Raw genomic sequence first — 55,436 nt, forward strand, 5'->3', positions numbered from 1 at the left:
ATCATCATTTTGTCCGTCCCGGGAACGGCGTTATCGTTCACCTCTTTGTCCTGATCAAGGTGACTCATGCCACAACTTTCAATGCACTCGCCACTGGCCCCCCTGACCGTCTCGGCGGAAGATGAGCAGATTGTCGCCCTGGACTGGGGCTGGGGTCGCGATCAGGAGGAAACACCGGTCCTGCTGGCCGCCCGCGCCTGGCTGGATGCGTATTTCGACGGCGAACTTTCGCTATGCGATCTGCCACTGGCCCCTTATGGCACGGACGAACAGCTTGCCGCATGGAAGTTCATCCGCACCATTCCCGCAGGCCAGCAGGTTCACTGGCAGGAAGCGGCACGTCAGGCCGGAGTAACACCCGAAAGCATCCTGAGCGCCTGCACTGAAAATCCCATTCCCATCCTGATCCCCTGCCATCGCATCGATTTCACGGATTGTACGGACTACGACCCTGAAACCTATCCCGGCGATGAAGGCGCACGCGACCGGCAGTTCCTGCAGGACCTTGAAACACTTCCTGCCTCATCAAGATAAAGAATGACCGTGCAATAATAACGGAAGGTCCGCCATGAATACCGTTATCCGCGTCCACGAATACGGAGGCCCGGATGTGCTGGCAGTGGAAACACAGCCCGTTCCCACCCCGGCCGCTGGTGAAATCGTACTGCGGCAGGAAGCCATCGGTGTCAATTTCATCGATACCTATTTCCGCAGCGGCCTGTACAAATTCCCCTCCCTGCCCGGCATCCCGGGCATGGAAGGTGCTGGCACCGTAACAGCGGTTGGCCCCGGGGTGGAAGATCTCTCGCCGGGTATGCGCGTCGCCTACCCCGCCACACCGGGCGCCTATGCCACGTTCCGCACGATCGCAGCGGATAAGGTTGTTACCCTGCCCGATGACATCGCAACCAGCACGGCGGCTGCCATCATGCTGCGCGGACTGAGCGTGCACATGCTGCTGCGTGAGGTTTATCGCGTGCAGCCCGGCGATGACATACTGGTCTACGCCGCCGCAGGGGGCGTGGGGCTGCTCATGTGCCAGTGGGCACGGCATCTGGGCGCGCGTATCATCGGTATCGTCTCCACGGAAGAGAAGGCGCAACTGGCGCAGGCCAATGGTGCAACGGATGTCATTATCGGCACGGACCGGCTTAAGGAACGGGTCAGCGACCTGACTGCGGGCCGCATGCTGCCCGTGGTTTATGACAGCATCGGCAAGGCTACGTTTGAAACCAGCCTGTCCTGTCTGGCACCGCGCGGGTTGATGGTCAGTTATGGCAACGCGTCGGGCGCTGTCACCGGCGTAGACGTGGGTACGCTGGCAGCCCATGGCAGCCTGTACCTGACCCGTCCCCTGCTCATGACCTATATCGCGCGGCGGCCTGCCCTGCTCCATGCGGCGAGGGAGATGTTTTCACTGGTGAAAAAAGGCGTAATCAAACCCCATATCGGACAGCGTTTCCCCCTGCGCGATGCCGCACAGGCGCATATTGCGCTGGAATCCCGCAAAACCACCGGCAGCACAATCCTGATCCCCTGACAGGTTGTTTGAAAACAGGATAGGACAATAAAAAACCCCGGCCTTTCAGCCGGGGTTTTCTGCATTTTTCGCAATCGCGCGATGATCAGGTATTCATCGCATCGAAGAAATCGTGATTGCTCTTGCTGTATTTCAGCTTGTCCAACAGGAAGTCCATCGCATCCATCGTGCCCATCGGGGCAAGGATACGACGCAGCACCCACATCTTGGCCAGATCGGCACGATCCACCAGCAGTTCTTCCTTACGGGTACCGCTCTTGGTGATGTCGATGGCGGGGAATGTGCGCTTGTCAGCCAGCTTGCGGTCAAGGATCAGTTCCGAGTTACCGGTGCCCTTGAACTCTTCAAAGATGACTTCATCCATACGGCTGCCGGTATCGATCAGGGCGGTTGCGATAATGGTCAGCGATCCCCCTTCCTCAATGTTACGGGCCGCACCAAAGAAGCGCTTGGGACGCTGCAGCGCATTGGCGTCCACACCACCCGTCAGCACCTTGCCCGATGAAGGCACAACGGTGTTGTACGCACGGGCCAGTCGCGTGATCGAATCCAGCAGGATCACGACATCGCGCTTGTGCTCGACCAGACGCTTGGCCTTTTCCAGCACCATTTCCGTCACCTGCACATGGCGGGTCGCAGGTTCGTCAAATGTGGAGGAAACGACTTCGCCCCGCACGGAACGCGCCATATCCGTCACTTCTTCCGGCCGCTCGTCAATCAGCAGCACGATCAGGAAGACTTCGGGATGGTTCGCGGCGATGGAGGACGCGATGCTCTGCAGCATCACGGTTTTACCGGTACGCGGCGGGGCGACGATCAGCGCGCGCTGACCCATGCCGATGGGGGAGACCAGATCGATCACGCGGGACGTGAAATCGCGGTTCGGGGTCTTGCCCTTCCCCTTGCCATTGACGGGGGGCTCAGCCGCACCGCCTACAGTCGAGTTCTCGACTTCCATCTGCAGGCGGCGTTCGGGATAAAGTGGCGTCAGGTTATCGAAATTGATCCGCTGGCGCACCGCCTCGGGCGGTTCGAAATTGATCGCATTGACCTTGAGCAGGGCGAAATACCGCTCCCCATCACGCGGCGCGCGGATCTGGCCTTCAACCGTATCACCGGTGCGCAGGCCGAAACGCCGGACCTGGCTGGGGGAAATGTAGATATCATCCGGTCCGGGCAGGTAATTGGCCTCTGGCGAGCGGAGGAAACCAAATCCGTCAGACAGGATTTCAAGCGTGCCGTCCCCATAGATGGCCTGATCGTTGTCGGCCAGCGTCTTGAGGATCGTGAACATCAGCTCCTGCTTGCGAAGAGATGATGCGTTTTCAATGTTCAGACTTTCAGCATAAGCCAGAAGGTCTGCTGGGGATTTGGCCTTGAGTTCGGCGAGTTGCATGCAGGATATGCCTATAAGTGGGCAGTTCACGAAGGGAAAACAGAAGCCAGCGATCAGTTGACAAGGGACGCGCCGGGCGCTGAGCCTTGACCATATTCTGACGAAACGGTTGATGCTGCTTGACTGATTAAGGCGGGGATTCCGTACAGGCAGGATATGCCGTGTGGAACAACCCGATCATAAGCCCATGGTTCCCTTCCCGTCAAGTCCGGCCTGCATACGGCACGAATGGACCTGCGGGGGCAGCCCGTGACGAAAGGGAAATGGCATCCGGCTACCATCCCCTGACAAAACGTTACTTTTCAATGACCTGATACAATTTCAGGCACCATGGCAACCCGACGTGGCGGGACATGGAAGACCCTGCCACCAGTAGCGGAATGGCAGATGCCGGGTTTATACTACCGGAACAGCCGAATCGGCACACATTCCGGCATCCGCGTTGCCACCATTACTTGATATTACTGTTTCCCCAGCCAGCCACGCCGCCAGAACCACAGCAGGGGCAGTATGACGGTCGCCGCCATCAGTCCCAGCGAATACCAGTAACCGTATTTCCAGTTCAGTTCCGGTATGTCGTGAAAATTCATGCCGTAAATACCAGCCACCAGTGTCGGGGCGACACCGATGAAGCTGACCACGGTCAGTATCTTCATGCCGTTATTCTGCTCGATGCTGATGAAACCCAGCGTCGCATCCAGCAGGAACTGCACCTTGTTGGCGGTCTGTGACACGAAATCATTCAGGGAACGGATATCGCGTTCCACCGTACCCAGCCGCGCCTGCAACCGGTCGGACAGGTCATGGCGCTTGTTCTCGCCCAGAAAGATCGAAATACGCTCCAGCCCCAGCAGGCTGTCACGCACGGACGATCCCAGATCCCCCGACCGGCCCACCCGGCGCAGCATGTTGCGCAGCAGGGTGCCCGCCTGCGCCTGCCCCGGTTCCTCGGACTGGAACACATCGCGCGACATGCCATCGAGCGCCTGGCCCAGATGCTCCAGAATATCCGCCAGCCGGTCAACGATCGCTTCCAGCAGCAGTATGCCCGCCTCGTTTGCGCCCAGCGCCGTGCTCTGGTTCGCCACCTGCCGGGCCACCACGTCAAACGCGCTGAACCCGGTATAGCGGATGGTCAGCAGCCGGTCCTTCATGAGCACGAAGCCCACGGGGGAAACAAAAAAGTCATCGGGCGTCTTGCGCACCAGCGGGGTCGACAGATAGACGGCGTCCCCTTCCATGAACAGGCGCGATGAACTCTCGATCTCGTCAAGCTGGGCGCGGGTGGGAATGCGCAGGCCGGTCACCTGGGCGGCAAGGGCTTCCTCCTCCTCGGTGGGATTGAGCAGGTCCAGCCACGCGGCTCCCGTCCCGTCGGCTGGCGTGGTCACGGTCTGGGCCGGGCTGCCGGGGCGATGCGCTAGAAACATGGGCTGTCTTTCTTAGGTTCCGACGGTGTCCATCCATCATGCGGCAGCAAACATGTCAAATCATGACATGTCGCCCGCACGCCGTGGGGGCTGGTATTTTGTCGCCATCCGGTCCAGAACCGCCAGATACGCGGCCCGGGACGGCTGCATTCACGACTACAGAGCCACGCACCTAATTTCCTGCGGAGTAGCGAAGTTGAGCGCAACAGATACACAGGCAGGCGCCAACAGCCTGCGCAGCGGTCCCGACGGCCGCGGGCGTTTTGGAATTTTTGGCGGTCGTTTCGTCGCCGAAACCCTGATGCCGCTGCTGCTGGAACTGGACGCCGCCTACACGGCCGCGCAGGCGGACCCCGAATTCCGGCGCGAACTGGATTACTACCTGAAAGATTACGTAGGCCGTCCCAGCCCGCTGTGGTTCGCCCGCCGCATGACCGACGCACTGGGCGGCGCGAAAATCTACATGAAGCGCGAGGAACTGAACCACACCGGTTCCCACAAGCTCAACAACGTCATGGGGCAGATCCTGCTGGCCCGCCGCATGGGCCGCACCCGCATCGTAGCCGAAACCGGCGCAGGCCAGCATGGTGTGGCCACCGCCACCGTATGCGCGCTGTTCGGCATGAAATGCGCGATCTACATGGGCGCCACCGATGTCGAGCGGCAGAAGCCCAATGTCTTCCGCATGCGCCTGCTGGGGGCCGAGGTCGTGCCCGTCACTGCCGGTGCGGGCACGCTGAAGGATGCGATGAACGAGGCCATGCGCGACTGGGTGACCAACGTGCATGATACCTATTTCCTTGTCGGCACGGTCGCGGGGCCGCACCCCTATCCGCAGATGGTGCGTGATTTCCAGTCCATCATCGGCGTGGAAACCAAAGAACAGATCATGGCCGCCGAAGGCCGCCTGCCTGATGCGATCGTTGCGGCCATCGGGGGCGGTTCCAACGCCATGGGGATTTTCCATCCCTTCCTTGATGATCCCGATGTCAGGCTGATCGGCGTGGAAGCCGCGGGCTGCGGCCTGGACAGCGGGCGTACTGCCGCATCCATCGAACGGGGCAAGCCGGGCGTGCTGCATGGCAACCGCACCTATCTGCTGCAGGATGGGGACGGCCAGATCACGGAAGCCCATTCCATCAGCGCCGGACTGGATTACCCCGGTGTCGGCCCCGAACATTCATGGCTCAATGACATCGGACGCGCGGATTACGTGGGCGCCACCGATCAGGAGGCGCTGGACGCCTTCCAGCTCTGTACCCGTACCGAGGGCATCATCCCGGCACTGGAAAGTGCGCATGCCATCGCCTACGCCGCCAAGATCGCGCCAGACATGGCGAAGGACAAAATCCTCGTGGTCAACATTTCCGGGCGGGGGGACAAGGACATCTTCACCGTTGCCGAACATCTGGGAGTGAAACTGTGAGCCGCATCGCCCGCCGCTTCGCCACCCTGCGTCAGCAGGGCCGTGGCGCCCTGATCCCGTATGTGGAAGCCTGTGACCCGGATTACGATACCGCGCTGGCCATCCTGCGCGGCATGCCCGCGGCGGGCGCCGACCTGATCGAGGTTGGCGTTCCCTTCTCCGATCCGTCCGCCGATGGCCCGACCATCCAGAAGGCCGCCCTGCGCGGGCTGAAGGGTGGCTCCACCATGAAGCGCGTGCTGGAAATGATCGCGGCCTTCCGCGCGGATGATGACGAAACCCCGATCATCCTGATGGGCTATGCCAACCCGATCGAGGCTTACGGGCCGGAACGCTTCTGCGTGGATGCGAAGAAGGCGGGCGTGGACGGGCTGATCGTGGTTGACCTGCCGCCGGAAGAAGCCGACCTGCTCGGCGCGCCCGCGGCACAGGCCGGGCTGGACATCATCCGGCTGGTCGCCCCCACCACGCCCGATGAACGCCTGCCCGTCGTGTTCAGCGGCGCATCCGGCTTCGTCTATTACGTCAGCATTACCGGCGTGACCGGCACGCGCACCGCCAGCACCGATGAACTGGCGCAGGCCCTGCCCCGCCTGCGCCGGGCGACCGACCTGCCCATCGCCATCGGCTTTGGCATCCGCACACCCGAACTTGCGGCAAACGCCGTGCGCGTGGCGGATGCCGCCGTTGTGGCCTCCGCCCTGCTCAACACGCTTGAAGGCACGCTGGACGCGGCAGGACAGGCCACCAGCCGCACCGTGCCCGCGGTACTGGAACAGTTGCGCGCGCTGGCGGATGCGGTGCATGACGTGCGGAAATAAATGACAATCTGGCCCAATCGTTCATCTGCCTGTATTGAACAGGCGCCCAGACTATCTGAGGGAGAGGCAATATGAGCTGGCTGACCGAATACGTCCGTCCCAAGATCCGTGGCCTGCTCAAGCGGGAAGTGCCGGACAACCTGTGGACCAACTGCGAATCGTGCGAGCAGATGATCCTGACCAAGGACCTGCACAAGGCGCTGAACGTGTGCCCGCACTGTGGCCACCACATGCGCGCCAGCGTAGCCGAACGGCTGGAATGGACATTCGATAACGGCGAATATACCCGTATCGAACTGCCCAAGGTGCCTGTGGACCCCCTCTCCTTCCGTGATCGCAAGCGTTATACGGACCGCCTGAAGGATGAGCGCGCCAAATCCCACCTTGATGAATCCATGGTGGTTGCCCATGGCCTGATCGGCGGCCAGAACGCGGTCGTGGCCGTGATGGCGTTCGAGTTCATCGCCGGGACGATGGGTGCGGCATTGGGCGAGGCCTTTCTTGCCGCAGCCCGTCTGGCCATCCTCCAGCAGTCCCCCCTGATCGTCTTTACCGCATCGGGCGGCGCACGCATGCAGGAAGGCATGATCAGCCTCATGCAGATGCCGCGTACCACGGTCGCGGTGGAAATGCTCAAGGAAGCGGGCCTGCCCTATCTTGTGGTTCTGACTAACCCGACCACGGGCGGCGTTTCCGCATCCTTCGCCATGCTGGGCGATGTCCAGATTGCCGAACCCAATGCGCTGATCGGCTTCGCGGGCCAGCGCGTGATCGAGGATACCGTGCGCGAAAAGCTGCCCGAAGGCTTCCAGCGCGCGGAATACCTGCTCGATCACGGCATGCTCGACATGGTGGTGAAGCGCGCCGACCTGCGGACCGTTCTGGCGCAGTTGATCGGGCAGCTCAACTTCCGCCATATCGCCCGTCCCGCCGCCTGAACCCGGGCAGGATACCAGCATGAGCGCACGGACCCTCGGGCCCGAATTCGTCGGTCGGGCGGGGCAGATACTCGAACGGCTGAACCGCCTGTATCCGGCCCTGATCGACCTGTCCCTGACACGGCTGGAAACGCTGCTGGCGCGCCTCGGTCATCCGGAGCGGCACCTGCCGCCGGTGGTCCATGTGGCCGGCACCAATGGCAAGGGCAGCACCTGCGCCCTCATGCGCGCCATTGCCGAAGCGGGCGGATGGCGGGTCCATGTCCTGACATCGCCCCATCTGGTCCATGTGACCGAACGCTTCCGCATCGCGGGTGAAATCGTAGGCGAAAGCGAACTGACCGCGGTTCTGGAAGAGATAGAACGGGTCAATGACGGTGCGCCGATTACGGTGTTCGAAGTCCTGACGGCAGCAGGCTTCGTGCTGTGCGCGCGCCACCCGGCGGACCTGACCATTGTGGAAGTGGGACTGGGCGGGCGTTGTGACGCCACCAACGTGCTGCGGCAGCCCGCAGCATGCGCGATTACCGCCATCTCCATGGATCATGAGGCGTTTCTGGGCGACACGCTCGCCGCCATCGCGGGCGAAAAGGCGGGGATCATCAAACCGGGCGTGCCTGTCGCCACGGGCCGCCAGCCCTCCGAAGTCATGGATGTCCTGATCAGCACGGCACGTGAAAACGCAGCCCCGCTCTGGCGGCGCGACCATGAATGGTCCGTGGAAGCCACTGCGGATGGGTCCGGCCTGCTCTACCGCGATGCGCGCGGCACGCTGGACCTGCCCCTGCCCGGCCTGCGTGGCGCCCACCAGATCGACAATGCAGGACTGGCGCTGGCGACCCTGCGCGCCAGTGACCTGCCCCTGCCGCAGCAGGCATGGGGCGGCATTGCGCATGCGCGCTGGCCCGCGCGCATGCAGCGACTGGACGGCCAGCTTGCCGCCATGCTGCCGACAGGCTGGGAACTGTGGCTGGATGGCGGGCATAACCCCGGCGCGGGCGAAGTGCTGGCACAGGTGATGGATGCGTGGCCTGACCGGCCCACCCATCTGGTCATTGGCATGAAACAGACCAAGGATGCTACCGGCTTTCTTGCCCCGCTCCTGACCCGCGCGACCAGCGTGCAGGCCGTGGCGGAAAAAGACCAGCATCTGGCACAGCCTGTGGCCGACATCATCGCGGCATCGAACGGCAAGGCGACGGCAGGCCCCACATTGCGCGAAGCACTGGCCAGCCTGACCCGTACCGCACCGCCGGACGCACCACCCGCGCGCGTCATCATATGCGGCAGCCTGTATCTGGCGGGTGTCGCCCTGCAGCAGGATGGCTGGCAGGCAGGCTGACAGGCACCCCGGCAGCCTGCGATGCAGGCTGCCGGACAGATATTACCGGGAGTCGGGCAACGGATCGCCCTGCCCGATTTCACGCAGCGGCAGGCCCGCCATCAGGCGCTGTTCGATCTTTTCAAGCGACATGTCGCGTGTTTCGGGAACGAAGCGCCATGTCACCAGCACGAAAAACAGGTTGAGCCCGGCAAACAGCCAGAAGGTCGGGCCATTGCCCATCCATTGCAGCAGCGACAGGAAGCTGGCCCCCACGATCATGTTGGCGACCCAGTTCGTCAGGGTGGAAATGGAAATGCCAAGGTCACGTCCCTGCAGCGGCTGCACCTCCGAACACAGGACCCACATCAGCGGCCCGGCGGACATGGCGAAGCCGGAAATATAGATCAGCAGCATGAAAACCGAGATGATCTGTTCCGTCTGCCCCAGAACGGGACGGTTCAGCATGAGCCCGAGGAAACCCATCCCGATCGCCATGATAATGAAGCCGGTATACAGGATCGGCTTGCGTCCCCAGCGATCGACCAGGCCAATGGCGATGAACGTGGCCAGCATGTTCACCAGCCCCACCATGGCCGTACACCATAGCTGCGCAGGCCCTACATAACCCGCCAGCGCGAAGATCTTGGGCGCGTAGTACATGACCACGTTCACCCCGGCGAGCTGCTGCATGACCTGCAACGCCATGCCCAGAAAGATGGAGCGGCGGAAATTGCCGTTATGGCGCAGCAGGCTCCAGCCACGCTGCTTCATCTGAAGCTGGCGGCTGATATTCTGTATTTCCTGCATGGCGACGCTGTGGTCGTCACGCAGGTCTTCAAGCACCTGTAGCGCTTCGCTGCGGCGGCCCCGCATCATGAGCCAGCGCGGGCTGTAGGGCAGGAACAGCACACCAATCAGGAACAGCACGCCGGGCACGGCGGCAACCGCGAACATGCCGCGCCAGTTGCCGGAATAGCTGAACATGGTGTTGCTGAGAAAGGCTATGAAAATGCCAGCCGTGATCATGAGCTGGTAGGTCGAGATCATGGCGCCACGCGCCTGCTCGCTTGCGATCTCGGACAGGTAGAGGGGCGCGGTAAAGGCCGCCACCCCGATGGCCAGCCCCATGACCAGCCGCCCCACGATCATGGACGGGATCGACCATGCCAGCGCGCAGGCCAGCGATCCCGCCACGAATACCAGCGCACCGACCAGCAGCGCATGCTTGCGCCCGATCTGGTGCGACATCCACCCCCCGCACAGCGAGCCTATGGCGGCGCCTGCCATCATGGAACTGACAATCCATTCCTGCTGCAGGGTAGAGGCGTGGAAAGTCCGCGCCAGCAGGTCCAGCGCACCGGATATGACGCCGATATCCAGTCCCGCCATAAGCCCCGCCAGCGCGGCGAGGCAGCCGATAATAAGGGTACGCAGTCGCGTGGAATCAGATCCAGTTGTCTCGGATGGATTTCCCATGGGGGCCGGTCCTGTAATGATTTTTATTGTTGCCGGAAATTATGTTCAGTCCTGCCCGGCCACGCCGGTCAGGAGATAGAACGATACACCATAGCGCCGTGTCCGGTCAGGATCATTTTCCACCAGGCCATCGATGGCAAAGCGTTTCACGCGGAAAATGACCGGCACATCCCCCTGCCCGCCATCGGGTTCCGTGATGTCCATCATGTCCGCAAGCCATGCGGGCACGCCATTGCGTTCCGTCAGCACCAGCGGCGCACGGGCCGAGAACAGGACCGTGCCCCGGGCCTGTATCGTTTCCAGCTCCGTCCGGGTCGTCACATGGTACAGATAGCCATCCGGCCCGTCATCGCCACGCAGGCTGCGCATGTTCACGATCCCCAGCCCGAGACTGACCGTATCAAGGTAGGTCAGCACGTGCCGTGTGGCGGTACGGGCACCGGTGAACAGGTCGGACTGGGGTATGGACGGACCTATGGTTGGGGAAGCCGGAAGGGACGGAGGGGGCCTGCGCTGCCGACGTTTGCGCGGCATGGGCGCAAACGGCAGTTCAGCCATCCCGCCTTTTCGCCGTTGCGCCATGCCCCTGCCCCATCCATGCCGGTAAACCGCTCCTACCCGTTCAGGCGCAGGCGGCGCATATCCCTTCGGCCTCGATCGTGGTCTGCCGGACCGAAAAACCGCGCGCGCGCGTCACTTCAAGCAGCGCCCTGACGATATGGGGATCATCCAGTTCCGTAACACGCCCGCACTGGCTGCAGATCAGGAACTGCGCCGCATGCACGTGCCCGTGACAGGCGTGGCCGGATTCAAGCATGTGCCGGCAGCCGACAAAGGCGGAAAGACGTTCGATCTTGTGGATCAGCCCCTGTTCCAGCAGGAAATCCAGCGCCCGGTACACCGTGGGCGGGGCGACCGGTCTGCCCCGGCTGATACGGATCTGTTCCAGCAGTTCATAGGCCCCCAGCGGCCGGTCGGACGCCAGCACCAGCCCCAGCGCCAGCCTGCGTATGTCCGTCAGCCGTACGGAGCGCGCCTGACACAGGGAAGCCGCCTGATCGAGCAGTGCTTCCATCCCCGCCGGGGACGCAGTCCGGGCCATCTGTTTCGTGCGGGCCACTGCCGATGCTCCTGTGTCCGGTTGCCGGCATATCCGCCCGCACGCCTGTACAGGAGCGGGAATCAGTCCGGCAGGTAATCCACCCACATGGCAATCAGTACCACGAAAAGGGCAAGCCCAGCATGTATCCAGATCAGCCTGCGCAGCGTCAAGACAGGAACCCGCCCCGCGCGCATGGTTGTCCTGTCTGGCGTCCTGTCCATCGTGTCCGTGCTCCCGTTTCGGTCCATCGGACCTTTCATGGGGCAAAAGACTGGATTTTTCCTTAACGCGCGGCGCGGTGGCTATTCTTCCGTCGCGTGGGGCAGCATGTGGTAGGTACGGTTGAAATAGACCAGTCCGCCACGCGGGCCGCTGGTGCGCACGCTTTCCACGGCACCGAACATGACGCTGTGGGTGCCGACCTCCACAATGCGTTCAATCCGGCAATCGAGCGACAGGATCGCTTCCTCCAGCACGGGCGCACCGGTCGTAAGCGTGGTCCAGTGACCGGAACGGAAACGTTCGGCCTGCTCAAGCGGGCTGGCGAATACGCCCGATATGTCCATCTGCTCGGCCGCGAGCACGTTGATGCACATGGCCGCATCCACGCGGAAGCGATCCCGCACGCGCGAATTACGGTTCAGGCAGGCCAGTACGGTCGGTGGCGTATCCGTTACCGAACAGACGGCGGAAGCCGTAAAACCCGCCGGATCATCCAGTGTTCCGGTAGTGACAACATTTACCGCCGCGCCCAGCCGCGCCATGGCGTTACGGAAGGTAAGGGCGTCAACTCCCATGATACTCTGCCTCAGTCGCTGTTGCATGCCTGTCGGTCCGCACGCAGCCGTGACGCCGGACGGTAGCCGGGGTAGCGCATTCTAGGCCGGTTGAATACCGCAAACCGCATAAGGAGCCATGGTATGGACCCTGAACTGATCCACATACGCCACACGGGCGGACTGGGGCGCATCACGCTCAACCGGCCGGGCGCACTCAATGCCCTCAACATCGACATGATCACCCACATCACCGCCCGCCTGCAGGCGTGGCGGCATGATCCCGCCATCACAACCGTACTGCTGGACAGCACCAGCCCCAGGGCCTTCTGCGCGGGCGGGGATATCCGCGCCATCCTCCACCGCCTTGAAACCGATGGTCCCATGGCGGCAGCCGAGCCATTCTGCCGTACCTACCGGCTGGCATCCCTTCTGGCGGGGTATCCGAAGCCGGTCGTATCCTTCATGGACGGTATCGCCATGGGCGGCGGGATCGGGCTGGGCGGTCATGCCCGCTACCGGATCGTGACCGAACGGTCGTGCCTCGCCATGCCTGAAACCGGCATTGCGCTGACACCTGATGCGGGCGGATCATACCTGCTGTCGCGCGCGCCGGGCCTGAGCGGGCTACGCCTTGCGCTGACGGGCGGATACATGAACGCCACCGCCGCCCTTGATGCCGGGTTTGCGGACCGTCAGGCCCATTCCGGCATGCTCGATACGCTGGCTGACGCGCTCATCCACCAGCCCGCGGGCAGGGTAGTGGACAGTCTGCCCCCCTGTCCGGCCCTGCCATCCGCGCCGGATATTGCGGATATCGCAGCGGTCTATGATGCGCCGGACGTGCCACAAATCATGCGCAGGCTGCACACGCACCCGGCGGAGTGGGCGCAGGCGGACCTGATGGCGCTGAACCGCGCCAGTCCCTTTTCGCTGTACGTTACCTTTGCGGCGTATCATGCTGCACGCAGGCTGCCCGATCTGGACAGCGTGCTGGAGCAGGAATTCCACCTGATCTACCACCTCCTGCGCCGTCCCGACTTTGCCGAAGGCGTGCGTGCACGCCTGATTGACAAGGACAATGCCCCACGCTGGACACCCGACAATCCCGCCGCCGTATCCACCCGCGAAGTGACCGACTGCATGCAGGGCAGGGCGCCCGTTTCGCTCGACCTGCCGCTTTGTGATACGGTTACGTAATAATTTATTATCACACATAAAGTATATAGAAATGCCATTTTCAGACAGATACGCACCCGCCACCCATCACGGCAGGCTGGGCGATGAATTCTACGATGTGGTGAAGGCCGCCGACTTCCCGGCCCATATCCTGCGCTACCGCAATGACGACGTATCGCCGCGCATCGGTCTCGATACGCTCGATGATACGGAGTGGACGCGCCATTTCGGATATTTCGACCCGCTGCCCGGTTCGCTGCCGCACCCGCTGGCGCTGCGCTATCACGGGCACCAGTTCCGTTCCTACAATCCCGATCTGGGAGACGGGCGCGGCTTCCTGTTTGCGCAGCTTATGGATGCGGTGGATGGCCGCCTTCTCGATATCGGCACCAAGGGCAGCGGCACCACGCCCTGGTCACGCGGCGGCGATGGCCGCCTGACGCTGAAAGGCGGCATGCGGGAAATCCTGGCCAGTGAGCATCTGGATGCGCTGGGGGTGCGGACTTCCCGCACGCTCAGCGTGATTGAAACCGGCGAACAGCTTCATCGTGGCGATGAACCTTCGCCCACGCGGTCATGCGTGCTGGCCCGGCTCAGCCATTCCCATATCCGCATCGGCACCTTCCAGCGCCTGATGGCGCAGGATGACCGGGCCAGCATGGAACGGCTGGTGGCCTATGTGATCGAGACCTATTACCCCCAACTGACCGGCGCTGCCGACCCTGCTGCGGCCCTGTATGATGCTGCAACCCTGCGCATGGCGGAAATGACGGCCCAGTGGATGGCGGCGGGCTTTGTCCATGGCGTGCTCAATACCGATAACATCAATATTACCGGGGAAAGCTTCGATTACGGTCCCTGGCGGTTCCTGCCCAGTTTTGATCCCCGTTTTACCGCCGCCTATTTTGATCACTCCGGCCTGTATTCATATGGCCGCCAGCCAGAGGCGATGACGTGGAACGTGGCGCGGCTGGGGGAGTGCCTGCTGCCTTTTTCCACGCTTGAGAAGATACAAAGTATTTTTGACAAGTTCTGGGAACGGTATGAAAGATTCCTTGATATTACAGTCCTTAAAAGATTGGGACTGAAAGAGAGTTCAAGAAAATCCTCCATGGAACTGCGGGAATATCTGTTCTCTTTCATGGATGAAAGCCAGATTGGATTTGAACTTCCGTTTTTTGACTGGTATGGTGGCCCCGAAAGCCAGAAACGCGCGACAGAAGGGCCGCGTGGAGACTTTTATGCACAGGACAGTTTCCGGCCGGTGCATGACCGGATCATGCAGCATGAGCCCGCGGCGGGCATCGACCTGTCGCATTCATATTTTGGCAATGCGGCGCCGGCCATGATGGCCGTTGAAACGGTGGAAGCCATCTGGCAGCCCATCGCCGCCATGGATGACTGGTCCCGCCTGCATGCGACCCTGGACCGGATCGCCAGCACGAAAGCCGCCCTGCACACCCCGCCCCGCTAGGGCGGGGCGGCCCCATGCAGGGAACCAGATCGGAACCGAAGCATTTACAACAGGAAGGAGAAGGCACCCGTATGAATGACCAAGCCCCGCCAGCCCCACTTGAACAGCAGACCACCGAACCGTTACCCGACCTGTCGCAGATCGAAATCTCGCCCAATGCCCGCAAGACTTTATGGCTCGCAGCCATCGTGGCCGCCATCTGCGGCGGCCTCTATGGTTACGACACCGGCATCGTATCGGGCGCGCTGCTGCTCATCACCCGCGAATTCCACCTGAGCAGTTTCTATCAGGAGATGGTGGCCTCCGCCATTCTGGCGGGCGCGGTGATCGGTTCGCTCATGACGGGCTGGCTGTCCGAACGCTTCGGCCGCCGCATGTCCGTCATGATCGTGACGGCGGTGTTCGTGCTGGGGGCCATGGCCTGCGCCTTCGCGCCGGATGTCTACATGCTTATCGCCGCGCGCGTGTTCCTGGGGCTTGCGGTGGGCGGGTCCACGCAGGTGGTGCCCATGTACATCTCGGAACTGGCACCCGCGCACCAGCGCGGCCACATGGTGACGATGTTCAACATCGCGATCGGTATCGGCATTTTCGCCGCCAATATCATTGGTTTTACTGCGCGTGACGCGTGGGGCTGGCGGCCCATGGTGGCCATTGCGGCCATTCCCGCCGCCATCGTGTTCATCTCCATGTTCTTCCTGCCCAAAAGCCCGCGCTGGGCGGCCGAACACGAAAGCCTTGATTCCGCACTGGAGCAGTTGCAGCGCATCCGCACCACCAAGCGTGAGATCCGCCGTGAAATCCGCCACATCCACGCCAATGCGAACGAGGAAACCGACCCCCGTGACATTGGCTGGCGCGGCATCATGCAGCCATGGGTGCGCCCCGCGCTGGTCGCGGCCCTTGGCGTGGCGTTCTTCACGCAGGCGGGCGGTCTGGAAATGATGATCTATTATGCCCCGACCTTCCTGTCGGATGCGGGGTTTGGCAGTTCATCCGCCCTTATGGCCAGCATCGGCATTTCCATCATCTATCTGGTCATGACCATACTGGGTTCCAACATCGTTGACCGGATCGGCCGCCGCCGCCTTGTGCTGGTCATGGGGCCGGGCAGCGTGCTGAGCCTGATCGGCCTTGGCATCATGTTCCTCATGCACCCGCAGCCGGGCAGCATGGGTAGCTGGCTGATCATTGCCTTCATGCTGCTGTTCATGGTGTTCAACGCGGGCGGCATACAGGTTGTCGGCTGGCTGCTGGGGGCCGAGATGTTCCCGCTGTCCATGCGCGGCAACGCCACCAGCCTGCATGCCGCCATGCTGTGGGGCAGTGACCTGCTGGTGACCAGCACGGCGCTGACGCTGGTTACCAAGATCACGCTGGGTGGCACCATGTGGTTCTATGCCGGGGTCAACCTGCTCTCGGTACTGTTTGTCTTCTTCATGGTGCCCGAAACGCGCGGTGCATCGCTGGAAGATATCGAGGAAGCACTGCGTCAGGGTCGCTTCCGCCCGACGCGGGGCAACACCGCCATCGCGGAAGAAACCGACGACGACTGACCACCACGCGGCGGGCGGCATATCCGGTCATGGATGCGCCGCCCCCGTGTCATGGGGACCACCCGTTCCTTATGGGAACAGACGACCGGCCCGGCACCGGGATACGTGCCGCAGGGGATCACCCGCCCTGCAAGGGCGGCACCAGATCGACCGCAAGGGCAGGGGCCACCGGTAATCTCAGCACCTGCTGGTAGAACGCCAGTTCCAGTTCCCACGCCCTGCAGATGGTCGCTTCCTGACGGAAGCCATGGCCTTCGCCTTCAAATTCATACAGCGCACAGGGCACGCCATCGCCACGCAAGGCCGCGACCATGGACCGCGCCTGCGCAGGCGGCACCACCCTGTCTTCCAGTCCCTGCAGGAACAGGACCGGCGCATGGATGCGCGCGACCTGCGTAAGGGGCGACCGGGCAAGATAGATTGCTTCATCCGCAGGGAAGGGGCCAACCAGCGTATCCAGATAACGCGATTCAAACTTGTGGGTATCCTGCGCCAGCGCACGCAGGTCGGTCACGCCATACAGGCTGGTGCCCGCGGCAAACAGGTCCGATCGCGCCAGCGCCAGCAATACCGTCAGACCACCCGCGCTGCTGCCGCGTATGACGATACGCGCCGGATCGACCTGCCCGTTCCGGGCCAGATATTCGCATGCGGCGATACAGTCATCCACATCGACCACGCCCCACTGGCGTTCCAGCCGCTGCCGGTAGGCGCGCCCGAAACCGGTCGAACCACCATAATTGACATCAACCACGGCGAAGCCACGGCTGGTCCACCACTGTACCTTGAACGAAAACGCCGTGCTGGCCCGCCCCGTCGGCCCACCATGGGCAAGGACCACCAGCGGCGGTTTTTCCCCCACCGGCCCGTCATGACGGGCATTGGCGGGGGCATAGAAAAACGCATGTCCAAGCCCGTCTCCATCGGGCAGGGGAAAGCGGATGGTGCGGGGCAGGGCGATATCGGCTGTGTCCAGCGGCAGGTCGGCAGCCCGCCGCAATATCCGGGGGGTCTGGTCGGGCTGTCCACAGACCACCGCCGCCGCCCGGTCGGATGGCGCATCGAGCCATGCAAACCCGCCTCCTTCCAGCGGGGCGGGACAGCCGGAAGGCGCACCAAGATCCAGCGGTGTCACATTGCCATCATGAATGGACACGATCCGTGCCTCACCCCCGCTGACAACCATCGCCAGAATGCTGCCATCGGTCAGGGGCACATAGCTGCGCAGGCCAAAAATCCAGTGCGGCTGGCCAATTTCCGCTTCCATCGGGGCCAGTGCCGTCGCTACCCCGGACGTGGTGTCGAAACCATACAGGTTCCACCATCCGGTACGGTCGGACAGCGCCAGCAGTCGCCCCGCCTTATCCCAGCAGGGTTCGATAACGGATTCCGCCGTTCCATCACCCCCGGCGAGGGTCCACGGCGCGGCAAGGCGTGGCGGATCATCACCTTCCTGCAACAGGCTGGCGACACGCAGGCGCGTGGCATCCCATGGCATGGCGGGATGATCCCACTCGATCCATGCAAGATACCGGCCATCGGGGGAAGGACGGGGAGAGGACACGAAATCCGGCCCCATCACCAGCGGCGTCCCGCCATTGAACGCGGGATCACCTGCCGCGTTACAGTCCAGTACCACAAGGGCGGCGGCGGGTTCGCCTTCCGTCACGCGGTGATCTTCACGCACGCAAAACAGGAAACGGCCATCGGGACTGAACGTCAGGTCGGCATAACGCAGCCCCTCACCGCGCGACAGGCAGCGTGGCGTGTCCGCCTCCATCAGCCACAGGCTGCCATCGCGGCGGTTGCTGAAGGCAATGCGCCCGCGCCGTACCGTATAGGCTCCGCCGCCATATTCATGCACCCGGCTGCCGACATCGAAGGGTGGTGGCGTGACATCCGCCACCTGTCCCGCCCGGGCACGCACCAGCACCCTGCGGCCCCCTTCCGCCGGGCGACCTTCGATCCAGTAAATGTCCCGGCCATCGACCCGCACATCGGACAGGGAAACCGTCTTCCCCGCCACAAGGGCCGCACTGACGGGGGAAGGCCACGTGCCATACGGACGGGTTTCAGGGCCTGCCTTGCCGCTGGTGCTGGACTGGGTCATGTTTCTGCTCCTGCCATTTGTGCGTGACAATGGGATCGGGATTGCGCAAACCGTGCTTCCACGGGCTGGGTCCGTAACCTACATAATCTTTTTCTTTCTGACAGGTAGTCCGCTGCTTCAGCATCTTGAACATCTTTTCCAGCATTACGGATATGGCGTGATTGGCGTCATCGTCATGCTGGAAAGCATGGGGGCACCCCTTCCGGCGGAAACCCTGCTCATTTCCGCCGGGATCTACTGTGCGGCGACGCACCGGCTCGACATCGCATGGGTGGCGGTGGCGGGTATCATCGGCGCGATCATGGGCGACAATTTCGGCTACCTGATCGGCAGGTGGCTGGGCCATCCGCTGCTGGAACGCAAGGGTACCCGCATCGGCCTGACCCCGCGCCGCCTGCAGACCGGGCGTTTCCTGTTCAAGCGGTATGGCGGGGTTATCGTGGCTTTCGGGCGCTTCATCGCCTTCCTGCGCATGTTCGTGGCCCTGCTGGCGGGCGCCAATGAAATGCCGTGGCCCAGTTTCCTGCTGTTCAATGCGATCGGTGGCATATTTTGGGCCGGGGGGTATGCCTATGCCGCCTATTACCTTGGCCATAGCATTTCACGCATTTCCGGGCCGGTGGGAATAGCGGTCGCAATCGGTGGGGGGATCATGCTGTTATGTTCCGTCATCTTCCTGCGCCGCCATGAAGCCCGCCTTGCGGCCGAGGCCGAAGCGGCTGCGGAACGGGAAATGAACCAATCCGGGGAGCAGACTGAAAAATGACCAGACACTGGACAGTCAAACAGGCGCCACGCCTGGACGGGCATCTTGCCCTTGTCACGGGGGCGACCGGCGGCCTTGGCTACCAGACCGCCCTTGGTCTTGCATCGCGTGGGGCACGGGTCATGCTGGCGGGGCGCAACTCCGAAAAGGGGTTCGCCGCCCTTGCGCGGATGCAGACTGAACTGCCGGGGGCGGATGCGTCCTTCCGGCTGGTGGACATGGCCAGCCTGGACTCCATCGCCAGCTTCGCCCACGATCTGGCGCAGGAAACGGACAGGCTGGACATACTGGTCAACAATGCCGGGGTGATGGGCACCCCGCGCCGGCTGGAAACCGCCGATGGCTTCGAACTCCAGTTCGGCACCAATTTTCTTGGCCCCTTCGCGCTGACGGCGCGGCTGCGTACGCTGCTCTGCGCGGCCCCGCAGGGCGGGCGGGTTGTGACCGTCGCCAGCCTTGCCGCCCTGTCGGGCAGGATCGTATTCGATGACCTGCAGGCCCGCCGCCGCTACGCCCCGTTCCGCGCATATAACCAGAGCAAGCTGGCCGACCTGATATTCGCGCTGGAACTGGACCGTCAGGCCCGGACACATAACTGGCCGCTGCATTCCATCGCCGCCCATCCGGGCTGGTCCATGACTGATATTGCCGCAAGCCGACTGGGTACGAAGCAGGGATTACAGGAACGCCTGACGCGCCTTGGCGCGATCTGGGCCTTCCGGCTGATGGGACAGTCCGCTGCCGACGGCGCGCTGCCCATTGAATTCGCCGCCATGGCCACCGAAGCCCGCGATGGCGGCTATTATGGCCCTGATGGCTGGGGCGAACGCCGTGGCCATGTAGCCGAAGCGATCATCCCGCCTGCCGCCCGCGACCTTGCCATCGCACGGCGGCTATGGGCGGTGGCGGAACGGCTGACAGGTACCGCGCTGTCGTAATCAGCGGCGCACGAACGTCCAGTAGAACGGCTGGCGCCCCGCCTGCAGCGCCTTGGCTTCATATCGCGTGGGCGGCCAGCCCTCGGGGCGCTGCTTTACGGGTGGCGCGGTCTCGAACAGGTCCTGCGCGCCCATGACTTCCTCCACCCATGCCTGATAGGTGGGATCATCACTCGCCACCCGCCAGACCGCACCGGGACGCAGGATGCGCGCGGCCATCTTCACGGTCTCGGGGTGGATGAAACGCCGCTTGGCATGGCGGGATTTGGGCCATGGATCTGGAAACATCAGAAACATGCGGTCAATCGACGCATCGGGCAGGCGTTGCAGCAGGATACGGGCGTCCTCATCCCATATGCGCAGCGTGTCCGGCACGGGGGCGGTTTCCTCCCCCCCTTCGGGCACCACGCGGGAGAGCAGGGAACACAGTCCGTTCTCGAACACCTCGCAGGCGATGTAACCTACATCGGGATTGGCTGCATGCTGGGCCAGCGAATGTTCGCCACCACCAAAGCCGACTTCCAGCCATATCTGTTCCGGCGCGCGCCCGAAGCCCGTTGCCGGGTCCGCAATGGCGGATTCCACAAAACGCAGCCGTGGCAGGGTCTGGTCCATAAGCCGCTGCTGGCGCGCGCGCAGCGGATGGCCGCGATGGCGCCCGTAAAGCCGGTCTGGAGATGCCTTTACATCCACGGAGGCGGTCATAGGTCCGAAAATCCTGCTCCTGCTGCCGTAACGGACGGACCGCACGACATGATTACCCCCACGGGGCGGTGATGAAACGCAACAGGGGCCGCCGCGACCCGCTTGTGAAAGCAGTCATGGCAGGCCCCCGATAGGCCCCGGTCGCATAATGCAACCGAAGCGGGCAGGGCATGATGCCCCGCCCCGAATGCGACCTTAGCGGTTGAACGCGCCGCGCAGGGCGTCGACCAGATCGGTCTGCTCCCACGTGAAATCGTCCTTCGCCGCGTCGGGCGTGCGGCCAAAATGGCCATAGGCCGAGGTCTGCGTGTAGATCGGGCGGTTCAGGCGCAGGTGCTTGCGGATGCCGCGCGGCGTCAGGTCCATGACTTCACGCAGCACGTTGCCCAGCTTTTCCTCATCCACGTCCTTGCCGGTGCCATCCAGATCGACATAGACGGACAGCGGGTGCGACACGCCGATGGCGTAGGAAAGCTGCAGCGTGCAGCGGTCGGCCAGACCGGCAGCCACGACGTTCTTTGCCAGATAGCGGCAGGCATAGGCAGCCGAACGGTCAACCTTCGTCGGGTCCTTGCCGGAGAATGCGCCGCCGCCATGCGGGGCCGCGCCACCGTAGGTGTCGACAATGATCTTGCGTCCCGTCAGGCCGCAGTCACCATCGGGACCACCGATGACGAAAATGCCGGTCGGGTTGACGTAGAATTCGCTTTCCGGCGGCATCCAGCCTTCCGGCAGGACATCACGCACGATGCTGCCCAGTTCCTCACGGATGGTGGCCTGGCTGGCCCCTTCAACGTGCTGGGTGGAAATCACGACGGAGGTGGCGCCCACGGGCTTGCCATCGACATAGCGCAGGGTGACCTGGCTCTTGGCATCGGGCTGCAGGGCCGCCGCACGCGGGTCGCCCGCCTTACGCAGGTCACGCACGCGGTGCAGGATGTCATGCGCATAGAACAGCGGCGCGGGCATGAGGCTTTCGGTCTCACGCGTGGCGAAACCGAACATGATGCCCTGATCGCCTGCGCCTTCGTCCTTGTCACCGGCGCTGTCGACGCCCACGGCGATGTCGGCGGACTGTGCGTGCAGGTAGTATTCGACCTCGGCGTTGCGCCATGAGAAACCGGCCTGATCGTAGCCGATATCCTTCACCGCGTCGCGCGCGCCCTGAATAAGCTGGTCAGCCGTGACCGAAGACGGACCACGAACCTCACCCGCCAGAACGATGCGGTTGGTTGTGACCAGTGTCTCACACGCAACCCGCGATTCACCGTCTGCTGTCAGAAACGCGTCAAGAACAGTGTCGCTGATCCGGTCGGCGACTTTGTCGGGATGCCCTTCGGATACCGATTCCGATGTAAACAGAAAATCGCCTTTATTACGCATGATGGTCCTGTCTGCCTTATGTGGAGTAGGAATAACGCCTTATGGATCAACCGGCGAATGATCGCATGCGTTTGGCGTAAACGGAAACGAGCGTCAAGCCATTTCCCTGAATACCACCATCCCGCCCCCAGTCGGCCACGCCTTCAGGACCCTGCGTTCAGGTCCAGCACATCTTCCATATCATAAAGACCGGCAGGACGCCCCCGGAGCCATTTTGCCGCCCGCACCGCACCCGTTGCATAGACCCTGCGGTCGAAGGAACGGTGGGTCAGGACGATCTGTTCATGGCCGGAGGTAAAGATGACCGAATGCTCACCCACAATCTGGCCGCCGCGCAGGGCGGCAAAACCGATCGCGCCATCGGCGCGCGGGCCGGTATGGCCGTCACGACCGCTTTCGATATGATCTTCCAGCCGGATACCGCGCCCATCGGCTACGGCGCGCCCCATGGCCAGCGCCGTACCGGACGGGGCATCAACCTTCTGGCGATGATGCATTTCCAGTATTTCGGCGTCGTAATCGCTGCCCGGCAGTGCTGCCCCCATCTGGCGCGCAAGACGGGTGACGAGTGTTACACCGGGCGAGAAATTGGCCGCCTGCACCACGCCAACCTGACGTGCCGCCGCATCAACCGCCTGCTGCTGCGCGGGCGACAGGCCGGTAGTGCCCAGCACCCATGCAGTACCCGTTTCAGCCAGAGCCGTGGCATGCGCAGCAACCGTGCTGGCATGGGTGAAATCGATCACCACATCGCACTCACGCGCCAGATCGGCAATATGGGCATGAACAGGGCAGTCCAGACCGGCGACCGGCGTGCCGTCACGCGTTGTGCCACCCGCCAGAACCGCGCCACCCGCGGGCACTTCTTCCGCCAGAAGACGCCCGACACGCCCGTTCAGGCCCGCGATCCCGATACGCAATGGCTGCGCGTTCATGCTGTTTCTCTCCACCAGTGCCGACATGAAAATGGCGGCGCGACCGGGGGATCGCGCCGCCTGACTCTACTCATGGTGCGAGTTGGGGGGATTCACCATGAATAGTGGTCCGACCCTACACCTGAATAATCAGCAATTTCAACTGTCGCCCTGTCATGTCAGCCAAAGGCTGACGGACCGGGTCAGAGCTTGCCTTCAAAAAAGTCCTTCACCTTGCTGAAAAAGCCGGTGCTTTCGGGACTGCCCTTGGCGTGGCCTGCGGCGTCGTCCTCGAATTCCTCCAGCAGTTCACGTTGGCGTTTGCTCAGGTGCCGGGGCGTTTCCACCACGACCTGAATATACATGTCACCACGCGCGGAAGACCGCAGGACCGAGAAGCCCTTGCCACGCAGGCGGAACTGTTCGCCCGTCTGCGTACCCGCCGGGATCTTGACCTTGGTGCGCGATCCATCAACCACCGGCACCTCGATCTCGGTCCCAAGGGCGGCCTGTCCCATGCGCACGGGCACGCGGCAGTAGATATTGGCGCCATCGCGCTGGAAGATCGGGTGGGATTCCACTGCGACATGCACATACAGATCGCCCGCCGGAACACCCTTGCCGCCCGCTTCGCCCGCGCCGGAAATACGGATGCGCGTGCCGTCTTCCACGCCCGCGGGAATGGCGACTTCGATGCTGCGGTTCTTTTCCACCGTGCCGGAACCATGACATTCCTTGCACGGATTGCGGATCAGGCGGCCCGAACCATGGCAGGTGGGGCAGGGGCGTTCGACGAAGAAGAAGCCCTGCTGCGCACGCACCTTGCCCGCCCCGTGACAGGAAGGGCAGGTTTCGGGCTGCTGGTCCTTGTCGGCGGAACCGGAACCATCACAGCTTTCGCAGATGACGCGGGTGGGGACGGTGATCTTCTTTTTGACGCCGGTAAACGCCTCGGCAAAGGTGATCGTGACCTGCACCTGAAGGTCGGCGCCCGAACGGCGGCTGTCACGACGGTTGCCCATCATGTCCCCGAACATCTGTTCGAAGATGTCACCCAGTCCGCCACCGCCGAAATCGAAGCCACCGGGACCATGTCCCGGCCCGCCACCCTCGAAGGCGGCATGGCCGAAGCGGTCATAGGCAGCGCGCTTCTGATCGTCCTTCAGGACATCATAGGCTTCGTTGATTTCCTTGAACTTGTTTTCCGCTTCCGCGTCGCCCTGATTGCGGTCGGGGTGATACTGCATGGCCAGCTTGCGATACGCGCGCTTGATCTCGTCACCACTGGCATCGCGCGAAATTTCAAGGACTGCGTAATAATCTATCTTGGTGGCCATGGGGGTCCTCTAGCAAACGCGGCCGCCCGACTTATCGCGGCGTCATCCTCGCGTTCCGGATCATGTCGTTATGCGGAATATGAAAAGCGCCCGTCTTCACAGAAGCACGGGCGCCATCTGGTGAAAGGGTGGGACGGACCCGAAGGTCCGCCCCGCCATTTCGGAGCCTGTATGACGCCCAGCGTCAATCAGGACTTCTTGGAGTCGTCCACGTCTTCGAAGTCGGCGTCGACTACTTTTTCGTCCTTCGGCGCGCCGCCGGGTGCGGCACCCGGTGCGGGCTCGCCCTCGCCAGCCTTGTAGACAGCTTCGCCAACCTTCATGGCGGCCTGCGTCAGGCGATCGGTCGCCTTCTTCAGGGCTTCGCTGTCCGTGCCTTCAAGCGCCTTGCGGACTTCGGCAATCGCCTCTTCCGCTTCGGTCCTGTCAGCCGCCGGAACCTTGTCGCCAGCTTCGCTCAGCGACTTCTCGACCTGATGGGTCAGACCTTCAGCCTGGTTACGGGCCTCGACCTGTTCCTTCTTGGCCTTGTCCGCCGTGGCGTTGGCCTCGGCATCCTTCACCATCTTGTCGATTTCGGACTCGGACAGACCACCGGAAGCCTGGATCTTGATCTGCTGTTCCTTGTTGGTCGCTTTGTCCTTGGCCGAGACGGACACGATACCGTTGGCGTCGATGTCGAACGTCACCTCGATCTGCGGCACGCCACGCGGGGCGGGAGCGATGCCGGTCAGGTCGAAGTTGCCCAGCAGCTTGTTGTCAGCCGCCATTTCACGTTCGCCCTGATAGACCTTGATGGTCACGGCGTTCTGGTTGTCTTCCGCAGTCGAGAAGGTCTGGCTCTTCTTGGTCGGGATGGTCGTGTTGCGGTCGATCAGGCGGGTGAACACGCCACCCAGCGTCTCGATACCCAGCGACAGCGGCGTCACGTCCAGAAGCAGCACGTCCTTCACGTCACCCTGCAGCACCGCGCCCTGAACGGCCGCGCCAATGGCGACGACTTCATCGGGGTTCACGTTGCGGGCGGGGTCCTTGCCGAAGAACTGCTTAACGGCCTCGATCACCTTGGGCATACGGGTCATGCCGCCGACGAGGATGACCTCATCGATTTCGGCCGCGGACACGGCTGCGTCCTTCATGGCCGCACGGCAGGGTTCCAGCGTGCGCTGGATCAGGTCGTCAACCAGGCTTTCCAGCTTGGCGCGGGTCAGCTTCAGCACAAGGTGCTTCGGGCCGGACGCGTCAGCGGTGATGAACGGCAGGTTGATCTCGGTTTCCTTGGAGGAGGAAAGTTCGATCTTCGCCTTTTCCGCCGCTTCCTTCAGGCGCTGCAGGGCCAGCTTGTCCTGACGCAGGTCGATGCCCTGGTCGCGCTTGAACTCATCGGCGAGGTAGCTGATGATGCGGGCGTCAAAGTCTTCACCGCCGAGGAAAGTGTCACCGTTTGTGGACTTCACCTCGATCACGCCATCGGAAATCTCGAGGACGGAAACGTCGAACGTGCCGCCACCAAGGTCATAGACCGCGATGGTGCCGCTGTTCTTCTTCTGCAGACCATAGGCCAGCGCGGCAGCGGTCGGCTCGTTGATGATACGCAGCACTTCCAGACCGGCGATACGGCCCGCGTCCTTCGTGGCCTGACGCTGGGCGTCATTGAAGTAGGCCGGAACCGTGATGACGGCCTGCTTGACGGCCTCACCAAGATACGATTCGGCGGTTTCCTTCATCTTGCCAAGGATGAAAGCGGAAATCTGGGCGGGGGCGTATTTCTTGCCCTGTGCCTCGACCCACGCATCGCCATTGTCGCCCTTGACGATTTCGTAGGGAACCAGCCCCTTGTCCTTGGCCACGGTCGGGTCATCATAACGGCGCCCGATCAGGCGCTTGACCGCATACAGCGTGTTGGACGGGTTGGTGACGGCCTGACGCTTCGCGGCCTGACCGACCAGCATTTCACCGCTGTCGGTGAAGGCGACCATCGACGGGGTCGTGCGTGCGCCTTCGCTGTTCTCGATCACCCGTGTTTCGTCGCCTTCGCGTACGGCAACGCAGGAATTGGTCGTACCAAGGTCGATACCGATAACCTTGCTCATTCAGATACTCTCCTTTTCAGCGGCCTGTCCGGACCCGAAGCATCGGGACAGACCCTTTCTTTCATATCGTCCGGCACAACAGGGGACTGTCTTTTCCACATCCGCCCGTTCACCGGTGTTACAATCCGATGTAGGCATCCCGCGCGCGGCTTTCAAGGGGAAGGAAGCACGCGCGGACAGGGATTTCACCCCGCCTGCGCCGGTCCCTTAGACACGACAACCATGGCGGGCCGGAGCAGACGCCCATGCAGCGTCCATGCCGGTGTCCAGGCTTCCATCACCGTGCCCTGCGGGTGTTCGTCGCTGTGCTGTTCCGCCATGGCCTGATGCAGGTTGGCGTCAAAGGGCTTGCCCTTCGCGTCTTCCGCCTTGATGCCATTGCGTTCCAGAATGCCGATAAACGACCGTTCGGTGCTTTCGATACCTTCACGCATGCTGGTCAGGATGCTGTCCTCACCTTCGGTGGGCTGGGGCAGGCTGGCCACCGCGCGCTTCAGGTTCTCGGCCGCCTCGACCACGTCCTTGGCGAATTTCTGCACGGCATACTGCCGGGCGTCTTCCACTTCGCGCTTGGCGCGGGTGCGCACGTTCTGCATCTCCGCTTCCGCGCGCATCCACTTGTCACGCATTGCGGAGACCTCGGCCTCCAGTTCCGCTATGCGCGGGTTGGATGCACCCTCGGGCTGCGCGGATGTCTCGGCGTGCGCAGCCTGTTCATCCGGTGCGGGGGCGTGGGTGCCGTCGCCGGGTGCGGCATCGGCAAAGGGGTTGGGATCTGTGTTCTCGCTCATGCTCTTACAAGTAGGTAACGACTGGCCGATGGACAAGGCGTTACACGGCGGCAGACATGCCGTTTTTGCGTAACGTCCCTGCCCCGGGCGGGCAGCCGGAATGTGGGTGACATTCCAGTGAAACAGGATACCCGCATCCCCTCATGACATGCGGATACATATAACGCTATGCTGCCCGCGCCTGTCGGGCAAGATGCCCACGGCCATGCCCGGACAGGCAGCCAAGCAAAAAGAGAGCCCCCATGGAGCCAACGAAACAGACAATCGTGCTGGTTGACGATGACAGGAACATCCTGACTTCCGTACAGATGACGCTGGAGGCGGAAGGCTTCATCGTCCAGACCTACACCGATGGCGAAAGCGCGCTGCATGGGCTGTTGTCCCGACCGGCGGACCTTGCGGTGCTGGATATCAAGATGCCCCGCATGGACGGGATGGAGCTGCTCCAGCGCCTGCGCACGCGCTCGCAGCTACCGGTGATCTTCCTGTCATCGAAGGATGAGGAGGTGGACCAGCTCATGGGCCTGCGGCTGGGGGCGGATGACTACATCACCAAGCCATTTTCCCAGCGCCTGCTGCTTGAACGCATCCGCGCGCTGCTGCGCCGCAATGAAGTCAGCCGCAGCGAGGCCGCCGGCATAAGCCCCACCGGCACCATGGTGCGCGGTGCGCTGTCACTGGATGAAACCCGCCACCAGTGCCTGTGGCATGGCCGTGACATCCAGCTTACGGTTACGGAATTCCTGCTGGTCAAGGCCCTTGCGGCGCGCCCCGGCCTGGTCAAGTCGCGCGACCAGCTCATTGACGCCGCGTATGGCGAGAACATTTATGTCGATGACCGGACCATCGACAGCCACATCAAGCGCGTGCGCAAGAAATTCCGGCAGGTGGACGAGGAGTTCAACCAGATCGAGACGCTGTACGGCATTGGCTACCGCTACAAGGAAGAATGATCCAGCCGGATGCCGCATCCTGTCCTATCCTCCCTGCCGTTGCCCGCGCGCCTGCGCCGCCTGATCCCGCGCCGCCGGGGCACGAAAGGCGGCAATGCGGTTGCGGAGTTCATGGAATACCGCACCCGGCTGGTGTCACCGCTCATGCGGCGCATCCTGCTGGTCAACACCCTGCCGCTGGGCCTGCTGGCGCTGACCCTGCTGTACCTGACGCAGTTCCAGAACAGCCTGCTGGAAGCGGAGGTCTCGGCGCTGCGTGAACAGGCACGCATCTATGCCGGGGCACTGGGGCAGAGCGCCATCATCGTCTCGCACCGCGATGTAACGCTGGAACCCGCGCTGGCCCGCCCGCTGCTGGTGCGCCTGACCGAACCCAGCCCGAGCGCCCATGCCCGCCTGTTCGCGCCCGACGGGCACGTGGTGGCCGACAGCCGGGTGGAACAGGCCGACCGCCATGCCGAAAATGGCAGGCCCCCGCCACCCGGCGTGGAGGAGGATGAACACCCCCCCTTCCACCCCCCATCGCTCAACATGGGCGAACGGCTTTACAACTGGCTTCTGGCGCAGTTGCCCACCCTGTCGGGTGAGCGGATCATGACGCTGGACACCCCTGATTCCGATCCTTCCATCCAGCCTGTCACGCAGCCCGATGGCACGCGGATCATGGAAATCCCGCCCTATATCCGCCGCAACGCCAACCACCAGCTTATGGTCACGGTTGCCGAGCCGGTGATGCATGACGGGCGCACCACCGTCGGCATCATCCAGCTTACGCGTGAGGCGCGGGACGTGGACCGCTCCCTGTTCGCGGTGCGCTCCTCCATCCTGTCACTGTTCCTCATGGCGCTGGCGCTGACCATCCTGCTGTCATGGTATCTGTCGCTGACCATCGCACGTCCGCTGCTGCGGCTGGCGGCATCGGCCCATACCATGCGTGAATCCGCCAACCGGACCGACATGGTGCCCGACCGGCTGCTTGCCCGCCGTGACGAGATCGGGGAGGTCGCCCGCGCCCTGCAGGACAGCGCCAGCGCGCTATGGGCGCGGATGGACGCGATCGAGCGTTTTGCCGCCGATGTCAGCCATGAGATCAAGAATCCCCTTTCCTCCATCCGGTCGGCCATCGAAAGCCTGCTGCGGATCGAGGACCCCGAACGCCAGCGCCGCCTCATGTCGATCATCAATGACGACGTGCGCCGCCTTGACCGGCTGATTACCGATATTTCGGATGCCAGCCGCGTGGATGCCGAACTGTCCCGCGCGCGCGCCGAACCCGTGGCGATCGTGCCGCTTCTGTCCGTCCTTGCGGAAATACACCAGGCGACACGCCAGCCCGGACAGCCCTATATGGCAGTGGCCAGCAGCGGTGACAGCGTGGGCCAGAGACTGACCGTTCTGGCGGTGGAAGACCGGCTGGTACAGGTGCTGCGCAACCTGATCGGCAACGCCATTTCCTTCTCGCCGCCCGATGGCAAGATCCTGCTCAGCGCCGTCCCGTCAGGCGGCATGATTGAAATCGCGGTCAGTGATGACGGGCCGGGCATCCCGCAGGCCAAGCTGGACAGCATTTTCGACCGTTTTTATTCCGAACGGCCCAGCAGCGAGAATTTCGGCCAGCATTCGGGACTGGGCCTGTCGATCAGCAGGCAGATCATCGAAGCCCTGCGTGGCACCATCAGCGCCGAAAACCGCATGGACGCCGAAGGGCACGTGCTGGGGGCACGTTTCGTAATCTGCCTGCCACGTGTGGAGACGAAAGCCGAGGTCAGCCGACCTCATCCGTAGCGCGGGTGTAGCGCCGGTACCGGAATGGCGGCGGTTCGGCGGGCAGGGTTTCCAGCACCTTCACGATCCGGTCGTGATCCGGCGCACGGCTGCAGACCGGGTCGGTCGCGGCCGCATCCCCCGCCAGCGCCAGCGCCTGACAGCGGCAGCCACCCCAGTCCTTTTCGCGCTGGTCACAGCTACGGCAGGGCTGCGGCATCCAGTCCGTGCCACGGAACATGGTAAACAGCGGGGATTCACGCCAGATCCATGCCAGCGTATCGTGCCGCACATCGGGGAAGGTGACGTTGGGGATCGTTTCCGCCGCATGACACGGCAGCACGCGACCAGAAGGCGAGATGTTGATGAAACGCCGCCCCCATCCCCCCATGCACGGTTTGGGCCGGTCGGCATAATAATCCGGCGTGACGTAATCAATCGTCAGACGGCCCGCATATTTTACCCGCGCGGCTTCCACCGCCTGCGTTGTCAGTTCAAGCTGGGCAGGCGTAGGCATGAGGGCGTCCCGATTGGCCAGGCCCCAGCCATAATACTGGGTATGGGCGATCTCGACACGGCGCGCACCCATTTCCACGGCGGCATCGAGCATCTGCGGAACGCGCGCGGCATTTTCGCGGTAAATGACGAAATTCAGCGTCAGGGGCATACCATCGGCCGCGATCAGCCGGGCGGCTTCCAGCTTGCGGGCCTGCGCGCCCTTCATGCCGCCGACATGTTCGGCATTGGCCGTATCAATGTCCTGAAAGGAAAGCTGGACATGATCCAGCCCTGCTTCCACCAGAACGGGAAAAGTCTTCTCGTTCAGCAGCACGCCGGAGGTGATGAGATTGGTATAAAGCCCAAGCCCCACCGCATGGCGTACCAGTTCGGGCAGGTCAGGGCGGCTCATGGGTTCGCCACCCGAGAAATGGACCTGCAGCACCCCCATTTCCGCCGCCTGATCAAGCACGCTGATCCATTCGGCCGTGGTCAGCTCGTTCCTGCGCGGTTCCAGCGCCAGCGGATTGGAGCAGTACGGGCACTGCAACGGACAGCGATGCGTCAGTTCCGCCAGAAGGCTCATGGGGGAGAGAAGGGTGTCTGTCATGCCACCAGCACCTGCCGGTTAATCAGATCGGTGATCATGACATGGACATCACGCCCGATCACGTCAACGGGGGCGGCGAAGCGGCTGGCCAGTTCCGCCACGATCTGCCCCAGCGTACGGGTCCCATCAACCAGCTTCAGCACCTCCGCCGCGACGGGATCGGGAATGAAGGCCCGTTCCGGCGCCTGAATGATCCAGCGTTCGCGCACGCGGTCATGCTGCAACCTGACCCCGCGCGCGAAACGGATGATGCTGTCTTCTGCCAGACTGGCGGTCATGCCGCATCCGGGCGGAAGGCACCGGGGGGAATGCGACCGGGGGTTACATAGGCATATTCCAGCTCATCCAGCATCGACCACAGCACGGCGCATTTGAATTTGAGCGCGTCCAGCACCGCCTTCTGCTGCTCCGGCGTGCGGGCATGTTCCTTCACATAGGCCAGCGCGAAATCGGAATCGCGCGGGGCCTGTGTCAGGCGCGGATGGAAATAGGCCAGCGTTTCGGAGTTCACAAAATCATAATGCTGCAACATCCCCGCGACCCGCTCACTGATAATGGTGGGCGAGAACAGTTCGGTCAGGGAGGAGGCAATCGCTTCCAGAATGGAGCGGTCACGCACGAATGCAACATAGGCATCCACCGCAAAGCGCGTGGCGGGCAGCAGCCCCTCCAGCGACTCGACATAGCCGCGGTCAAGGCCCAGCCCGTCCGTCAGCTTCAGCCAGCGCGCCACGCCTCCGGTGCCCGGTGCGTCGCCATCATGGTCAACAAGCCTGCGCCGCCATTCGCGCCGCAGTTCCGCCGTGGGCAGGCGCGCAAGCAGCGTCGCATCCTTGGCGGGGATGCTGGCCTGATAATAATAGCGGTTCAGTGCCCATGCCTGCACCTGCGCACGCGTCAGCCTGCCGTCATGCAGCGCCCGGTGGAAGGGGTGCAGGTTATGGTAGCGTTCCGCCCCAATGGCCCGCAGGGCCGCCTCAAGTTCATCGGGGGAAAGCAGGTGTCCGCTCATGCTGTAATCCTCATCCCGTCATGGGAGACTTCCCACCCTGCGGCCTCGACCTGGGCGCGTTCAGGGGAATCCGCCAGAAGGACAGGGTTGGAGTTGTTGATGTGTATGAAAATCCTGCGTTTGATCCCGAGGTCACGCAGGGCGGCGATGGTGCCTTCCATCCCGTTGATGGACATGTGCCCCATGCGGCGGCCAGTCTTTTCACCCAGCCCCGCGCGGATCATCTCATCATCCACCCACAGCGTGCCGTCGAAGAATACCGCATCCGCCCCACGCAGGCGCACCCGCAGGTTATCGGTCATGCGCGCACAGCCGGGCACGAAACAGACGCGATGCGCGCCGTCCGATATTTCCAGGCCGATCGTTTCCCCATTTTCGCAGATGGCGGCGGGATCAGGCCCGGCCTCGGCATAAAGCGGCACCTTGCCCGGCACCACAAACGGCACGATGGTCAGGCCCGCGGGCGACCCGTCACGCAGGCGCAGGGGCAGCGGCTGGTCAAGCGCCATGGTCTCGCGGGGGACGACCTCGCGGTTCAGGGCTTCAAATATGGGATTGGCATCCAGCATGGCCAGCACTTCGGTCGTGGCCAGCAGGGTAAAGGGCTCACGCTCACGCAGGGTCAGCAGGCCGGTAATGGTATCGACCTCGCCCCCCGTCAGGATCACCCCGGCTATGGGGGTGGAGCGCAGGCCTTCGCGCGGATGTAGCGCGGGGGTCTGGTTTATCTGGGTTCGCAGGTCGGGGGAGGCATTGACCACGAACCAGTGCCTTCCATCCCCACTGATAGCGATGGAAGCCTGTGTGCGGGGCGGGGCTGCTGGATCGCCGGCCCTTGCCCGCCTGCAACCGGGAGCGTTTGAATTCCACTGCGGAAATCCACCGCCCGCCGCCGCGCCGAGAACGATAATGTCGATCATGGACGCAGAGTGTAAAAGAAAATCGCCGCCTGTGCGAGACAGGCGGCGACAATCCTTACTTCTTTTCGCCGCACACGTAGCTGTTGATTTCAGCGCCCAGCGGGACTTCAACGATCTTGGGGGTATTCCAGGCCATGGGACTTCTCCATTGATTGCGATGCCAGAAGGCAGAAGCCTTCCCGTCAGGGTATTTGACCCCTGTCCAATACCGCTTTCAACCCTTGTTTCCCGCCATATGCAGCCGGAAAATTCACGTTAGCGTGTACGCTGCGCGCGCCTGCAATCCCTGCGTAGCCGGAATGTGCCAAAAACCTTGGCCCCATCCCCCATATAGGCCCATAAAGGGACGGATTGCCGTACCTGCGTACCCACCGGTACGCAGGTACCTACATATGTACTGCCCCCGCTGTCTGGGCCGCGCCAGCACATGCCAGGACCCGATTGATGCCGCCCGAGACACAACCGCCCCCCGAGCCCCCGCACCCGTCCTATGAGCAGATCCAGCAGCGCCGCGCCATCGAGGTCATGCGCCACAGCCGGATCGACCTGCGCACGGCCTGCCTGCTGCTGCTCAGCGTGCTGGCGGTTTTCTACACGCTGTATTTCGCATCGGCCATTGTCCTGCCGATGATCCTGGCGCTGGTGGTCAACCTGCTGCTTTCGACGCCAATGCGTTTCCTGCACTCCCGGCTGCACCTGCCCAAGCCACTGGCGGCACTGTGCCTGATCCTGTGCGTGTTCGGCATTGTGGGCGCTGTGGGCACCGCCATTTCCGTGCCCGCCACCGGCTGGCTGGAACGCGCGCCCGAAGCGCTGAACACCCTGCGCGACCGTCTGGCCTTCCTGCGCGGTCCCTTCCAGTTACTGACCAGCGCTTCGGACCGCATCCGCAATTTCATGACGATCGCGGGCAGTCATCTCGACCATGCCACGCCCGCCGATACGACGAACGAGCATGTCATTGTCGTGTCCACACCCGGCGGTGGCGGTCTGGACCGGTTCAGTTCGTCCATCCTGCTGGGCACGCAGGCCTTCATGGGCCAGTTCTTCACCATGATCCTGATGCTGTTCTTCCTGCTTGCGCAGGGGGACAGCCTGCTCCGGCGGTTTGTGGAGATCATGCCCACCTTCGCCGACAAGCGCCGGACCGTGCAGATCGCCTACCAGATCGAACGCAATGTTTCCCTGTATCTGGCCACCATCACCATCATCAACAGCCTGGTCGGGCTGGCGAACATGGCGCAGTGCTGGCTGCTGGGCATGCCCAATGCCCTGCTGTGGGGGGTGATGGCGTTCCTGCTGAACTACATTCCCATCATCGGCCCGATGATGGGCATCATCATCTATTTTCTGGTGGGCCTGTTTGTTTACCCGTCCGTGTGGCAGGCGCTTTTGCCGCCCGCCATCTATCTGTGCATTCACCTGACGGAAGGCGAGACCATAACCCCCATGGTGCTGGCCCGCCGGTTTACCCTCAATCCGGTTCTGGTGATGGCGTCGCTCATGTTCTGGGACTGGCTATGGGGAATTTTCGGGGCGTTCCTGTCCGTGCCCCTGCTGGCGGTCTTCAAGATCATCTGCGACCATGTGGAGATCCTGACCCCGATCGGCCATATCGTGGGTGGCCCTGCGCATACGACGCCGCAGAAACCCCTCTTTTCCGATACGTCGCCCGCCCCTTCCGGCACCGATACGGCGGATAACCTGCCCGGACCGGAGGACTAACCGTTACCGGAAGCCAGCACATCCAGCCGGGAAACCGACAGCAGGGTAATGGCATAACCCTTGCCGACCTCGATCATGCCCTGACTGCGCATCCAGCTTAGCGTGCGGCTGACGGTTTCAATGGTAAGGCCAAGGTAGTCGGCAATATCCCCACGCGTCATGGGCAGGTTGAGCCGGCAGGGACCACCATTGCCAGCGGGCGGCTGACCGATGCGCATCTGGTCAAGCAGGAAACTGGCGACCCGTTCCCGTGCCGTCTTGCGGCCCAGAAGCAGCATCTGGTTCTGGGCCGCGACAAGTTCGTTGGATGCCTCTTCCAGCAGGCGACGTTCCAGCTTGGGAAAATCATCCAGCAGTTCGGTCATCTTCTCGCGGGAGAAACGGCAGACACGCACCGTATCGATGGCTTCCGCCCCGAAAGCATAGCTGTCCGATACCGCCAGCCCCAGAAAATGTCCCGGCGCGGCAAACCCGGTGATCTGGCGCCGCCCGTCGGGCAGGGCCTTGAACAGTTTGACGGTGCCTGCTGTCACATTGAAAAAATCGGTGGCGGGGGCGCCTTCCTCAATGAAGCCGCGACCGGGGGGAATGATGGTTTCCACCGCCGCTTCCGCCAGGCGGGAAATGTCCCCTTCATCAATGACGTTACACACGCTGTTGGGGCGGACGGTGCAGGTGGCGCAGAAATCGGTCTGCAGGCCGGAAGAGCCCATCATGATACGCCGTGGCCGCGACTCGAACTGACACGAAGGCATATCCGACATAATTATTCCCAATTACTTTCAGGCGCCTGCGTTCCGGCCACGTGCAACCGGAATCGTCCATGACCCGGAAAATACCGTGGATCATTCGCAATGGACGGCAAGTATGGCCGATGGATTGATGTAAATCAATGCGTTGATCCATGAAATATTCAGTCATCAGACCAAGCATAAATGGAAATTTTCCACCCCATCCCAAGAAAGATACGACGCGTGCAGGCCGCTCCTCCGCCACTGGTCAGACGACTGGCCCCTGCCGACATTCCTTTGCTGTATCCCCTTGTACGGATGTCGTTTCCACATATCAGCCTGCAGGAATGGGGGCGCATCGGACGCAGGCTGTCGCGCCCGGCAAAACATGTGCGCGAAGGGATACTGGTCGCCCATTACGGCACGGCGCGCCCGCCCTGCGCCATGGCGACCTTCCGCCGGGGGTTCGACCTGTATTCAGGCGATACGCTGACGGCGGATTACATCATCACGCTGTCCTATGCCCACAAACAGCAGATCATCGACGCCCTGCTGCCCGCCATGGAAGCGCTGGCCCGTGAACTGGGCTGCACTGCAATCCGTACCTTTTCCTACAGTAACCCGATCACGAACAGGGACATCCCGGTCCCAAAACTGTGTTCAACAAGCCACATTACCGAACGAACAGTGAGGATCGAGCGCAATAAGGAAATAGATCGCCCCCTTTGATTGATTCACATCAAAGCCGAATGTTAGGTGGGCGTGATTTCTGCACAGATCAAATCACATCGAATATTCTTAACACTCTCCGCTGCTACCCAGTTGAGATCAAAATTAAGGTCTGCCCACGATGAAGAACGTTCGTAACCTTGCCCTGTCGGCCGTGCTTGGCGCCGCGGCGCTGACCCCGGTCGCGGTCCATGCGCAGACCGCAGCCCCCACCACCTATGTCAACGCACCGCTGGCGGCCCCTGTCGCACCGGCGCAGCCGAAGGGCCGTTGCGGCATCTTCCAGACCTGCGCCAGCACCAAGATCGGTCTGGGCCGGGGCGACTTCATGATCCGCCTGTCCGCCGTGGGCGTGCTGCCGGAAGATCGTGACAGCAAGGTCTGGCTGAACGGCGCGTCCCTGAACGGGACCCGCATCAAGACCACCAATCAGGTCATGCCGGAACTGACGTTCGAATACTTCGTGACCGACAACATCTCGCTGGACCTGATCGCCACCAGCACCCGTCATGAAGTCTCGGCAGAAGGCGGTGCAGTGGGCCGCAAGCTGGATGTGGGCAGCGCATGGGTCCTGCCGCCGACGGTGACGGTGGCGTGGCATTTCCGCCCGCACAAGCGCCTGAATCCGTATGTGGGCGTTGGCGGTACCTTCATGTGGTTCCACAACATGAACGCCAGCGGCGCGCTGGGCGGTGCGGTCAGCAAGCTGAACTCCGGCTTCACGGGTGGCCCGTCCATCAACGCCGGTGTGGATTACCAGCTGGTTGGCAACTGGTTCTTCAACTTCGACGTGAAGCAGATGTTCGTGCGCATGCATGCATGGGCTGAAAACGACAGCGAAAGCGTGAAGATCAAAGCCCACGACTCGCTCGACCCGACCGTCGTTTCCGCTGGTATCGCCTACCGGTTCTAATGACATGAACGCGGCAGACAGCACCCTGCTTTCCCGCTACGGGGGCAATCTGCCGCGTTACACCAGCTACCCCACCGCAGCGCAGTTTTCCGATGCGGTGGGCCCGGCGGACAGTCAGGAATGGCTATCCGCCCTGCCGGCTACGCAGCCGGTCTCCCTTTATCTACATGTTCCTTTCTGCGACACGCTGTGCCGGTTCTGCGGGTGCAATACCGCCGTGCTGCGCGATACGGATGCACGGGCGGCCTACGCGGCCCTGCTGCATGAGGAACTGCGCCGGATACTGAAACTGATCGGCACGGGCCGTCGTGTCACCCACCTGCAATGGGGTGGCGGCACGCCCACCACGCTGCCCGCAGGCGCCATGCGCCGGGTCATGCAGGTCATCCGCCAGAATTTCACGATCACGCCCGATGCCGAAATCAGCATCGAGGTCGATCCCCGTCATCTCCCGCCCGAATATCCCGCCCTGCTGCATGAACTGGGCTTCAATCGCGCCAGCATGGGCGTGCAGGACCTTGACCCGCAGGTGCAGGATGCGTGCGGCCGGATACAGAGCTGGGAACAGACCCGCGCCTGTCTGGATGCGCTGCGCAATGCCGGGGTGGCATCCATCAATATCGACCTGATCTATGGTCTGCCGCGGCAGGACACCGACAGCGTCACCCGCACGGCGCAGGCCGTGGCCACGCTGCGCCCCGACCGGCTGGCCGTATTCGGCTACGCCCATGTGCCATGGAAGCAGAAACGCCAGAACCTGATGCCGGTGGGTGAACTGCCGGATGCGCAGGCCCGCATCGAACAGCGCGCCGCCATCGACGCCGTGCTGCGCCATGATCACTTCCTGCCCGTCGGGCTGGACCATTATGCCAGCCCCGATGACAGCATGGCCCGCGCCATGCGGGCGGGCACGCTGCACCGCAATTTCCAGGGCTATACGGTTGATGGCGCCGCCGCGCTGATCGGGGTGGGGGCGTCGGCCATTTCCTCCCTGCCCGGTGGCATGACACAGAATGCGGTGTCATCCGCCGCCTATGCCCGGCTCATGGCGCAGACAACGGACAGCCTGCCCGTTGTGCGCGGCGTGCGGCTGGAAGATGACGACCGTGTGCGCGCCACAATAATCGAACAGATCATGTGTACCATGCAGGTCGATGTGGACCAGATCATCCTTGACCATAACCTGCCCACCAGCAGTTTCGATACCGAACTGTCCCGGCTGGCCCCCATGATGCGCGACGGGCTGGTCAGCATGACCGCGCGGCATGTCCGCGTTACCGAAAAGGGGCGTCCCTTCGTGCGCCATGTCGCCGCCGTGTTCGACCGCTACCTGTCGCCGCAGACCACGCCACTCCATGCCAGCGCCCTGTAAGGACGCCTGCCTTCCCTGTCCTGCAACCGCGTAGCATCCAGCAGGTAAAACGTCCCCCCATGCACCCCAACTGCGTTATTGCGGCCCTTGCCAACAGCCCGGTCCAGCCATGGCCCTTTCCGCACTGGCAGCTTCATGACGTGCTGCCCGCCCCGGTTGCATCCGCGCTGGTGACATGGATGCCGGACAGTCAGTTCATCGGCGGGAACAGTGGCGGACAGCGGGCCGGGCGCAACGGGCAGCGGCTGTTCATCACGCCCGCACGGCGGGCAGCCAGCCCCGCGCTGGACCATCTGGCCCGCCTGTTTGATGACCCGCACACCCGTGCGACATTCACCACGCAGTGCAATGCCCGGATTGAAGATGCGGCCCTGCGCCTTGAACTCTGTCTGGATGCCGATGGCTTCTGGCTTGAACCCCATACCGATATCGGGGCCAAGCGGCTGACGCTTCTGGTATCGCTTTCCATGGGGGCGGATGCTCATGACTGGGGCACGGATATCATGACGGCGGAGGGCACGCCCGTAGCGCGTGCATCGGGTGCCTTCAATTCCGGCCTGCTGTTCATTCCATCGGACCATTCATGGCACGGCTTCGTGCCGCGCGCGCTAAGCGGCGTGCGCCGGACACTGATCGTCAATTATGTTGGCCCCGAATGGCAGGCCATGAATGAACTGGCCCGCCCGCCGCGCGTCACATAGGCGCGGACGGTTGCCTGTCCGTTGCCGGTTCGATACGAAACAAACCTTTATTCCCCGCCAAAACGGTTCTAGGAAGCGTTTCCACCAAGTGTAATCCCATTCATCCCATGTCATCCCGGTCATGACGCAAGAGGACAACAGAGGCATGAGCGAGACTCCGCGCGAGACTATGGAATTCGATGTCGTCATCGTTGGCGGCGGCCCGTCGGGCCTGGCGGCGGCCATCCGGCTGCGCCAGCTTGCCCCCGACGCCAGCGTATGCCTGATTGAAAAAGGCAGCGAGATTGGCGCCCATATCCTGTCGGGTGCCGTAATCGAACCACGCGCGCTGGCAGAACTCCTGCCCCACTGGCGGGAAGAGGGCGCCCCGCTGAACACCCCCGTGACAGAGGAGCAGATGCTCTACCTGACACAGGACAACAGCCTTGAAGTCCCGTTCCTTGAACGCGTGATGCCGCACATGCGCAACCACGGCAATTTCATTGTAAGCCTTGGTGATTTCTGCCGCTGGCTTGCCGGCCGGGCGGAAGAGCTGGGGGTTGAAATCTATCCCGGCTTTGCCGGTGCCGAAGTGCTGATCGACGATGATGGCCGCGTCGCGGGCGTTGCCACGGGTGACATGGGCGTGGGTCGCGATGGCCAGCCGGGCGACAACTATGCCCCCGGCATGGAACTGCGCGCGAAATACACCCTGTTCGCCGAAGGCTGCCGGGGATCGCTGACCAAGCAGGTCATGGCGATGTACAACCTGCGCAAGGGCGTGGATGACCAGACCTATGGGCTGGGCATCAAGGAACTGTGGGAAATCCCCAAGGAAATGCACCGCCCCGGCATGGTGCAGCACAGCTTCGGCTGGCCGCTGGATGACCGGACCTATGGCGGCGCGTGGATGTACCATTTTGGCGACAACCTCGTCTCCTACGGGTTCGTGGTCGGTCTGGACTACCCCAATACATGGCTGTCCCCGTTTGACGAGATGCAGCGCGTCAAGCTGCATCCGGCCTTCCGCCCGTATTTTGAAGGTGGCCGTCGCATCGCCTATGGCGCGCGCGCGCTGTCCGAAGGCGGCATCCAGTCCATTCCCCGCCTGACCTTCCCCGGCGGGGCGCTGATTGGCGATACGGCGGGCTTCCTGAACGTGCCCAAGATCAAAGGCACCCATACGGCCATGAAATCGGGCATGCTGGCGGCGGAAGCCGTGGCGGAAGCCCTGATCACCAGCCGCGTGGAGCCGGGTTCCTATACCCGCCGCATCCGGGATTCGTGGCTGTGGACCGAACTGCGCGCGGTGCGCAACATCCGCCCCGCCTTCGCCAAATTCGGCATGAAGGGCGGCGCGCTGTATTCCGGTATCGACGCCATGCTGCTGCGCGGTCGCGCGCCGTGGACACTGCATACCCGCCATGGCGATAACGAGACCCTGGAACCGGCAGCCGTCTCCCCGCAGATCCAGTATCCCAGGCCGGATGGCAAGATCACGTTCGACCGCCTGTCCTCGGTCTTCCTGTCCGCCACCAATCATGAGGAGGACCAGCCCGTCCACCTGAAGGTGCGCAACATGTCGCTGTGGAAAACGGTGAACTGGAACATCTTCCGCGCGCCGGAAAGCCGTTACTGCCCCGCGGGCGTGTACGAAGTGGCCGATGAGGATACGGACCCGCGCCTGCAGATCAACGCGCAGAACTGCGTGCACTGCAAGACCTGTGACATCAAGGACCCGGCCCAGAACATTGACTGGGCCACGCCGGAGGGCGCAGGCGGCCCCAACTATCCGGGCGGGATGTAATCCGGCGGCAGGTACGGTATGTATCTGCCAAACACGTTGCCCTTATCCGAAGACAGACAGGCAAATATGCAATGAAGGTTCTCGTACCCGTTAAGCGCGTGATCGATTACAACATCAAGCCTCGCGTAAAAGCCGATGGTTCCGGCGTGGAAACCGCTGGCGTCAAGATGTCCATCAACCCCTTCGACGAAATTGCGGTCGAAGAAGCCGTGCGCCTGAAGGAAAAAGGCGTTGCGACCGAGATCGTCGCGGTCTCGATCGGGGAAGCGAAGGCACAGGACACCCTGCGCACCGCCATGGCCATGGGTGCTGACCGCTCCATTCTGGTGGAAACCGATGTGGTGACGGAACCGCTGGCGGTGGCCAAGGTGCTCAAGGCGCTGGTGGAGAAGGAAAAGCCCGACCTCATCATCCTTGGCAAGCAGGCCATTGACGATGACATGAACGCAACCGGCCAGATGCTGGCGGGGCTGCTGGACCGCCCGCAGGCGACGTTCGCCTCCAAGGTGGACGTGGCGGATGGCGCCGTGACCGTTACGCGTGAAATCGACGGCGGCCTGCAGACCATCAAGCTGGCGCTGCCCGCCATCATCACGACGGACCTGCGGCTGAACGAACCGCGTTACGCCTCGCTGCCCAACATCATGAAGGCGCGCAAGAAGCCGATGGAAAAGATCACGCCGGCTGATCTGGGCGTGGACATGACCCCGCGCCTGAGCGTGATTTCCGTAGCCGAGCCGCCGGAACGCAAGGCGGGCATCAAGCTCGATTCGGCAAGTGAACTGGTTTCGCGTCTGCGCAACGAAGCAAAGGTGATCTGATCATGACCGTTCTCGTTTATCTGGATCATGAGGGTGGCGCGATCCGGCAGGCATCGCGTTCGGCCATTACGGCGGCGGCGAAGCTGGGCGATGTCGATGTGCTGGTAACCGGTGCCGACGCGGCTGGGGCAGCGAAGGCGGCAGCGGCCATTCCGGGCGTGAAGAAGGTGATCCAGGTTGCTGACAGCACCGGCAACAGCGAACTTGCCGAACCTGTCGCAGCCCTGCTGGCCGATCTGGCGGGTGGCTATACGCATATCCTCGCCGCGTCGTCCGCATCGGCCAAGAATGCGCTGCCCCGTGCGGCAGCACTTCTGGATGTGCAGCCGATCCCCGATATCGTCGCCATCAACGATGCCGATACCTTCGTGCGCCCGATCTATGCGGGCAGCGCGCTGGCGACGGTAAAGTCCGCCGATGCGAAGAAGATCATCACGGTCCGCGCCTCCTCCTTCGATCCGGCTCCTGCCGAGGGCGGCAGCGCAGTGATCGAGGAAGTCGCCCTGCCTGCGGGTCCGGGGGGATCGACCTTCATCTCGACCGAACTGTCCAAGTCCGAACGCCCGGAACTGGAATCCGCACGCGTGGTGGTATCCGGTGGACGTGGCATGCAGAACGAGGAGAACTTCAAGCTCCTCAACCCGCTGGCCGACAAGCTTGGCGCCGCCATTGGCGCCTCCCGCGCGGCGGTGGATGCAGGCTTCGTGCCCAACGAATACCAGGTCGGGCAGACCGGCAAGATCGTGGCACCGGAACTGTATATCGCCCTTGGCATTTCCGGCGCGATCCAGCATCTCGCGGGGATGAAGGACAGCAAGGTCATTGTCGCGGTGAACAAGGACCCGGAAGCACCGATCTTCCAGGTGGCGGATTACGGTATCGTGGGCGACCTGTTCACGATCCTGCCGCAGCTTGAAGCGGAACTCGACAAGGCAGGCTGACCCTTAGGGTCCATGGCTGCAAAAGGGGCGCGGGCTTCATTCCCGCGCCCCTTTTTTCATGTACGGCTATTCGTTTTCCAGCACGGCATGGGCGCGGGCGACCACCGTGTCATAGTCCTGCTGTGTCAGATCCCCCCGATGCAGCATTTCACTGGCCCGCGCCAGGGCGTCACGCGCATGGGTGGCGTCGGGGATGGGGTAACGTCGGCCGGGCAGGGCAAAAGCTGAATCCGGCAAGGCATCACGTTCGGCCGCTGTCAGTCTGGACATCGGGTTTTCCTCCCTAAACGAGATGGTTCCCGCAACTTCAGGAACCCGTTGCAGGGTAGAGAAAGCCCGCGCGGACAAGATACGTAAAAGACGGATGGCACCCCGCCATTTTCCGCCACACAAAAAAACAGGGTCCCCACAAGGGGGACCCCGCCAGTAGGACAACCGTGCATTGGCACTGTATCCTGTCCGGCATTTATACCGGCTATTCTTGGTATTTATGGAAGCCAGCAGGCTTCGTGTGATTATGTATGCCATTCTTATTTTCAAACGTCAACAATAAATATAAATAAAAAAGGAATTTTACTTTTTTTGCACTGCACAATTCATATGTTTATTTTGCACCGCACAATCAACCCGAAGTATATGAAGAACAGCGCGTCATCTGTCTCCCGCGCCCCGGAAAACAGGGGCTACAAGGGCCTTGTGCCGACATTCATTGCCCCGCATCATACAGGGGACGGATCACCGCAGGCCCGGCCACATCATCCGCCCTGCAGCAGACAGGACACCCGATGGGGGGACAACCCACAACCCGACCACATGCGACATTCTGCACAGGGAAAATTGTCCGCCACGTCGTTGTCATGGCAGGGACGGGGGCCATTGGCCTCATGGCTGTCTTTGTCGTCGATCTGCTGAACCTTTTCTACATTTCCTGGCTGGGCGATCCGGCGCTGACCGCGGCAATCGGCTTCGCGGGCGTGGTGAGCTATGTGCAGATCGCGGTCTCCATCGGCCTGTCCATCGGGATCGGGGCGATCAGCGGCAGACTGATCGGCGCGGGCCGGATTGAACAGGCCCAGCGGGTTGCATCCTCCTTCGGCATCGTCATGGTCGGGCTGTGCCTGCTGATCGGCATCGCCACCGCATGGCTGGCGGGTCCGCTGCTGATCCTGCTGGGCGCAAAGGGGGAGGCCGCGCGACAGGCGACGGTTTTCCTTGAAATCGTCTCCCCCGGCCTGCCGCTGATTGCTGTGGGCATGGGATGTTCGGGCCTGCTGCGTGCTATCGGGGCGGCACGCATTTCCATGAACGTGACGCTGATGGGGGCGATCATATCGGCCATTGCCGATCCGGTAATGATTCTTGGGCTGGGTCTCGGGCTGAAAGGGGCCGCCATCAGCACCATCGTGTCGCGCGCGATCGTGGCTCTGGTCGGCTTTCGCTGCGTGCGTCAGCATGGCCTGTTCGGCAGGCCGGTCCGCACCCATGTGCTGAGCGATACCAGACTGGTGGCGCAGGTTGCGATGCCCGCCATCCTGACCAATCTTGCAACGCCCGTCGGCAGCGTGTTCGTAACGCATGCGATGGCGGGTTTCGGGCTGGCGGCAGTGGCCGGGCAGGCGACCATCGAACGCATCGTGCCGGTGGCCTTCGCCTTCGTCTTTGCGCTGACGGGATCGGTTGGTCCCATCATGTCGCAGAATCTGGGGGCGGGGAAACTCGATCGCGTGCGCGAAACCCTTGTAGCATCGCTATGGCTGGTCGCGGGCTGCGTTGCGCTGACATGGATGATCCTGTTCCTGACACAGGATCTGGTGGTGCGCGTATTCTCGGCGCAGGGAACGGCGGCAATGCTGATCCACCTGTTCTGCAACTGGACCATTGCCGGTTATGTCTTCATCGGCATGCTGTTCGTGGCCAATTCCGCGTTCAACAACCTTGGATGCCCCCTGTATTCGACCCTGTTCAACTGGGGACGGGCGACACTGGGCACCATTCCGTTTGTATGGGTGGGCATGAAATTCGGGCCTGCGGGCGTGCAGGTAGGGCAGGTTCTGGGCTGCGTGCTGTTCGGCTCATATGCCGTCATGACAGCCTTTGGCGTGGTCCGGCGGCTCCATCCCGGTGACAGGGCCACCGAACAGGCCATGCCCGTCATTCCCCCACCGCAAAGTGGCGAGGCCGGGATGATCGAACTGGATGAACTGGACCATTCAGCGTGAAACGGGGGCGGTGACGCCCTGCAGCATCGCACCGATGACAGGGCCGATACTGTCGCGCCAGTGGGGCAGTTCAAGGCCGAATACCTGCCCCAGCCGCGTGCAGTCGAGCCGCGTATCCACGGGCCGCGTAGCCGGGGTGGGCCACTGCGTGGTGTCAACAGGCAGGACAGGCGGCACGGGGTGGCCATGCCGGGCCGCATGATCCAGTGCGGCACAGGCCAGTTCATGCCATGTCGCACTGCCCTGTCCCGCAACATGGAATATGCCCCGGTAACAGGGCTGCCAGCCCGCTTTGAGTATCCGTCGGGCGATATGCAGCAGGACATGGGCCAGATCCTCCACACAGGTCGGATTACCGCACTGGTCCGCCACCACTTTTAAATGCGGCCGCTTTCGCGCGGCATGAACGATGGTGTGGACAAAATTCCCTGCCCGCGCCCCGTAAACCCATGCCGTGCGCAACACCATCGCGTGCGCACAGGCATGCAGGACCGCTCTTTCCCCCTCCGCCTTGGTGTGGCCATAGACATTGCGGGGATCGGGGGCATCTTCTTCCGTATAGGGGTGGCCCTTCAGGCCACTGAAGACATAATCGGTGGAAACATGCAGCAGCGGCACGGCCTGCCCCGCGCAGAGCCATGCAAGCAGGGCCGGCCCTTCGGCATTGACCTGCCGGGCCGGGCCGGGCTGGTCTTCCGCCGCGTCCACCGCCGTCCATGCGGCGGCGTTTATAACAAGGTCAGGCCGGATTTCCTGCATGGTCCGCACGACGGTATCCGGCAGGCTGAAATCGAAATGCGGGCGCCCCACTACGGTAACCGTAGCCCCCCCGCGCCGCATCAGGGCCGTGGCGAGCTGGCCCGAACCGCCCGTGACCAGAATACGCGAACCCGAACGGGATACCATGCGCCGGCCCGGTCCGGTCATGGCAGGACGAACCAGTCAATGACACTGGAAAACGGCAGGGCCTGTTCATCGCGGGGGGACACGATGGCCTGACAGTCGCTGACAGGCCAGTCGATGCCCAGACTCTCGTCATTCCAGCGCACGCTGCGTTCACAGGCGCGGTCCCACAGGTCGGTGCATTTGTACTGCACCTCCGTATTGTCACCCAGGGTGCAGAAACCATGGAGGAAGCCGGGGGGAATCCAGAACTGGCTGCCGTTTTCCGCACTCAGGGTAACCGCGGCCCACTGCCCGAAGCTCCGTGATCCCATGCGCACATCAACCGCTACGTCCCAGATTGCACCCCGCGTGCACCGCACCAGCTTGCCCTGCGCACAGGGCGGAACCTGACAGTGCAACCCCCGCACCACCCCCCTGTGGCGTGAAAGACTGTGATTGTCCTGCACGAAGGGCGCGGTAATACCGATTTCCGCCAGGGTGGCGGCATTATAGGTCTCGCTGAAAAAACCACGCTCATCTTCAAAACGCGGTGGAGTGAGCAGCAGCAGCCCGTCCAGGGGCAGTGTTTCCACCTTCATGATGCATGCCCCGGCGCATGCCGCTGGCAGTGCCGCGCGTGATCGACTGTCAGGGTAGAAAAGACGCCCTGATCACCCGCCCGTCCAAACTGGGTAAAAATCCGCATACCGATCCGCTCTTTGCCTGTTCCCCCGTGCGAAAACACCGGGGTTCCATCACGTTGTCCTGAAAAGCAGTCTTAACGCGATACATGTTACGAACTGATTAAGGCCAAAATGGAACAGGCCCCATACGCGACAGCATAAGGGGCTGAAAAAGAGTGATTTTTATTTGAAGAGGGGGTACCAGATAAGGAATCTGGTGGAGCCAAGGGGAGTCGAACCCCTGACCTCCTGAATGCCATTCAGGCGCTCTCCCAACTGAGCTATGGCCCCACTATTCCAACCCGCGTGGCCATTTATTCTGGCCAACCGTGGTTCGGTTCGCGGGGTATAACCATAAGTTCCGGGCAATGCAACCCCCCGCAAACCGATTTATCGCATGATGATATTATCGGCCCTGAGCGCATCCAGCAGGGGCAGCAATGGCAGGCCGAGGATGGCGGCGTGATCGCCCTCGATACGGGAAAACAGGTGAATGCCCGGCCCTTCCAGCCGGTAACAGCCGACACAGGACAGAATCGCATCCCCTTCGATCGCCAGATAACGATCCAGAAAAGAATCGCTGAACGCGCGCATATGCAGCACGGGGCACGCGACATGGCGCCATGTTTCGCGGCCATCACGCATCATCACCACCGCCGTATGCAGCATATGGGCCTTTCCCCGTAGGGTGCGGAGGTGGCAGCGCGCGACCGAAAGGTTTTCGGGCTTGTCGAACCATTCCCCCGCGCAGGACAGCATCTGGTCCGCGCCGATCACAACCGCACCCGGATCAGCCCGTGTCGCCCGCGCCTTGGCGCGGGCGAGTTCGAGGGCGGTCTGGCTGGCATCCATTTCCTGTTCACGGCAATGCTGGCGTATGGCGTGTTCATCCACCTCCGCCGCGCGGCATGTCACCGAAAGGCCCGCCGATTCCAGCAGGGCGCGGCGGGCGGCTGAACGGCTGGCCAGTACTATCGGGGGCGACTCCGCCTGTAACGGATGCGTCTTTAGTACTAAATTCGAGTCGCCCGGCATCACCTTCTCCGTACTGATGAAATGAAACATGAAATTCGACGCGTTCGAGTACTGGGGTACATGGGGACAGTACTCCAAACAGTTCTGCGCCGTACCGAGTACCGTGGACAACGGGTACACCTGCGGACGCGGTGGGTTGTACACAGGCTTATGTCGGTACAATCTGGATAACTCTCCCGACCCACGGGAATCCTTGGAGTCGGAAACTGTACACTCTGTGGGAAAAGTGGGGTACATTTTCGGAAGTGCGGGTACCCCGTCATCCACAGCACTTAAAGCACATCAAAAATTTTCTTTCTCTTTTCTTTTATTGTTTTGAAAGGAGCACGCGCATCGCGCCTGCCCGCTATCCGTCGGCGGGAAAGTACGAGATAGTCCGGCCACAACGAAACAGAACGACGGATCGATGACTGAAACACGCAAACCCCTGCTCGCTACCCTGTTGGGAGAGGCAACATGGCCGCCTCCGGTATGGCTGATGCGACAGGCGGGCCGGTTCCTGCCGGAATTCCGGGCCCTGCGTGAAAAAGCGGACTTCCTGACACGCTGCATGACGCCGGACATGGCGGTAGACATCACGCTGCAGCCCATCCGCCGTTTTGGCATGGATGGCGCGATCCTGTTTTCGGATATCCTGATCCTGCCCTGGGCAATGGGTCAGTCGCTTGATTTCGTGCCCGGTAGGGGGCCTGTGCTGGGACCGGTGCGTTCACAGGCGGATCTGGAACGGCTTGATCCGGGCCGGGTCACAAAAGCGATCGAGCCGGTCATGGAAACCCTTCAGCGGCTGCGCAGGATCGTGGACGGGCCGGAAGCAATCGGTCCGGCCAGACCGGGACAGGTCACGCTGATCGGTTTCGCGGGCGCACCGTTCACCGTGGCGTGCTACATGGTCGAAGGCCATGGCTCGCGGGAGTTCGAGGAAACCCGCAGGCTTGCCTATACCGACCCGGCCTTCTTCGATCGGCTGATCGACCTGCTGACCACCGCGACGGCTGACATGCTGTGCGCCCAGATCGAAGCGGGCGCGGAAGCGGTCATGCTGTTCGATAGCTGGTCCGGCCTGCTGCCACCGTCGCAGTTCCGCAGGCATGTCATCGAACCTGCGCGGCGGATTACCGAAATCATCAGGTCGCGCCATCCCGGCACGCCTGTTATCGGCTTCCCACGTCTTGGCGGGCTTATGGCGATTGAATACGGGCATCAGACCGGCGTGAACGCCATGGCGCTCGATACCGGGGCCGATATGAAGGCCGTGGCCGCGCAGGTGCCTGATACGCTGGTGCTTCAGGGTAATCTCGACCCGATCCGCGTGCTGGCTGGCGGGGAAGGCATGCGCGCCGAAGCCCGCGCCATCCGTGATGCCATGAAGGGCCGGCCGCATGTGTTCAACCTTGGCCATGGCGTCATTCCCGCCACCCCGCCCGAGCATGTCGGCGACCTGATCAAGACCATCCGGGATGTGTGAATGATGCTGCCTGCCGCCCTGCGCCCCGATGGCGCGCTCAAGCTGGTCATCTTTGACTGTGACGGTGTCCTGATCGACAGTGAGGGGCCGTCATGCCGGATGATCGCCCGCTCCTTACGTGAACACGGGCGCACGATCAGCGACGAGGACGCGGTCCACCGTTTCGCGGGGCATGCGCTGACCGCGCTCAAGCATGAGATCGAACAGGCGGAGGGCATTACCCTGCCTGCCGACTGGCCCGCGCAGATGCAGCGCAACCTTGTTTCCCTCATGCGCAATGAGGCTGAAACCATAGAAGGCGCGCCCGCCATGCTGCGTGGCGTGGCCGCACTTGGCCTGCCCTACCGCATCGGCTCCAACTCCTCGGTGCAGGAAATGGAGGCGAAGTTTGGCCGGACCGGTCTGGATGCCCTGATCGTGCCGACGTGCATCCACTCCGCACGCGATATGGGCTGTCCCAAGCCGGACCCGGCGGTCTATCTCGCGGCGGCACAGGCACAGGGCGTGCCACCGGGCGAATGTATCGTGCTGGAAGATACCGAAACCGGCGCCCGTGCCGCACGTAGCGCCGGCATGGGCTGCGTGCTGCTGCGCTCCGCCGAACTGCCCGCACCGTCATGGCCGGGTCTGCTGCGTATCGCGCATCTGGATGAATTCGTGCCGCTGCTGCGCCGGATCATGGCCAGCCAGCAGGGGGATGCGAACGGAAATGGCTGAAGTGCTGATCCCCTTCATGCTGTGGATCAAGGCCTTCCATATCATCTCGCTCATCGCGTGGATGGCGGGCGTGTTCTACCTGCCCCGCCTGTTCGTCTATCACTGCCAGGTGGCGGTGGGATCAGCGGAATCCGAACGTTTCAAGGGCATGGAATACCGGCTGCAGCGGTTCATCATGCTGCCCGCCATGATCAGCACCTTCGTATTCGGTGGCCTGCTGGCAAGCATTCCGGGTCTGGTGGACTGGCATGCTGGCTGGTGGATGACCAAGCTTGCGGCGGTGATCGCACTGGCGGGTTTCAACGGGGCCTGCGGACGGTGGCGGCGGGATTTCGCCAATGATCGCAATACCCATACCGAACGGTTCTATCGTATCGCCAATGAAGTGCCGACCGTTCTCATGATGATCATTGTCATCATGGTTGTTGTCCGCCCGTTCTGAAAACAGGCGGACAACAGCAGCCACGGATCAGAGCAGGGACGAACCCTGCTTCAGGACCGCGTTACAGACCTTCGTACTGACCTTCTGCTTGAGGTTCCCGCTGAGCGAGGACAGGGAGAAGGTATTGCCGGTGCCCGTATCCAGAATACCCTTCTGGCCGTTGGTGTACTGGCTGCCGGTGGTATCCATGCCCGCCTTCTGCTTCAGCGAGGACAGCAGCGTGGTCGGGCTGTTGCCCTGCAGGTAGTTGTTCTGCACGCAGTAGCCAAGCAGGCCGGTAACGTTGGAAGGGGCGAGGGAGGAAACGGAGGGAACGTTCAGCCCGCTGCCCGAAAGCAGTCCCGCCGCATTACCCAGTCCACCCGACGAGCCACCGCCCGCGAGGCCGCCAAAACCCTGCGCATGCGCGGGCGTGCCCGACAGGGCCGCAGCCACCGGCAGGGCGGCGAGCAGGGCCAGGAAACGGTTTGATGTCTTCATGTGATATAACTCCTCAGATCACGGTCGCGGGAATAGCAGGGCCGGTATGGTCCTGCCCGTCTTTCCCTACGGGCCGCGGGAACGGGTCGCGGCGGGTCAGGCGACCCCAAGCATCAGCATGCCATAGATTTTGGCCATCACCGGTATCAACACATACTGGATGAGCAGAAGCAGCACGAGCGGGCTGAGATCGATGTTGGCCACATTCGGCAGGATATTGCGGATCGGACGCAGCACCGGTTCGGTCATGCGGTACAGGAAATTGGACATCTTCCAGACAATCTGGTTGCGCGGGTCCAGAATGCCGAAACCGATGAGAAAGCTGAACAGGCAGGCCAGCAGCACGACCCATGTATAAAGCTGGATAAGTTCAAACAGCAGCTGAAAGATGATGGAAATCAACGGGCCAACTTTCATAGATGACGGGAAATGGAATTTAGTGTCCGTGGCGTGCGCATACAACTGTCATGAAGTCGCCGGATCGGGCAGAAAACAGGTTCAGGACCAGAAAATGGGCCTTGACTTGCGGGGCAGGGACGGTATTTATCGCGCAAAGATGTGGGGCTGTAGCTCAGATGGGAGAGCGCCTCGTTCGCAATGAGGAGGTCAGGGGTTCGATTCCCCTCAGCTCCACCACATCCTTTCCTTAAAAAATATATCGCCTGTCATGACCGCGCCGGATGGCGGCAGCATTTTACGCGTCCGTGGCTTCGTGTTCCGGCAGGGCGATGAGTTCGATTTCCGCAAGCTGGCCGGGCGTGTCGAAATGACTGACCAGCCGCAGCGTGGTCGCGGGACAGGTACGGCCGAACAGGTCGTGAAGGAGCGGAAAACAGGCGTTGAACCCTTCGGTTTCACTCAGGATGAATACGATACGGGTTACATCCTGCGCCGTCATGCCCTGTCGGGCCAGGTTGCTGATTCCGACGGAAAGGGCCTGCCGGATCTGGGCGAACACATCGGGCGGAAACTGCCCGGTCTGGGCGTCGATACCCGTCAGGTGCCGGATCTGTATTTCTGGCGGCGGGCGAAACGGCGTGTTTTCTTGCATCCCCCATAGAATCACAAAATGGTCATCTTTTGTCCATAAAAATTTTTCTTTCCCCGAAACGACGGCTTTCGGATAAGTCTTGATTTATGACCGTTCCGATCCAGATCCATGCTTCATGCGCCGCACGGCGCGGGCAGGGTATTCTGCTGACTGGGCCGTCGGGGGCTGGCAAGTCCGACCTGTTGCTGCGCCTTGTCGATGCGGGTTACGATCTGGTGGCGGATGACCGTGTCTGCCTGCATGATGGCTGGGCCAGCGCGCCACCGAAACTTGCCGGCCTGCTGGAGGTTCGTGGTATCGGGATCATACGCATGGACTGGCGTGCGCGGGTGCGGGTGGCTGCGGTCGCGCGACTGGTGGGGGTAGCAGACTATCCACCCCGGCTGCCGGGTCATCCCGGACATGACAGGCTGACGGGCCTGCCGGAGTTTTTTATTGATCCCGCACTGCCATCCGCCGTGGCCCGGATCGGGCTGGTGCTGGACTGTGCCGCCGGGAACAGGCACCTGCTGGATGAAGGGCAGATGTGATGCTGCCACCACTTTTCATGATTGTCTTTTCAGGGGACAATAAGAATAGGAAAAGGTTTCGATCCCGTCATGATACAGCGATCTGTCATTTGGCATATGGCTGACAGAAGTCAGGATTTTGCGTGACTGACACCATGCATGAAGATACGCCTCTCCCGCGTCGTATCCTGCTTGTGACCGGGTTGTCCGGCGCAGGGAAATCCTCGATTCTCCGCATTCTGGAGGATCTGGGGCATGAGGTGATCGACAATCCTCCGCTGGGCATGCTGGATGAAATCGTGGCCCGTGCCGAACGGCCCGTGGCGGTGGGGGTGGATTCCCGCACCCGTGGCTTCGATGCTTCCGCCGTGCTTGCCGCCCTTGCCCGGCTGCGCGTCAATCCGGCGCTGAATGCCGAACTGATCTACGCCACGGCGGAGGAAAGCGTGCTCCTGCGCCGCTATACCGCCACTCGCAGGCGTCACCCGCAGGCAGCCCATGGCACCGTAAAGGAAGGGATCGAAGCTGAAATCCGGCTGACCTCCCCGCTGCGCGAAGCGGCCGATGTCGTCATTGATACCTCCGACCTGCCACCGCCGGAACTGCGCCAGCTTGTCGAAGCCCGGTTTGGCGAATGGTCGGCGGGCGGTGTGGACGGGCTGACCGTGGCGCTGATGTCCTTTGCCTTTCCCGCCGGCCTGCCGCGGGAAGCGGACATGGTGTTCGATGCCCGTTTCCTGACCAATCCCTATTACGACCCAGCCCTGTCCGCCATGACCGGACTGGATGCGGCGGTTGCGGATTATGTGGCGCGCGATCCCGATTATCAGGAATTCCTGGACCGGATGGCGGGGCTTCTGGACCTTGTCCTGCCGCGCTTCGTGCGCGAAGGAAAGAAATACGCGACCATCGCCATCGGCTGTTCGGGGGGGCGGCACCGTTCCGTCACCCTTGTCGAAGCGCTTGCGCGCAGGCTTGCGCAACGGGCGGAAAATGCCCATTCCCCTGACGCGTGGCCGGTCGTGGTCATGCATCGTGAACTGGCCCGTCAGGGCCGCAGCAGCTGGCGCTGGGCCAACCGCCCGCGTGGACTGTCAGAGACAACGGAGCGGACAGCCCACACATGATCGGTCTTGTGTTTGTCATGCACGGTATTCTGGGTGAGACCCTGAAGGGGGAACTCGAACATGTCGTGGGTCCGCAGGGGCAGGCGACGGTGTTCAATGTGACCCCTGCGACGTTACCCGGAACCTGTCGCTGTGGGTTGCTGGAAGCCATCGACTCCGTTGATAGCGGGCAGGGGGTCATCCTTTTGACCGACATGTTTGGCAGCACGCCATCCAATGTTGCGATATCCGTCCTGCAGAACGATCGGGTGGAAGTGCTGACAGGTGTGAACATGCCCATGCTGGTCAAGCTTGCGCAGATGCGCGGCCATGCCAGTATGCAGGACTGCCTGAACGGGGCGGAAGAAGCGGGCAGGCGTTACATATCGGTCGCATCGCACCTGCCGCCGGCCTGCCTGTCCGGTACGGGGGACTGTCTGGGCCAGATCGATGGCGTGGCCGGTCATGGTGGCTGATCGCATGGCGCAGGATACGTCGCACGAAGCACAGGCCCGTATCGTGAACCAGCGCGGGCTGCATGCGCGCGCCGCCGCGCGGTTTGTGACGGTTGCGGAAAAATTCGACGCTACGGTCGATGTCATCCATGTGGACATGACGGTTTCGGGCCATTCCATCATGGGGCTCATGATGCTGGGGGCAGGCAGGGGCGAGACGATCTGCATCCGTACCCAGGGGCCGCAGGGTCCGCAGGCGCTGTCGGCCCTGCTCAGGCTGGTCCGGGCCGGCTTTGATGAAGACGACTGAACGCCGCCCCGCGCGTCGGGGGCGGCCAGGTGAAATCCGGCTTGAAGGTCAGCCTGTCTCTCCCGGCGTTGCGATCGGTTATGCCGCGATCGCGCATGAACCGGCCCCGCCGCCGGTCGATATGGCACGGCGCGACTGCGATCCGGCCCATGAACGCACGCGCCTGCATGATGCGATCAGCCGCTCCGTCGCCCAGCTTGGTCGGCTGCATGACCGTCTTGCCCTTCTGCCCGAGGACGGGCAGGTGGAAATCGGTTCCCTGCTGGAAGTCTACCGGCGCATGCTTGGCCCTTCGCGCCTGCGTCGCGGGATCGAGGGACGACTGGATCAGGGCATGGTGGCCGAAGCCGCCGTCATGCAGGAAACCGAAGCGCTTGCGGGCTTCATGCTCGCCCCGCCCGGCAGGCCCGCACCGGAAGGGGAAGACGCGGTGGCAGCAAGGCGCCGCGCGGGGGAGTTTCGGGAAATCGGGCGCAGGCTGATCCGAAACCTAAGCGGCACGCCCTACCGCTCTTTTTCTGCCCTGCCCGATGGGGCCATTCTGGTTGCCGAACAGCTTCGCCCCGCCGATGCCGCCCTGATCGATCCGTCGCGTATCGCCGCCGTGGTGACGGAAGAAGGGGGCAGCACCGGGCATACCGCCATCCTGCTGCGCGCGCTGGGTATCCCGGCGGTTCTGGCTGCCCATGGCCTGCTGGCACAGCTTGGGCGGCGGACGCGGCTTGTGGTGGATGGCACGACGGGGCAGGTCATCGTGCGTCCGTCCACCCGCACCGCCGCTGCCGCGCGGGTCGATGTCGCCGCCTATGCGCGCGAACGCCAGATGCTGGGCCGCCTGCGCAGGCTTCCGGCCCGGCTTTCCAGCGGGGAGGTCGTGACCCTGCAGGCCAATCTGGAAATCCCGGCCGAACTGCCCATGATCGCGCAGTCCGGCGCCGGGGGGATCGGACTGCTGCGCAGCGAATTCCTGTTCATGAATGCGGAAACCCTGCCCGATGAACTGCATCAGGAAGCGGTCTACCTGCCCCTGATCGAAGCGATGGCCGGGGACCCGGTGACGATTCGCGTGGTGGACTGGGGCAGCGAAAAAAACAGCGATGCCCTGTCGCGTGCCGGGATTGGCGA

Annotated in this window: 57 protein-coding genes and 2 tRNA genes (1 of these 59 only partly in view); 31 read left to right on the forward strand and 28 right to left on the reverse strand. The window is 62.6% G+C overall.

What is annotated here, in order from left to right; all coding sequences use genetic code 11:
• Window positions 1–81: 81 nt before the first annotated feature.
• Both CFR79_RS02340 and CFR79_RS02345 read left to right on the forward strand, forming a co-directional pair.
• Window positions 82–534 (forward strand): methylated-DNA--[protein]-cysteine S-methyltransferase, encoded by a 453-nt coding sequence (locus tag CFR79_RS02340; protein ID WP_110546811.1) that lies wholly within the window; start codon window positions 82–84, stop codon window positions 532–534.
• A 34-nt stretch (window positions 535–568) separates the two neighbouring features.
• Window positions 569–1,540: a quinone oxidoreductase family protein gene (locus CFR79_RS02345; RefSeq protein WP_110546812.1), complete on the forward strand. Its 972-nt coding sequence runs from the start codon at window positions 569–571 to the stop codon at window positions 1,538–1,540.
• A gap of 85 nt (window positions 1,541–1,625) precedes the next feature.
• On the opposite strand, the gene rho is transcribed toward CFR79_RS02345, so the two are convergent.
• Window positions 1,626–2,936, reverse strand: coding sequence for a transcription termination factor Rho (gene rho, locus CFR79_RS02350; protein WP_102324990.1), 1,311 nt, complete (start codon window positions 2,934–2,936; stop codon window positions 1,626–1,628).
• A gap of 461 nt (window positions 2,937–3,397) precedes the next feature.
• Window positions 3,398–4,366: a magnesium transporter CorA family protein gene (locus CFR79_RS02355; protein WP_102324989.1), complete on the reverse strand. Its 969-nt coding sequence runs from the start codon at window positions 4,364–4,366 to the stop codon at window positions 3,398–3,400.
• Between the two features lie 196 nt (window positions 4,367–4,562).
• On the opposite strand from CFR79_RS02355, the gene trpB reads away from it, so the two are divergent.
• The 4 genes from trpB to CFR79_RS02375 all read left to right on the forward strand — a co-directional run bounded on the left by trpB (window position 4,563) and on the right by CFR79_RS02375 (window position 8,893).
• Window positions 4,563–5,792, forward strand: a complete 1,230-nt coding sequence (gene trpB / locus CFR79_RS02360) for a tryptophan synthase subunit beta (RefSeq protein ID WP_102324988.1) — start codon at window positions 4,563–4,565, stop codon at window positions 5,790–5,792.
• Window positions 5,789–6,613, forward strand: coding sequence for a tryptophan synthase subunit alpha (gene trpA / locus CFR79_RS02365; RefSeq protein ID WP_110546813.1), 825 nt, complete (start codon window positions 5,789–5,791; stop codon window positions 6,611–6,613). Before trpB ends, trpA begins: the two co-directional genes overlap by 4 nt.
• 71 nt (window positions 6,614–6,684) lie before the next feature.
• On the forward strand, window positions 6,685–7,551 hold the full coding sequence (gene accD / locus CFR79_RS02370; protein WP_102324986.1) for an acetyl-CoA carboxylase, carboxyltransferase subunit beta: 867 nt from the start codon (window positions 6,685–6,687) through the stop codon (window positions 7,549–7,551).
• Window positions 7,552–7,570: 19 nt separating this feature from the next.
• On the forward strand, window positions 7,571–8,893 hold the full coding sequence (locus CFR79_RS02375) for a bifunctional folylpolyglutamate synthase/dihydrofolate synthase (protein WP_110546814.1): 1,323 nt from the start codon (window positions 7,571–7,573) through the stop codon (window positions 8,891–8,893).
• Window positions 8,894–8,935: 42 nt separating this feature from the next.
• On the opposite strand, the gene CFR79_RS02380 is transcribed toward CFR79_RS02375, so the two are convergent.
• The 5 genes from CFR79_RS02380 to CFR79_RS02400 all read right to left on the reverse strand — a co-directional run bounded on the left by CFR79_RS02380 (window position 8,936) and on the right by CFR79_RS02400 (window position 12,250).
• On the reverse strand, window positions 8,936–10,351 hold the full coding sequence (locus tag CFR79_RS02380) for a sugar porter family MFS transporter (protein WP_110546815.1): 1,416 nt from the start codon (window positions 10,349–10,351) through the stop codon (window positions 8,936–8,938).
• 45 nt (window positions 10,352–10,396) lie between these two features.
• Window positions 10,397–10,933, reverse strand: coding sequence for a hypothetical protein (locus tag CFR79_RS02385; RefSeq protein WP_110546816.1), 537 nt, complete (start codon window positions 10,931–10,933; stop codon window positions 10,397–10,399).
• A gap of 40 nt (window positions 10,934–10,973) precedes the next feature.
• The gene (locus tag CFR79_RS02390) at window positions 10,974–11,471 is read right to left on the reverse strand and encodes a Fur family transcriptional regulator (RefSeq protein ID WP_243705182.1); all 498 of its coding nucleotides are present in this window, start codon (window positions 11,469–11,471) and stop codon (window positions 10,974–10,976) included.
• Window positions 11,472–11,533: 62 nt separating this feature from the next.
• Window positions 11,534–11,674, reverse strand: coding sequence for a hypothetical protein (locus CFR79_RS02395; RefSeq protein ID WP_243705181.1), 141 nt, complete (start codon window positions 11,672–11,674; stop codon window positions 11,534–11,536).
• 81 nt (window positions 11,675–11,755) lie between these two features.
• Window positions 11,756–12,250: a flavin reductase gene (locus CFR79_RS02400; RefSeq protein ID WP_102324981.1), complete on the reverse strand. Its 495-nt coding sequence runs from the start codon at window positions 12,248–12,250 to the stop codon at window positions 11,756–11,758.
• A 123-nt stretch (window positions 12,251–12,373) separates the two neighbouring features.
• On the opposite strand from CFR79_RS02400, the gene CFR79_RS02405 reads away from it, so the two are divergent.
• The 3 genes from CFR79_RS02405 (at window position 12,374) to CFR79_RS02415 (ending at window position 16,438) form a co-directional block, all read left to right on the forward strand.
• Window positions 12,374–13,429 carry an enoyl-CoA hydratase/isomerase family protein gene (locus tag CFR79_RS02405; RefSeq protein WP_110546817.1) on the forward strand — a complete coding sequence of 352 codons (1,056 nt, stop codon included), beginning with the start codon at window positions 12,374–12,376 and terminating at the stop codon, window positions 13,427–13,429.
• A gap of 31 nt (window positions 13,430–13,460) precedes the next feature.
• Window positions 13,461–14,882: a protein adenylyltransferase SelO gene (locus tag CFR79_RS02410; RefSeq protein ID WP_110546818.1), complete on the forward strand. Its 1,422-nt coding sequence runs from the start codon at window positions 13,461–13,463 to the stop codon at window positions 14,880–14,882.
• Between the two features lie 71 nt (window positions 14,883–14,953).
• A complete protein-coding gene (locus CFR79_RS02415) occupies window positions 14,954–16,438 on the forward strand; it encodes a sugar porter family MFS transporter (protein WP_102324978.1) in 1,485 nt (494 codons plus the stop codon).
• A gap of 118 nt (window positions 16,439–16,556) precedes the next feature.
• Here CFR79_RS02415 and CFR79_RS02420 read toward each other — a convergent pair whose 3' ends face one another.
• Window positions 16,557–18,548, reverse strand: coding sequence for a S9 family peptidase (locus CFR79_RS02420; protein ID WP_110546819.1), 1,992 nt, complete (start codon window positions 18,546–18,548; stop codon window positions 16,557–16,559).
• Here CFR79_RS02420 and CFR79_RS02425 point away from each other — a divergent pair.
• Both CFR79_RS02425 and CFR79_RS02430 read left to right on the forward strand, forming a co-directional pair.
• Window positions 18,547–19,314, forward strand: coding sequence for a DedA family protein (locus CFR79_RS02425; RefSeq protein ID WP_102324976.1), 768 nt, complete (start codon window positions 18,547–18,549; stop codon window positions 19,312–19,314). The genes CFR79_RS02420 and CFR79_RS02425 overlap by 2 nt on opposite strands.
• Window positions 19,311–20,252: an oxidoreductase gene (locus tag CFR79_RS02430; RefSeq protein WP_110546820.1), complete on the forward strand. Its 942-nt coding sequence runs from the start codon at window positions 19,311–19,313 to the stop codon at window positions 20,250–20,252. The genes CFR79_RS02425 and CFR79_RS02430 overlap by 4 nt, the downstream gene beginning before the upstream one ends.
• Here the strand turns inward: CFR79_RS02430 and trmB are convergent, their stop codons facing one another.
• From trmB to CFR79_RS02460, 6 genes are all read right to left on the reverse strand, one after another.
• On the reverse strand, window positions 20,253–20,957 hold the full coding sequence (trmB, locus tag CFR79_RS02435) for a tRNA (guanine(46)-N(7))-methyltransferase TrmB (protein ID WP_110546821.1): 705 nt from the start codon (window positions 20,955–20,957) through the stop codon (window positions 20,253–20,255).
• A gap of 195 nt (window positions 20,958–21,152) precedes the next feature.
• A complete protein-coding gene (gene metK / locus CFR79_RS02440) occupies window positions 21,153–22,340 on the reverse strand; it encodes a methionine adenosyltransferase (RefSeq protein WP_102324973.1) in 1,188 nt (395 codons plus the stop codon).
• A 143-nt stretch (window positions 22,341–22,483) separates the two neighbouring features.
• Window positions 22,484–23,275, reverse strand: a complete 792-nt coding sequence (gene dapB / locus CFR79_RS02445; protein ID WP_102325276.1) for a 4-hydroxy-tetrahydrodipicolinate reductase — start codon at window positions 23,273–23,275, stop codon at window positions 22,484–22,486.
• 182 nt (window positions 23,276–23,457) lie between these two features.
• The gene (gene dnaJ, locus CFR79_RS02450; protein WP_102324972.1) at window positions 23,458–24,591 is read right to left on the reverse strand and encodes a molecular chaperone DnaJ; all 1,134 of its coding nucleotides are present in this window, start codon (window positions 24,589–24,591) and stop codon (window positions 23,458–23,460) included.
• 188 nt (window positions 24,592–24,779) lie between these two features.
• Window positions 24,780–26,684 carry a molecular chaperone DnaK gene (dnaK, locus tag CFR79_RS02455; protein ID WP_102324971.1) on the reverse strand — a complete coding sequence of 635 codons (1,905 nt, stop codon included), beginning with the start codon at window positions 26,682–26,684 and terminating at the stop codon, window positions 24,780–24,782.
• 185 nt (window positions 26,685–26,869) lie between these two features.
• Window positions 26,870–27,475: a nucleotide exchange factor GrpE gene (locus CFR79_RS02460; RefSeq protein WP_102324970.1), complete on the reverse strand. Its 606-nt coding sequence runs from the start codon at window positions 27,473–27,475 to the stop codon at window positions 26,870–26,872.
• A gap of 242 nt (window positions 27,476–27,717) precedes the next feature.
• Between CFR79_RS02460 and CFR79_RS02465 the strand changes: the two genes are divergently transcribed.
• Both CFR79_RS02465 and CFR79_RS02470 read left to right on the forward strand, forming a co-directional pair.
• Complete coding sequence (locus CFR79_RS02465; RefSeq protein ID WP_102324969.1) at window positions 27,718–28,428, forward strand: response regulator transcription factor; 711 nt, start codon at window positions 27,718–27,720, stop codon at window positions 28,426–28,428.
• A gap of 9 nt (window positions 28,429–28,437) precedes the next feature.
• The gene (locus CFR79_RS02470; RefSeq protein ID WP_102324968.1) at window positions 28,438–30,213 is read left to right on the forward strand and encodes a stimulus-sensing domain-containing protein; all 1,776 of its coding nucleotides are present in this window, start codon (window positions 28,438–28,440) and stop codon (window positions 30,211–30,213) included.
• On the opposite strand, the gene pqqE is transcribed toward CFR79_RS02470, so the two are convergent.
• Genes pqqE through pqqA form a run of 5 tightly spaced genes read right to left on the reverse strand, consistent with a single transcriptional unit; the run spans window position 30,194 to window position 33,368 of the window.
• Complete coding sequence (gene pqqE / locus CFR79_RS02475; RefSeq protein WP_110546822.1) at window positions 30,194–31,300, reverse strand: pyrroloquinoline quinone biosynthesis protein PqqE; 1,107 nt, start codon at window positions 31,298–31,300, stop codon at window positions 30,194–30,196. The two genes, CFR79_RS02470 and pqqE, sit on opposite strands and share 20 nt — an antisense overlap.
• Window positions 31,297–31,578, reverse strand: a complete 282-nt coding sequence (pqqD, locus tag CFR79_RS02480) for a pyrroloquinoline quinone biosynthesis peptide chaperone PqqD (protein WP_102324966.1) — start codon at window positions 31,576–31,578, stop codon at window positions 31,297–31,299. The genes pqqE and pqqD overlap by 4 nt, the downstream gene beginning before the upstream one ends.
• Window positions 31,575–32,312, reverse strand: a complete 738-nt coding sequence (gene pqqC, locus CFR79_RS02485; protein ID WP_110546823.1) for a pyrroloquinoline-quinone synthase PqqC — start codon at window positions 32,310–32,312, stop codon at window positions 31,575–31,577. The genes pqqD and pqqC overlap by 4 nt, the downstream gene beginning before the upstream one ends.
• Window positions 32,309–33,232 (reverse strand): pyrroloquinoline quinone biosynthesis protein PqqB, encoded by a 924-nt coding sequence (pqqB, locus tag CFR79_RS02490; RefSeq protein WP_110546824.1) that lies wholly within the window; start codon window positions 33,230–33,232, stop codon window positions 32,309–32,311. Before pqqB ends, pqqC begins: the two co-directional genes overlap by 4 nt.
• Before the next feature lie 55 nt (window positions 33,233–33,287).
• A complete protein-coding gene (gene pqqA / locus CFR79_RS02495) occupies window positions 33,288–33,368 on the reverse strand; it encodes a pyrroloquinoline quinone precursor peptide PqqA (protein WP_010508617.1) in 81 nt (26 codons plus the stop codon).
• Between the two features lie 308 nt (window positions 33,369–33,676).
• On the opposite strand from pqqA, the gene CFR79_RS02500 reads away from it, so the two are divergent.
• Entirely contained in the window at window positions 33,677–34,957 is a 1,281-nt protein-coding gene (locus tag CFR79_RS02500; RefSeq protein WP_174234087.1) for an AI-2E family transporter, read from the forward strand.
• Here CFR79_RS02500 and CFR79_RS02505 read toward each other — a convergent pair.
• Window positions 34,954–35,721, reverse strand: a complete 768-nt coding sequence (locus CFR79_RS02505) for a Crp/Fnr family transcriptional regulator (protein ID WP_110546825.1) — start codon at window positions 35,719–35,721, stop codon at window positions 34,954–34,956. The genes CFR79_RS02500 and CFR79_RS02505 overlap by 4 nt on opposite strands.
• Before the next feature lie 285 nt (window positions 35,722–36,006).
• On the opposite strand from CFR79_RS02505, the gene CFR79_RS02510 reads away from it, so the two are divergent.
• The 7 genes from CFR79_RS02510 to CFR79_RS02540 all read left to right on the forward strand — a co-directional run bounded on the left by CFR79_RS02510 (window position 36,007) and on the right by CFR79_RS02540 (window position 42,951).
• Complete coding sequence (locus CFR79_RS02510) at window positions 36,007–36,417, forward strand: hypothetical protein (RefSeq protein WP_258373382.1); 411 nt, start codon at window positions 36,007–36,009, stop codon at window positions 36,415–36,417.
• A 121-nt stretch (window positions 36,418–36,538) separates the two neighbouring features.
• Window positions 36,539–37,330, forward strand: coding sequence for an OmpW/AlkL family protein (locus CFR79_RS02515; protein WP_102324962.1), 792 nt, complete (start codon window positions 36,539–36,541; stop codon window positions 37,328–37,330).
• A gap of 4 nt (window positions 37,331–37,334) precedes the next feature.
• A complete protein-coding gene (hemN, locus tag CFR79_RS02520; protein WP_110546826.1) occupies window positions 37,335–38,702 on the forward strand; it encodes an oxygen-independent coproporphyrinogen III oxidase in 1,368 nt (455 codons plus the stop codon).
• 59 nt (window positions 38,703–38,761) lie between these two features.
• On the forward strand, window positions 38,762–39,403 hold the full coding sequence (locus CFR79_RS02525) for a hypothetical protein (RefSeq protein WP_102324960.1): 642 nt from the start codon (window positions 38,762–38,764) through the stop codon (window positions 39,401–39,403).
• Window positions 39,404–39,548: 145 nt separating this feature from the next.
• Window positions 39,549–41,189 (forward strand): electron transfer flavoprotein-ubiquinone oxidoreductase, encoded by a 1,641-nt coding sequence (locus CFR79_RS02530; protein ID WP_102324959.1) that lies wholly within the window; start codon window positions 39,549–39,551, stop codon window positions 41,187–41,189.
• 71 nt (window positions 41,190–41,260) lie between these two features.
• A complete protein-coding gene (locus CFR79_RS02535) occupies window positions 41,261–42,010 on the forward strand; it encodes an electron transfer flavoprotein subunit beta/FixA family protein (protein ID WP_102324958.1) in 750 nt (249 codons plus the stop codon).
• A 2-nt stretch (window positions 42,011–42,012) separates the two neighbouring features.
• A complete protein-coding gene (locus tag CFR79_RS02540; protein WP_102324957.1) occupies window positions 42,013–42,951 on the forward strand; it encodes an electron transfer flavoprotein subunit alpha/FixB family protein in 939 nt (312 codons plus the stop codon).
• 66 nt (window positions 42,952–43,017) lie between these two features.
• Here the strand turns inward: CFR79_RS02540 and CFR79_RS02545 are convergent, their stop codons facing one another.
• On the reverse strand, window positions 43,018–43,221 hold the full coding sequence (locus tag CFR79_RS02545; RefSeq protein WP_110546827.1) for a hypothetical protein: 204 nt from the start codon (window positions 43,219–43,221) through the stop codon (window positions 43,018–43,020).
• Window positions 43,222–43,736: 515 nt separating this feature from the next.
• On the opposite strand from CFR79_RS02545, the gene CFR79_RS02550 reads away from it, so the two are divergent.
• Window positions 43,737–45,170 carry an MATE family efflux transporter gene (locus CFR79_RS02550; protein ID WP_102324955.1) on the forward strand — a complete coding sequence of 478 codons (1,434 nt, stop codon included), beginning with the start codon at window positions 43,737–43,739 and terminating at the stop codon, window positions 45,168–45,170.
• Here CFR79_RS02550 and rfbD read toward each other — a convergent pair.
• The 4 genes from rfbD to CFR79_RS02570 all read right to left on the reverse strand — a co-directional run bounded on the left by rfbD (window position 45,162) and on the right by CFR79_RS02570 (window position 47,773).
• Window positions 45,162–46,097, reverse strand: coding sequence for a dTDP-4-dehydrorhamnose reductase (rfbD, locus tag CFR79_RS02555; protein ID WP_258373383.1), 936 nt, complete (start codon window positions 46,095–46,097; stop codon window positions 45,162–45,164). The genes CFR79_RS02550 and rfbD overlap by 9 nt on opposite strands.
• Window positions 46,094–46,654 (reverse strand): dTDP-4-dehydrorhamnose 3,5-epimerase, encoded by a 561-nt coding sequence (gene rfbC, locus CFR79_RS02560; RefSeq protein ID WP_102324953.1) that lies wholly within the window; start codon window positions 46,652–46,654, stop codon window positions 46,094–46,096. The genes rfbD and rfbC overlap by 4 nt, the downstream gene beginning before the upstream one ends.
• A 299-nt stretch (window positions 46,655–46,953) precedes the next feature.
• Window positions 46,954–47,029, reverse strand: a tRNA-Ala gene (locus CFR79_RS02565).
• Window positions 47,030–47,128: 99 nt separating this feature from the next.
• Window positions 47,129–47,773, reverse strand: a complete 645-nt coding sequence (locus CFR79_RS02570; protein WP_243705178.1) for a Maf family protein — start codon at window positions 47,771–47,773, stop codon at window positions 47,129–47,131.
• A 406-nt stretch (window positions 47,774–48,179) separates the two neighbouring features.
• Here CFR79_RS02570 and hemE point away from each other — a divergent pair, with 406 nt between their 5' ends.
• From hemE to hemJ, 3 genes are read left to right on the forward strand one after another with little or no spacing between them, the layout of a single operon-like run.
• On the forward strand, window positions 48,180–49,241 hold the full coding sequence (hemE, locus tag CFR79_RS02575; RefSeq protein WP_110546830.1) for a uroporphyrinogen decarboxylase: 1,062 nt from the start codon (window positions 48,180–48,182) through the stop codon (window positions 49,239–49,241).
• A gap of 3 nt (window positions 49,242–49,244) precedes the next feature.
• Window positions 49,245–49,958, forward strand: coding sequence for an HAD family hydrolase (locus tag CFR79_RS02580; protein ID WP_110546872.1), 714 nt, complete (start codon window positions 49,245–49,247; stop codon window positions 49,956–49,958).
• On the forward strand, window positions 49,951–50,400 hold the full coding sequence (hemJ, locus tag CFR79_RS02585; RefSeq protein ID WP_110546831.1) for a protoporphyrinogen oxidase HemJ: 450 nt from the start codon (window positions 49,951–49,953) through the stop codon (window positions 50,398–50,400). Before CFR79_RS02580 ends, hemJ begins: the two co-directional genes overlap by 8 nt.
• A gap of 27 nt (window positions 50,401–50,427) precedes the next feature.
• On the opposite strand, the gene CFR79_RS02590 is transcribed toward hemJ, so the two are convergent.
• Complete coding sequence (locus tag CFR79_RS02590; protein WP_102324949.1) at window positions 50,428–50,880, reverse strand: YjjA family protein; 453 nt, start codon at window positions 50,878–50,880, stop codon at window positions 50,428–50,430.
• Window positions 50,881–50,976: 96 nt separating this feature from the next.
• Window positions 50,977–51,297 (reverse strand): YggT family protein, encoded by a 321-nt coding sequence (locus CFR79_RS02595; RefSeq protein WP_102324948.1) that lies wholly within the window; start codon window positions 51,295–51,297, stop codon window positions 50,977–50,979.
• Window positions 51,298–51,440: 143 nt separating this feature from the next.
• Here CFR79_RS02595 and CFR79_RS02600 point away from each other — a divergent pair.
• Window positions 51,441–51,516 (forward strand) — tRNA-Ala (locus CFR79_RS02600).
• A 58-nt stretch (window positions 51,517–51,574) separates the two neighbouring features.
• On the opposite strand, the gene CFR79_RS02605 is transcribed toward CFR79_RS02600, so the two are convergent.
• On the reverse strand, window positions 51,575–51,931 hold the full coding sequence (locus CFR79_RS02605; RefSeq protein ID WP_110546832.1) for a RidA family protein: 357 nt from the start codon (window positions 51,929–51,931) through the stop codon (window positions 51,575–51,577).
• An 86-nt stretch (window positions 51,932–52,017) separates the two neighbouring features.
• Here CFR79_RS02605 and CFR79_RS02610 point away from each other — a divergent pair, with 86 nt between their 5' ends.
• The 5 genes from CFR79_RS02610 to ptsP all read left to right on the forward strand — a co-directional run.
• Window positions 52,018–52,461: an HPr kinase/phosphorylase gene (locus CFR79_RS02610; protein ID WP_110546833.1), complete on the forward strand. Its 444-nt coding sequence runs from the start codon at window positions 52,018–52,020 to the stop codon at window positions 52,459–52,461.
• A 134-nt stretch (window positions 52,462–52,595) separates the two neighbouring features.
• The gene (gene rapZ / locus CFR79_RS02615) at window positions 52,596–53,567 is read left to right on the forward strand and encodes an RNase adapter RapZ (RefSeq protein WP_102324945.1); all 972 of its coding nucleotides are present in this window, start codon (window positions 52,596–52,598) and stop codon (window positions 53,565–53,567) included.
• Window positions 53,564–54,022, forward strand: a complete 459-nt coding sequence (locus CFR79_RS02620; RefSeq protein WP_102324944.1) for a PTS sugar transporter subunit IIA — start codon at window positions 53,564–53,566, stop codon at window positions 54,020–54,022. The genes rapZ and CFR79_RS02620 overlap by 4 nt, the downstream gene beginning before the upstream one ends.
• Entirely contained in the window at window positions 54,012–54,311 is a 300-nt protein-coding gene (locus CFR79_RS02625) for an HPr family phosphocarrier protein (RefSeq protein WP_162900412.1), read from the forward strand. Before CFR79_RS02620 ends, CFR79_RS02625 begins: the two co-directional genes overlap by 11 nt.
• On the forward strand, window positions 54,298–55,436 hold the 5' portion of the coding sequence (ptsP, locus tag CFR79_RS02630) for a phosphoenolpyruvate--protein phosphotransferase (protein WP_102324943.1). It continues 700 nt past the right edge of the window; the window shows 1,139 of its 1,839 coding nt (coding positions 1–1,139); it begins with the start codon at window positions 54,298–54,300; its stop codon lies beyond the right edge, outside the window. The genes CFR79_RS02625 and ptsP overlap by 14 nt, the downstream gene beginning before the upstream one ends.

This window comes from Komagataeibacter saccharivorans (assembly GCF_003207825.1).
Taxonomy (GTDB): Bacteria; Pseudomonadota; Alphaproteobacteria; order Acetobacterales; family Acetobacteraceae; genus Komagataeibacter; species Komagataeibacter saccharivorans.

Excerpts from the sequence above, each read along its gene's own strand:
- CFR79_RS02400 (WP_102324981.1), bottom strand. The coding sequence starts at position 12,250 with ATGGGAGTTGACGCCCTTACCTTCCGTAACGCCATGGCGCGGCTGGGC.
- trmB (WP_110546821.1), bottom strand. The coding sequence starts at position 20,957 with ATGACCGCCTCCGTGGATGTAAAGGCATCTCCAGACCGGCTTTACGGG.
- CFR79_RS02340 (WP_110546811.1), top strand. The coding sequence starts at position 82 with ATGCACTCGCCACTGGCCCCCCTGACCGTCTCGGCGGAAGATGAGCAG.
- CFR79_RS02580 (WP_110546872.1), top strand. The coding sequence starts at position 49,245 with ATGCTGCCTGCCGCCCTGCGCCCCGATGGCGCGCTCAAGCTGGTCATC.
- CFR79_RS02540 (WP_102324957.1), top strand. The coding sequence starts at position 42,013 with ATGACCGTTCTCGTTTATCTGGATCATGAGGGTGGCGCGATCCGGCAG.
- metK (WP_102324973.1), bottom strand. The coding sequence starts at position 22,340 with ATGCGTAATAAAGGCGATTTTCTGTTTACATCGGAATCGGTATCCGAA.
- CFR79_RS02590 (WP_102324949.1), bottom strand. The coding sequence starts at position 50,880 with ATGAAGACATCAAACCGTTTCCTGGCCCTGCTCGCCGCCCTGCCGGTG.
- CFR79_RS02625 (WP_162900412.1), top strand. The coding sequence starts at position 54,012 with ATGGTGGCTGATCGCATGGCGCAGGATACGTCGCACGAAGCACAGGCC.
- rfbC (WP_102324953.1), bottom strand. The coding sequence starts at position 46,654 with ATGAAGGTGGAAACACTGCCCCTGGACGGGCTGCTGCTGCTCACTCCA.
- CFR79_RS02595 (WP_102324948.1), bottom strand. The coding sequence starts at position 51,297 with ATGAAAGTTGGCCCGTTGATTTCCATCATCTTTCAGCTGCTGTTTGAA.
- CFR79_RS02380 (WP_110546815.1), bottom strand. The coding sequence starts at position 10,351 with ATGGGAAATCCATCCGAGACAACTGGATCTGATTCCACGCGACTGCGT.
- CFR79_RS02610 (WP_110546833.1), top strand. The coding sequence starts at position 52,018 with ATGACCGTTCCGATCCAGATCCATGCTTCATGCGCCGCACGGCGCGGG.
- CFR79_RS02530 (WP_102324959.1), top strand. The coding sequence starts at position 39,549 with ATGAGCGAGACTCCGCGCGAGACTATGGAATTCGATGTCGTCATCGTT.
- rfbD (WP_258373383.1), bottom strand. The coding sequence starts at position 46,097 with ATGACCGGACCGGGCCGGCGCATGGTATCCCGTTCGGGTTCGCGTATT.
- CFR79_RS02550 (WP_102324955.1), top strand. The coding sequence starts at position 43,737 with ATGGGGGGACAACCCACAACCCGACCACATGCGACATTCTGCACAGGG.
- CFR79_RS02620 (WP_102324944.1), top strand. The coding sequence starts at position 53,564 with ATGATCGGTCTTGTGTTTGTCATGCACGGTATTCTGGGTGAGACCCTG.
- CFR79_RS02430 (WP_110546820.1), top strand. The coding sequence starts at position 19,311 with ATGACCAGACACTGGACAGTCAAACAGGCGCCACGCCTGGACGGGCAT.
- dnaK (WP_102324971.1), bottom strand. The coding sequence starts at position 26,684 with ATGAGCAAGGTTATCGGTATCGACCTTGGTACGACCAATTCCTGCGTT.
- CFR79_RS02395 (WP_243705181.1), bottom strand. The coding sequence starts at position 11,674 with ATGGACAGGACGCCAGACAGGACAACCATGCGCGCGGGGCGGGTTCCT.
- rapZ (WP_102324945.1), top strand. The coding sequence starts at position 52,596 with ATGCATGAAGATACGCCTCTCCCGCGTCGTATCCTGCTTGTGACCGGG.
- CFR79_RS02460 (WP_102324970.1), bottom strand. The coding sequence starts at position 27,475 with ATGAGCGAGAACACAGATCCCAACCCCTTTGCCGATGCCGCACCCGGC.
- hemN (WP_110546826.1), top strand. The coding sequence starts at position 37,335 with ATGAACGCGGCAGACAGCACCCTGCTTTCCCGCTACGGGGGCAATCTG.
- CFR79_RS02535 (WP_102324958.1), top strand. The coding sequence starts at position 41,261 with ATGAAGGTTCTCGTACCCGTTAAGCGCGTGATCGATTACAACATCAAG.
- CFR79_RS02570 (WP_243705178.1), bottom strand. The coding sequence starts at position 47,773 with ATGCCGGGCGACTCGAATTTAGTACTAAAGACGCATCCGTTACAGGCG.
- dapB (WP_102325276.1), bottom strand. The coding sequence starts at position 23,275 with ATGAACGCGCAGCCATTGCGTATCGGGATCGCGGGCCTGAACGGGCGT.
- hemE (WP_110546830.1), top strand. The coding sequence starts at position 48,180 with ATGACTGAAACACGCAAACCCCTGCTCGCTACCCTGTTGGGAGAGGCA.
- CFR79_RS02415 (WP_102324978.1), top strand. The coding sequence starts at position 14,954 with ATGAATGACCAAGCCCCGCCAGCCCCACTTGAACAGCAGACCACCGAA.
- CFR79_RS02410 (WP_110546818.1), top strand. The coding sequence starts at position 13,461 with ATGCCATTTTCAGACAGATACGCACCCGCCACCCATCACGGCAGGCTG.
- CFR79_RS02420 (WP_110546819.1), bottom strand. The coding sequence starts at position 18,548 with ATGACCCAGTCCAGCACCAGCGGCAAGGCAGGCCCTGAAACCCGTCCG.
- CFR79_RS02515 (WP_102324962.1), top strand. The coding sequence starts at position 36,539 with ATGAAGAACGTTCGTAACCTTGCCCTGTCGGCCGTGCTTGGCGCCGCG.
- CFR79_RS02500 (WP_174234087.1), top strand. The coding sequence starts at position 33,677 with ATGCCGCCCGAGACACAACCGCCCCCCGAGCCCCCGCACCCGTCCTAT.
- CFR79_RS02355 (WP_102324989.1), bottom strand. The coding sequence starts at position 4,366 with ATGTTTCTAGCGCATCGCCCCGGCAGCCCGGCCCAGACCGTGACCACG.
- pqqE (WP_110546822.1), bottom strand. The coding sequence starts at position 31,300 with ATGACAGACACCCTTCTCTCCCCCATGAGCCTTCTGGCGGAACTGACG.
- CFR79_RS02465 (WP_102324969.1), top strand. The coding sequence starts at position 27,718 with ATGGAGCCAACGAAACAGACAATCGTGCTGGTTGACGATGACAGGAAC.
- CFR79_RS02525 (WP_102324960.1), top strand. The coding sequence starts at position 38,762 with ATGCACCCCAACTGCGTTATTGCGGCCCTTGCCAACAGCCCGGTCCAG.
- pqqB (WP_110546824.1), bottom strand. The coding sequence starts at position 33,232 with ATGATCGACATTATCGTTCTCGGCGCGGCGGCGGGCGGTGGATTTCCG.
- pqqD (WP_102324966.1), bottom strand. The coding sequence starts at position 31,578 with ATGACCGCCAGTCTGGCAGAAGACAGCATCATCCGTTTCGCGCGCGGG.
- pqqA (WP_010508617.1), bottom strand. The coding sequence starts at position 33,368 with ATGGCCTGGAATACCCCCAAGATCGTTGAAGTCCCGCTGGGCGCTGAA.
- pqqC (WP_110546823.1), bottom strand. The coding sequence starts at position 32,312 with ATGAGCGGACACCTGCTTTCCCCCGATGAACTTGAGGCGGCCCTGCGG.
- accD (WP_102324986.1), top strand. The coding sequence starts at position 6,685 with ATGAGCTGGCTGACCGAATACGTCCGTCCCAAGATCCGTGGCCTGCTC.
- hemJ (WP_110546831.1), top strand. The coding sequence starts at position 49,951 with ATGGCTGAAGTGCTGATCCCCTTCATGCTGTGGATCAAGGCCTTCCAT.
- CFR79_RS02545 (WP_110546827.1), bottom strand. The coding sequence starts at position 43,221 with ATGTCCAGACTGACAGCGGCCGAACGTGATGCCTTGCCGGATTCAGCT.
- CFR79_RS02605 (WP_110546832.1), bottom strand. The coding sequence starts at position 51,931 with ATGCAAGAAAACACGCCGTTTCGCCCGCCGCCAGAAATACAGATCCGG.
- CFR79_RS02345 (WP_110546812.1), top strand. The coding sequence starts at position 569 with ATGAATACCGTTATCCGCGTCCACGAATACGGAGGCCCGGATGTGCTG.
- CFR79_RS02385 (WP_110546816.1), bottom strand. The coding sequence starts at position 10,933 with ATGGCGCAACGGCGAAAAGGCGGGATGGCTGAACTGCCGTTTGCGCCC.
- CFR79_RS02405 (WP_110546817.1), top strand. The coding sequence starts at position 12,374 with ATGGACCCTGAACTGATCCACATACGCCACACGGGCGGACTGGGGCGC.
- CFR79_RS02470 (WP_102324968.1), top strand. The coding sequence starts at position 28,438 with ATGCCGCATCCTGTCCTATCCTCCCTGCCGTTGCCCGCGCGCCTGCGC.
- CFR79_RS02505 (WP_110546825.1), bottom strand. The coding sequence starts at position 35,721 with ATGTCGGATATGCCTTCGTGTCAGTTCGAGTCGCGGCCACGGCGTATC.
- CFR79_RS02510 (WP_258373382.1), top strand. The coding sequence starts at position 36,007 with ATGTCGTTTCCACATATCAGCCTGCAGGAATGGGGGCGCATCGGACGC.
- dnaJ (WP_102324972.1), bottom strand. The coding sequence starts at position 24,591 with ATGGCCACCAAGATAGATTATTACGCAGTCCTTGAAATTTCGCGCGAT.
- CFR79_RS02375 (WP_110546814.1), top strand. The coding sequence starts at position 7,571 with ATGAGCGCACGGACCCTCGGGCCCGAATTCGTCGGTCGGGCGGGGCAG.
- rho (WP_102324990.1), bottom strand. The coding sequence starts at position 2,936 with ATGCAACTCGCCGAACTCAAGGCCAAATCCCCAGCAGACCTTCTGGCT.
- CFR79_RS02425 (WP_102324976.1), top strand. The coding sequence starts at position 18,547 with ATGTTTCTGCTCCTGCCATTTGTGCGTGACAATGGGATCGGGATTGCG.